This window comes from Caulobacter sp. UNC358MFTsu5.1, assembly GCF_000712075.1.
In the GTDB taxonomy this organism is placed as follows: Bacteria; Pseudomonadota; Alphaproteobacteria; order Caulobacterales; family Caulobacteraceae; genus Caulobacter.
On the sequence record NZ_JONW01000006.1, the window covers coordinates 785,287 to 838,433 of the forward strand.

Annotated in this window: 60 protein-coding genes and 1 pseudogene (2 of these 61 only partly in view); 29 read left to right on the forward strand and 32 right to left on the reverse strand. The window is 69.7% G+C overall.

The genetic code is table 11. The annotated features are described in order from the left end of the window. Both BR39_RS0112355 and BR39_RS0112360 read right to left on the reverse strand, forming a co-directional pair. A protein-coding gene (locus BR39_RS0112355) for a hypothetical protein (RefSeq protein WP_029912023.1) crosses the window boundary here: on the reverse strand, positions 1–131 show its 5' end (the start). Its footprint begins 397 nt before the window's first position; the window shows 131 of its 528 coding nt (coding positions 1–131); its start codon is at positions 129–131; its stop codon lies off the left edge, out of view. Between the two features lie 73 nt (positions 132–204). After that, positions 205–1,098: a LysR family transcriptional regulator gene (locus tag BR39_RS0112360; protein WP_029912026.1), complete on the reverse strand. Its 894-nt coding sequence runs from the start codon at positions 1,096–1,098 to the stop codon at positions 205–207. A gap of 89 nt (positions 1,099–1,187) precedes the next feature. Here BR39_RS0112360 and BR39_RS0112365 point away from each other — a divergent pair, with 89 nt between their 5' ends. Further along, positions 1,188–2,177 (forward strand): NAD-dependent epimerase/dehydratase family protein, encoded by a 990-nt coding sequence (locus BR39_RS0112365; protein ID WP_029912030.1) that lies wholly within the window; start codon positions 1,188–1,190, stop codon positions 2,175–2,177. A gap of 90 nt (positions 2,178–2,267) precedes the next feature. Here the strand turns inward: BR39_RS0112365 and BR39_RS0112370 are convergent. The 5 genes and pseudogenes from BR39_RS0112370 to BR39_RS0112390 all read right to left on the reverse strand — a co-directional run. Next, positions 2,268–3,052, reverse strand: a pseudogene (locus BR39_RS0112370) (DUF72 domain-containing protein); the annotation flags it as partial. A 41-nt stretch (positions 3,053–3,093) separates the two neighbouring features. Continuing rightward, the gene (locus BR39_RS0112375) at positions 3,094–3,396 is read right to left on the reverse strand and encodes a hypothetical protein (protein ID WP_029912034.1); all 303 of its coding nucleotides are present in this window, start codon (positions 3,394–3,396) and stop codon (positions 3,094–3,096) included. Positions 3,397–3,576: 180 nt separating this feature from the next. Next, entirely contained in the window at positions 3,577–4,965 is a 1,389-nt protein-coding gene (locus BR39_RS0112380; RefSeq protein ID WP_029912035.1) for an L-serine ammonia-lyase, read from the reverse strand. Between the two features lie 180 nt (positions 4,966–5,145). Next, entirely contained in the window at positions 5,146–6,801 is a 1,656-nt protein-coding gene (locus BR39_RS0112385) for a M28 family metallopeptidase (protein WP_029912036.1), read from the reverse strand. Between the two features lie 154 nt (positions 6,802–6,955). After that, positions 6,956–7,933 (reverse strand): threonine/serine dehydratase, encoded by a 978-nt coding sequence (locus BR39_RS0112390; RefSeq protein ID WP_029912037.1) that lies wholly within the window; start codon positions 7,931–7,933, stop codon positions 6,956–6,958. A gap of 98 nt (positions 7,934–8,031) precedes the next feature. Between BR39_RS0112390 and BR39_RS0112395 the strand changes: the two genes are divergently transcribed. The 4 genes from BR39_RS0112395 (at position 8,032) to BR39_RS0112410 (ending at position 12,281) form a co-directional block, all read left to right on the forward strand. Further along, positions 8,032–8,640 (forward strand): acyloxyacyl hydrolase, encoded by a 609-nt coding sequence (locus tag BR39_RS0112395; protein WP_029912038.1) that lies wholly within the window; start codon positions 8,032–8,034, stop codon positions 8,638–8,640. 120 nt (positions 8,641–8,760) lie between these two features. Then, complete coding sequence (locus BR39_RS0112400; RefSeq protein ID WP_029912039.1) at positions 8,761–10,047, forward strand: adenylosuccinate synthase; 1,287 nt, start codon at positions 8,761–8,763, stop codon at positions 10,045–10,047. A 215-nt stretch (positions 10,048–10,262) separates the two neighbouring features. After that, the gene (locus BR39_RS0112405) at positions 10,263–11,387 is read left to right on the forward strand and encodes a hypothetical protein (protein WP_029912040.1); all 1,125 of its coding nucleotides are present in this window, start codon (positions 10,263–10,265) and stop codon (positions 11,385–11,387) included. 96 nt (positions 11,388–11,483) lie between these two features. After that, positions 11,484–12,281, forward strand: a complete 798-nt coding sequence (locus BR39_RS0112410) for a response regulator transcription factor (RefSeq protein ID WP_029912043.1) — start codon at positions 11,484–11,486, stop codon at positions 12,279–12,281. 82 nt (positions 12,282–12,363) lie between these two features. Here BR39_RS0112410 and BR39_RS0112415 read toward each other — a convergent pair whose 3' ends face one another. Beyond that, positions 12,364–14,661, reverse strand: a complete 2,298-nt coding sequence (locus BR39_RS0112415; RefSeq protein WP_051695567.1) for a TonB-dependent siderophore receptor — start codon at positions 14,659–14,661, stop codon at positions 12,364–12,366. 208 nt (positions 14,662–14,869) lie between these two features. Between BR39_RS0112415 and BR39_RS0112420 the strand changes: the two genes are divergently transcribed. After that, positions 14,870–15,874 (forward strand): phytase, encoded by a 1,005-nt coding sequence (locus BR39_RS0112420; RefSeq protein ID WP_156035747.1) that lies wholly within the window; start codon positions 14,870–14,872, stop codon positions 15,872–15,874. Here BR39_RS0112420 and BR39_RS0112425 read toward each other — a convergent pair. From BR39_RS0112425 to BR39_RS25325, 4 genes are all read right to left on the reverse strand, one after another. Next, positions 15,871–16,584, reverse strand: a complete 714-nt coding sequence (locus BR39_RS0112425) for an alpha/beta fold hydrolase (RefSeq protein WP_029912050.1) — start codon at positions 16,582–16,584, stop codon at positions 15,871–15,873. The two genes, BR39_RS0112420 and BR39_RS0112425, sit on opposite strands and share 4 nt — an antisense overlap. A gap of 60 nt (positions 16,585–16,644) precedes the next feature. Beyond that, a complete protein-coding gene (rpoH, locus tag BR39_RS0112430; protein WP_029912055.1) occupies positions 16,645–17,532 on the reverse strand; it encodes an RNA polymerase sigma factor RpoH in 888 nt (295 codons plus the stop codon). A 238-nt stretch (positions 17,533–17,770) separates the two neighbouring features. After that, positions 17,771–19,894: a GAF domain-containing protein gene (locus tag BR39_RS0112435; RefSeq protein ID WP_029912057.1), complete on the reverse strand. Its 2,124-nt coding sequence runs from the start codon at positions 19,892–19,894 to the stop codon at positions 17,771–17,773. Next, a complete protein-coding gene (locus BR39_RS25325) occupies positions 19,891–20,439 on the reverse strand; it encodes a biliverdin-producing heme oxygenase (RefSeq protein ID WP_051695570.1) in 549 nt (182 codons plus the stop codon). Before BR39_RS25325 ends, BR39_RS0112435 begins: the two co-directional genes overlap by 4 nt. Positions 20,440–20,596: 157 nt before the next feature. Between BR39_RS25325 and BR39_RS0112445 the strand changes: the two genes are divergently transcribed. Continuing rightward, on the forward strand, positions 20,597–20,956 hold the full coding sequence (locus BR39_RS0112445) for a phage holin family protein (protein WP_029912061.1): 360 nt from the start codon (positions 20,597–20,599) through the stop codon (positions 20,954–20,956). Here the strand turns inward: BR39_RS0112445 and BR39_RS0112450 are convergent, their stop codons facing one another. From BR39_RS0112450 to lgt, 8 genes are all read right to left on the reverse strand, one after another. Then, entirely contained in the window at positions 20,957–21,694 is a 738-nt protein-coding gene (locus BR39_RS0112450; protein WP_029912063.1) for a tetratricopeptide repeat protein, read from the reverse strand. Positions 21,695–21,771: 77 nt separating this feature from the next. Then, the gene (gene pth / locus BR39_RS0112455) at positions 21,772–22,392 is read right to left on the reverse strand and encodes an aminoacyl-tRNA hydrolase (RefSeq protein WP_029912065.1); all 621 of its coding nucleotides are present in this window, start codon (positions 22,390–22,392) and stop codon (positions 21,772–21,774) included. Positions 22,393–22,489: 97 nt separating this feature from the next. Next, positions 22,490–23,092 (reverse strand): 50S ribosomal protein L25/general stress protein Ctc, encoded by a 603-nt coding sequence (locus BR39_RS0112460; RefSeq protein ID WP_029912067.1) that lies wholly within the window; start codon positions 23,090–23,092, stop codon positions 22,490–22,492. Between the two features lie 168 nt (positions 23,093–23,260). After that, positions 23,261–24,364 (reverse strand): hypothetical protein, encoded by a 1,104-nt coding sequence (locus BR39_RS0112465; RefSeq protein ID WP_029912068.1) that lies wholly within the window; start codon positions 24,362–24,364, stop codon positions 23,261–23,263. A 171-nt stretch (positions 24,365–24,535) separates the two neighbouring features. Continuing rightward, the gene (locus BR39_RS0112470) at positions 24,536–25,474 is read right to left on the reverse strand and encodes a ribose-phosphate pyrophosphokinase (RefSeq protein WP_029912072.1); all 939 of its coding nucleotides are present in this window, start codon (positions 25,472–25,474) and stop codon (positions 24,536–24,538) included. A gap of 101 nt (positions 25,475–25,575) precedes the next feature. Then, positions 25,576–26,361, reverse strand: a complete 786-nt coding sequence (pgeF, locus tag BR39_RS0112475; protein ID WP_029912075.1) for a peptidoglycan editing factor PgeF — start codon at positions 26,359–26,361, stop codon at positions 25,576–25,578. After that, positions 26,361–27,479 carry a class I SAM-dependent methyltransferase gene (locus BR39_RS0112480; protein ID WP_029912076.1) on the reverse strand — a complete coding sequence of 373 codons (1,119 nt, stop codon included), beginning with the start codon at positions 27,477–27,479 and terminating at the stop codon, positions 26,361–26,363. Before BR39_RS0112480 ends, pgeF begins: the two co-directional genes overlap by 1 nt. Continuing rightward, positions 27,466–28,374, reverse strand: a complete 909-nt coding sequence (lgt, locus tag BR39_RS0112485; protein ID WP_029912084.1) for a prolipoprotein diacylglyceryl transferase — start codon at positions 28,372–28,374, stop codon at positions 27,466–27,468. The genes BR39_RS0112480 and lgt overlap by 14 nt, the downstream gene beginning before the upstream one ends. Before the next feature lie 128 nt (positions 28,375–28,502). On the opposite strand from lgt, the gene BR39_RS0112490 reads away from it, so the two are divergent. From BR39_RS0112490 to BR39_RS0112505, 4 genes are all read left to right on the forward strand, one after another. Further along, positions 28,503–28,769 (forward strand): accessory factor UbiK family protein, encoded by a 267-nt coding sequence (locus BR39_RS0112490; RefSeq protein ID WP_029912087.1) that lies wholly within the window; start codon positions 28,503–28,505, stop codon positions 28,767–28,769. A gap of 126 nt (positions 28,770–28,895) precedes the next feature. Beyond that, positions 28,896–29,402 (forward strand): YbjN domain-containing protein, encoded by a 507-nt coding sequence (locus BR39_RS0112495; protein WP_029912089.1) that lies wholly within the window; start codon positions 28,896–28,898, stop codon positions 29,400–29,402. 139 nt (positions 29,403–29,541) lie between these two features. After that, a complete protein-coding gene (gene proC, locus BR39_RS0112500) occupies positions 29,542–30,327 on the forward strand; it encodes a pyrroline-5-carboxylate reductase (RefSeq protein WP_029912092.1) in 786 nt (261 codons plus the stop codon). A 62-nt stretch (positions 30,328–30,389) separates the two neighbouring features. Continuing rightward, a complete protein-coding gene (locus tag BR39_RS0112505) occupies positions 30,390–30,932 on the forward strand; it encodes a hypothetical protein (protein ID WP_029912094.1) in 543 nt (180 codons plus the stop codon). Positions 30,933–31,165: 233 nt separating this feature from the next. On the opposite strand, the gene BR39_RS0112510 is transcribed toward BR39_RS0112505, so the two are convergent. Continuing rightward, positions 31,166–32,506 (reverse strand): hypothetical protein, encoded by a 1,341-nt coding sequence (locus BR39_RS0112510; RefSeq protein WP_029912097.1) that lies wholly within the window; start codon positions 32,504–32,506, stop codon positions 31,166–31,168. A 118-nt stretch (positions 32,507–32,624) separates the two neighbouring features. Between BR39_RS0112510 and BR39_RS0112515 the strand changes: the two genes are divergently transcribed. After that, positions 32,625–33,704 carry an MBL fold metallo-hydrolase gene (locus BR39_RS0112515; protein ID WP_029912099.1) on the forward strand — a complete coding sequence of 360 codons (1,080 nt, stop codon included), beginning with the start codon at positions 32,625–32,627 and terminating at the stop codon, positions 33,702–33,704. Here BR39_RS0112515 and BR39_RS0112520 read toward each other — a convergent pair. The 4 genes from BR39_RS0112520 to BR39_RS0112535 form a co-directional block, all read right to left on the reverse strand. Then, positions 33,701–33,931, reverse strand: a complete 231-nt coding sequence (locus BR39_RS0112520) for a hypothetical protein (RefSeq protein ID WP_156035748.1) — start codon at positions 33,929–33,931, stop codon at positions 33,701–33,703. The two genes, BR39_RS0112515 and BR39_RS0112520, sit on opposite strands and share 4 nt — an antisense overlap. A gap of 2 nt (positions 33,932–33,933) precedes the next feature. Continuing rightward, the gene (locus tag BR39_RS0112525; RefSeq protein ID WP_029912104.1) at positions 33,934–34,701 is read right to left on the reverse strand and encodes a DUF899 domain-containing protein; all 768 of its coding nucleotides are present in this window, start codon (positions 34,699–34,701) and stop codon (positions 33,934–33,936) included. Between the two features lie 73 nt (positions 34,702–34,774). Continuing rightward, complete coding sequence (locus tag BR39_RS0112530; protein ID WP_029912106.1) at positions 34,775–35,308, reverse strand: SRPBCC family protein; 534 nt, start codon at positions 35,306–35,308, stop codon at positions 34,775–34,777. An 11-nt stretch (positions 35,309–35,319) separates the two neighbouring features. Further along, on the reverse strand, positions 35,320–35,685 hold the full coding sequence (locus BR39_RS0112535) for a helix-turn-helix transcriptional regulator (RefSeq protein WP_029912109.1): 366 nt from the start codon (positions 35,683–35,685) through the stop codon (positions 35,320–35,322). Between the two features lie 112 nt (positions 35,686–35,797). On the opposite strand from BR39_RS0112535, the gene BR39_RS0112540 reads away from it, so the two are divergent. From BR39_RS0112540 to BR39_RS0112565, 6 genes are read left to right on the forward strand one after another with little or no spacing between them, the layout of a single operon-like run. Next, a complete protein-coding gene (locus BR39_RS0112540) occupies positions 35,798–36,241 on the forward strand; it encodes a MarR family winged helix-turn-helix transcriptional regulator (RefSeq protein ID WP_029912111.1) in 444 nt (147 codons plus the stop codon). Beyond that, on the forward strand, positions 36,238–37,008 hold the full coding sequence (locus BR39_RS0112545) for an enoyl-CoA hydratase (protein WP_029912114.1): 771 nt from the start codon (positions 36,238–36,240) through the stop codon (positions 37,006–37,008). Before BR39_RS0112540 ends, BR39_RS0112545 begins: the two co-directional genes overlap by 4 nt. A 1-nt stretch (position 37,009) precedes the next feature. Beyond that, entirely contained in the window at positions 37,010–37,423 is a 414-nt protein-coding gene (locus tag BR39_RS0112550) for a DUF3995 domain-containing protein (RefSeq protein ID WP_029912116.1), read from the forward strand. A gap of 51 nt (positions 37,424–37,474) precedes the next feature. Beyond that, complete coding sequence (locus BR39_RS0112555) at positions 37,475–38,440, forward strand: SDR family NAD(P)-dependent oxidoreductase (protein ID WP_029912119.1); 966 nt, start codon at positions 37,475–37,477, stop codon at positions 38,438–38,440. Continuing rightward, positions 38,440–38,958 carry a hypothetical protein gene (locus BR39_RS0112560; protein WP_029912121.1) on the forward strand — a complete coding sequence of 173 codons (519 nt, stop codon included), beginning with the start codon at positions 38,440–38,442 and terminating at the stop codon, positions 38,956–38,958. Before BR39_RS0112555 ends, BR39_RS0112560 begins: the two co-directional genes overlap by 1 nt. Further along, a complete protein-coding gene (locus BR39_RS0112565; protein WP_029912125.1) occupies positions 38,955–39,827 on the forward strand; it encodes an NAD(P)-dependent oxidoreductase in 873 nt (290 codons plus the stop codon). The genes BR39_RS0112560 and BR39_RS0112565 overlap by 4 nt, the downstream gene beginning before the upstream one ends. A 149-nt stretch (positions 39,828–39,976) precedes the next feature. Here the strand turns inward: BR39_RS0112565 and BR39_RS0112570 are convergent, their stop codons facing one another. Next, positions 39,977–40,312, reverse strand: a complete 336-nt coding sequence (locus BR39_RS0112570; RefSeq protein WP_029912128.1) for a TfoX/Sxy family protein — start codon at positions 40,310–40,312, stop codon at positions 39,977–39,979. On the opposite strand from BR39_RS0112570, the gene BR39_RS0112575 reads away from it, so the two are divergent. Further along, complete coding sequence (locus BR39_RS0112575; protein ID WP_029912131.1) at positions 40,313–40,792, forward strand: GNAT family N-acetyltransferase; 480 nt, start codon at positions 40,313–40,315, stop codon at positions 40,790–40,792. It abuts the gene before it with no gap. Between the two features lie 55 nt (positions 40,793–40,847). Here the strand turns inward: BR39_RS0112575 and BR39_RS0112580 are convergent, their stop codons facing one another. Further along, positions 40,848–42,134 (reverse strand): MFS transporter, encoded by a 1,287-nt coding sequence (locus BR39_RS0112580; RefSeq protein WP_029912135.1) that lies wholly within the window; start codon positions 42,132–42,134, stop codon positions 40,848–40,850. Between the two features lie 257 nt (positions 42,135–42,391). Here BR39_RS0112580 and BR39_RS0112585 point away from each other — a divergent pair, with 257 nt between their 5' ends. The 7 genes from BR39_RS0112585 (at position 42,392) to BR39_RS0112615 (ending at position 47,400) form a co-directional block, all read left to right on the forward strand. Beyond that, positions 42,392–42,910 (forward strand): GNAT family N-acetyltransferase, encoded by a 519-nt coding sequence (locus BR39_RS0112585; RefSeq protein WP_029912139.1) that lies wholly within the window; start codon positions 42,392–42,394, stop codon positions 42,908–42,910. A 50-nt stretch (positions 42,911–42,960) separates the two neighbouring features. Continuing rightward, positions 42,961–43,536, forward strand: a complete 576-nt coding sequence (locus BR39_RS0112590) for a DUF1285 domain-containing protein (protein ID WP_029912142.1) — start codon at positions 42,961–42,963, stop codon at positions 43,534–43,536. A 2-nt stretch (positions 43,537–43,538) separates the two neighbouring features. Next, positions 43,539–44,186: a CoA pyrophosphatase gene (locus BR39_RS0112595; RefSeq protein ID WP_035018390.1), complete on the forward strand. Its 648-nt coding sequence runs from the start codon at positions 43,539–43,541 to the stop codon at positions 44,184–44,186. Between the two features lie 136 nt (positions 44,187–44,322). Beyond that, on the forward strand, positions 44,323–45,576 hold the full coding sequence (locus BR39_RS0112600; RefSeq protein ID WP_156035749.1) for a CCA tRNA nucleotidyltransferase: 1,254 nt from the start codon (positions 44,323–44,325) through the stop codon (positions 45,574–45,576). A gap of 72 nt (positions 45,577–45,648) precedes the next feature. Beyond that, on the forward strand, positions 45,649–45,837 hold the full coding sequence (locus BR39_RS0112605) for a hypothetical protein (protein WP_029912151.1): 189 nt from the start codon (positions 45,649–45,651) through the stop codon (positions 45,835–45,837). Positions 45,838–45,978: 141 nt separating this feature from the next. Then, positions 45,979–46,683, forward strand: coding sequence for a glutamine amidotransferase (locus BR39_RS0112610; protein WP_029912154.1), 705 nt, complete (start codon positions 45,979–45,981; stop codon positions 46,681–46,683). A 69-nt stretch (positions 46,684–46,752) separates the two neighbouring features. Continuing rightward, a complete protein-coding gene (locus BR39_RS0112615) occupies positions 46,753–47,400 on the forward strand; it encodes a hypothetical protein (RefSeq protein WP_029912157.1) in 648 nt (215 codons plus the stop codon). Positions 47,401–47,404: 4 nt separating this feature from the next. Here the strand turns inward: BR39_RS0112615 and hemF are convergent, their stop codons facing one another. Then, complete coding sequence (gene hemF / locus BR39_RS0112620) at positions 47,405–48,277, reverse strand: oxygen-dependent coproporphyrinogen oxidase (protein WP_029912158.1); 873 nt, start codon at positions 48,275–48,277, stop codon at positions 47,405–47,407. Positions 48,278–48,332: 55 nt separating this feature from the next. Beyond that, on the reverse strand, positions 48,333–48,794 hold the full coding sequence (locus BR39_RS0112625) for a tRNA (cytidine(34)-2'-O)-methyltransferase (RefSeq protein ID WP_029912161.1): 462 nt from the start codon (positions 48,792–48,794) through the stop codon (positions 48,333–48,335). 204 nt (positions 48,795–48,998) lie between these two features. Between BR39_RS0112625 and petA the strand changes: the two genes are divergently transcribed. Genes petA through BR39_RS0112640 form a run of 3 tightly spaced genes read left to right on the forward strand, consistent with a single transcriptional unit; the run spans position 48,999 to position 51,735 of the window. Then, positions 48,999–49,550, forward strand: coding sequence for a ubiquinol-cytochrome c reductase iron-sulfur subunit (gene petA / locus BR39_RS0112630; protein WP_029912163.1), 552 nt, complete (start codon positions 48,999–49,001; stop codon positions 49,548–49,550). A gap of 5 nt (positions 49,551–49,555) precedes the next feature. Next, positions 49,556–50,875, forward strand: a complete 1,320-nt coding sequence (locus tag BR39_RS0112635; protein ID WP_029912166.1) for a cytochrome b N-terminal domain-containing protein — start codon at positions 49,556–49,558, stop codon at positions 50,873–50,875. A 5-nt stretch (positions 50,876–50,880) separates the two neighbouring features. Beyond that, positions 50,881–51,735, forward strand: coding sequence for a cytochrome c1 (locus BR39_RS0112640; RefSeq protein WP_029912169.1), 855 nt, complete (start codon positions 50,881–50,883; stop codon positions 51,733–51,735). Between the two features lie 67 nt (positions 51,736–51,802). Here BR39_RS0112640 and BR39_RS0112645 read toward each other — a convergent pair whose 3' ends face one another. The 3 genes in view from BR39_RS0112645 to BR39_RS0112655 are tightly spaced (at most 53 nt apart) and all read right to left on the reverse strand, a layout consistent with a single transcriptional unit that may run on beyond the window. Further along, positions 51,803–52,582 carry a hypothetical protein gene (locus tag BR39_RS0112645; RefSeq protein ID WP_029912172.1) on the reverse strand — a complete coding sequence of 260 codons (780 nt, stop codon included), beginning with the start codon at positions 52,580–52,582 and terminating at the stop codon, positions 51,803–51,805. Positions 52,583–52,635: 53 nt separating this feature from the next. Next, positions 52,636–53,085 (reverse strand): hypothetical protein, encoded by a 450-nt coding sequence (locus tag BR39_RS0112650; protein WP_029912174.1) that lies wholly within the window; start codon positions 53,083–53,085, stop codon positions 52,636–52,638. Then, positions 53,082–53,147, reverse strand: partial view of a dienelactone hydrolase family protein gene (locus BR39_RS0112655; protein WP_029912179.1) — the final stretch only. The gene runs 621 nt beyond the window's last position; the window shows 66 of its 687 coding nt (coding positions 622–687); the start codon falls outside the window, past its right edge; its stop codon occupies positions 53,082–53,084. The genes BR39_RS0112650 and BR39_RS0112655 overlap by 4 nt, the downstream gene beginning before the upstream one ends.

Genomic DNA, 53,147 nt, shown 5'->3' on the forward strand with positions numbered 1-53,147 from the left:
TCGCCCGTTCCGCGCCAGCAGCCCTCCAGCGCCTTGACCTGGGCGGGCAGGGGCGCCGACGGCGCGTCCTGGGCCGCGGCCGTTCCGGCCGCCAAGACGGCCGACACGGCCAGAGCACTCGCAATCCTCATCCTCATCCCCCGACGTCGAAGCTTCGGCTTAGTGGCCCGACTCGGTGGTCGGCTTCCAGTCCGTGATCCACGCTCACGGCTGCGACGTCGCCAGGAAGGCGGCCAGGCCCTCGGCCAGGTGGTCGAACAGGGCGCGCATGCGTGGGGTGGCGCGCAGGTCCTCGTGCATGACCAGCCAGACCTCCAGGCGGAAGCCGATCTGGCCGGGGCACACGGGGACCAGGGCCGGATCGCGGCGGGCGATGCCGTGCTGGATGAAGCCCACCCCGCAGCCGGCGCGGATGGCGGCCAGCTGGGCCAGGTCGTTGTCGGCCCGCAGGGTGAAGTCGTCGCGGCTGATGGGCAGGCGCTGCATCAGGCCGCGCAGGAACGGCGTTTCGCGGTCGAAGCCGACCAGGGCGTGGCCCTTCAGGTCGTGGACGGTGGCGGGGACGCCCTCGGCCTCGAGATAGCGGCGGTGGGCGTAGAGGCCCAGATGGGTGTCGGCCAGCCGGCGGGCGACCAGGGCGTCCTGGGTGGGGCGGACCATGCGCACGGCGATGTCGGCCGCGCCGCGCAGCAGGTCCTGCTGCTGGTTGTCCAGCGACAGCTCGACGGCGACGCCCGGATGCCTGGGCCGGAAGTCGGCCAGGATCGGCGGCAGGGCCTCGGCGCCGATGATCTCGCTGGCGGTGACGCGGACCACGCCGCGCCCCGTGTCGCCGGCCCCCGACGCCGCGCGCACCAGGGCGCCGGCCGCCGTGGCCATGGCCTGGGCGTGGGGCTGGAGGTCCAGCGCCGCGTCGGTGGGCTTCAGGCCCTGGGGCGAGCGGGTGAACAGGGCCACGCCCAAGCCGCGCTCCAGCTCGGCGACCTGGCGGCCCAGGGTCGGCTGGGTCAGGCCCAGGGCCCGGGCGGCGGCCGACAGGCTGCCCTCGGTCATCACCGCCAGGAAGGCGCGGTATAGGCTCCAGTCGGGGTCGCTCATGCATTTATGCATGGCAGATCAAGAGTGTTCGTCAATTCTCGTTTGGGGCGCCGCGAGCGATCTTTCGGTCACCAGAACGGGAGACGGACATGAATTCCAACAAGCACTGCATCGCCCTGGTGGTCGGCGCGGCCGGCGGCATCGGGGGCGAGGTCGCCGCCGCCCTGGCCCGTCACGGCTGGACCGTGCGCGGTCTGACCCGCCGTCCCATGCCCGCCCGGCCGGGGCTGGAGTGGGCAGCCGGCGACGCCATGGTCGCCGCCGACGTGGCCCGCGCCGCCCGGGGCGCCCGGCTGATCGTCCACGCCGCCAACCCGCCCGGCTATCGCAACTGGGGCAAGCTGGTGCTGCCGATGCTGGACAACACGATCGCCGCGGCCAAGGCCGAGGGGGCGCGTATCCTGCTGCCGGGCACGGTCTACAATTTCGGCCTGGAGACCTTCCCCCTGGTCGACGAGACCGCGCCCCAGGCCCCGACCACCCGCAAGGGCAGGATCCGGGTCGAGATGGAGCGGCGGCTGAAGGCGGCGTCGGCCGACGGGACGCCGGTGCTGATCGTCCGGGCCGGCGACTTCTTCGGACCCCACGCCGGCAACAACTGGTTCGGGCAGATGGTGATCAAGCCGGGCGCGCCGGTGAAATCGGTGACTGAGCCGGCGACCCGGGGCGTGGCCCACGCCTGGGCCTATCTGCCGGACCTGGCCGAGACCATGGCCCGCATCCTGGACCGCTCCGAGCGCCTGGGGGCGTTCGAGATGTTCCACTTCGGCGGCCACCTGCTGGGCTGGGGCGAGATGGCGGAGTCGGTGCGGCGGGTGACCGGCCGGCCGAGGCTGCCGGTGATGGGCTTCCCCTGGTGGCTGGTCGCGGCCCTGTCGCCGGTCGTGCCGCTGTTCCGCGAGATGGCCGAGATGCGTTACCTGTGGCGCGAGCCGCTGGTGCTGGACGACCGCAAGCTCCGCGCGTTCCTGGGCGAGGTCCCGCACACGCCGCTGGACGCGGCGGTCGGGGCCAGCCTGCGGGCGCTGGGTTGCCTGGAAGGTCCAGCGGAGATCGTGGGCGAGCCGGTGAGAGCGTAGCGCGAAGGTGGGGACACACACTCACGGTGAAGCCTTGCCAGGTTGGCCGAGGCCGTTGGGTGAGTGTGTGTCCCCCGTTCCGGGCTCGGCCTATTTCAGCTTCTCGATCAGCGCCATGGCCGCGGACGGGTTGCGCACCTTCGCCCCGGCGATGAAGTAGGCGAAGACGTCGCCGCGCTGGGCCCAGCCCTGGGTCTGCTTGGCGATGGCGCCCAGCTCGTCCGAGCTCATGCCCGTCGGCTCGTCGGCCTTGCTGGACATCAGCCGGGCGTAGGTGAAGTCGGCGGTCGGCTCGTCGATGCAGGGCCAGGTCGGCTCCTCGTCGTCGACGGCGTAGACGATGGCCGCGCCGTACTTGGCGGCCAGGTCGTAGAATTCCTGGCAGGCGAAGGTCGGGCTGCGGACCTCCAGGGCGTGGCGCGCCGGCCGGCCGCCGATCTCCTTGGGCAGCAGCTTCAGGAAGCCCTCGAAGTCGACCGGATCGAACTTCTTGGTGGCCATGAACTGCCAGTTGATGGGGCCGAGCTTGGGGCCCAACTCCTCCAGCCCCTGGGACAGGAACTTCGTCATGGAGTCGTTGTTCTCGGACAGCACCCGGCGGTTGGTGCAGAACCGGCTGGCCTTGACCGAGAACACGAAGTCGTCCGGCGTCTCGTCGCGCCACTTCTGCCAGCTGTTGGGCTTGAAGGTGGAATAGTAGGTGCCGTTGATCTCGATGCTGGTCAGCTTGGACGAGGCGTATTTCAGCTCGTCCTTCTGCTTGAGATCGTCGGGATAGAAGGTCCCCCGCCAGGGCTCGAACGTCCAGCCGCCGATGCCGGTGCGAATGATGCCGGACATGAGTGTTCCCTTCCTGTTCTCGCGGCGCACCCTAGGCGAGGCGGGCGAGAACAGGCAAGCGGGAAAACGCGGGTCGCTAGCGGCGGACCTGCAGTTCCTGCACCTCGGCGCGGCCGCTGCGCTTGTCGAACACGCAGGTGGCTTTGCCGCGCGCGCCCTTCATGTGCTTGGGCCTGTAGACGCCTTCTAGGCTGGAGACGGTCACCGACTGGAAGGTGTCGCCATAGGCGGTGATGCGGACGTTGCGCAGCTCCTGGGCGGCGGCGATGCAGGCCTTGTCGGAGCGGACGCGCAGGTCGTTCCACGAGCCGGGCGTCGAGGCCTGGGCGGCGGAGGCGGCGAGGGTGATCAGGGCGGCGGTGGTCAGGGCGAGGCGCATGAGGAGCTCCGACGGTGGGAATGGTGAGGCTTAACGGTCGGATGTGACGTGCGGTTGCCGACTTGCCCCCACCTGGCGGCTTCGCCGCCTGTCCGCCCCCATAGGGGGCGGAGCCTTCGCGCTTAGGCTCTTCCCCTCTGGGGGAAGACGATCGCGAAGCGATCCGTAGGTGGCAAGTGGTCAACACTCCACCCGGTTGACCGACAGCCCCACCGCCAGCCCGCCCAGCGAGGTCTCCTTGTAGATCTCGTTCATGTCCTCGCCGGTGCGCTTCATCGTGGCGATCACCTTGTCGAGCGACACCGAGTGCTGGCCGTCGCCCAGCAGCGCCAGCCTCGCCGCGTCGATGGCCTTGATGGCGCCCATGGCGTTGCGCTCGATGCAGGGGATCTGGACCAGGCCGCCGATCGGGTCGCAGGTCAGGCCGAGGTTGTGCTCCATGCCGATCTCGGCGGCGTTCTCGATCTGGTCGTTGGAGGCACCCAGCGCCGCAGCCAGGCCGGCCGCCGCCATCGAACAGGCCACGCCCACCTCGCCCTGGCAGCCGACCTCGGCGCCGCTGATCGAGGCGTTGCGCTTGTAGAGCGCGCCGATGGCCGCCGCCGTCAGCAGGAACACCCGCACCCCCTGCGGCGTGCCGTTGTGGAAGCGGTGGTAGAAGCGCAGCACCGCCGGGATCAGGCCGGCCGCGCCGTTGGTCGGGGCGGTGACCACCCGGCCGCCGGCGGCGTTCTCCTCGTTGACCGCCATGGCCCACAGGTTGACGAAGTCCATGGCCGCCAGCGGGTCGCTGATCTGGCGCTCCAGGCGGCCCTGGATGGTCTGGTGGATCTGGCGGGCCCGGCGCTTGACCGTCAGGCCGCCCGGCAGGGTCCCGGTCTCGCGCATGCCGCGCTCGATGCAAGCCTCCATGGCCTGGAAGATGCGGTCCAGGCCCGCGTCCAGCTGGTCCTGGTCCATCCGCGCCAATTCGTTGGCGCCCATGACCCCGGCGATCGACAGGCCCGCGTCGGCGGCCCGCTGCAGCAGGTCGGCGCCGCTCTCGAACGGGTGCGGGATTTCGGGACCCGGCTCGGGCGGGGTGTTGCGGCCCATCTCGCTCTCGTCGCGCACGAAGCCGCCGCCGATCGAGAAATAGGTCCGCTCGGCCAGCACGACGCCAGCGGCGTCGAAAGCCGTAAAGGTGAGCCCGTTCGGATGCTGGGGCAGGCGCTCGTGGCCCGCCCAGACGATGTCGCGGGCCTCGTCAAAGACGATCGGATGGTCGCCGCCCAGCTTCAGGGACTGGCTGGCCCTGGCCTCCAGCAGCGCGGCCTCGCCCGCGTCGGGATCGAGCTCGGCCGGCACGAAGCCCATCAGGCCCAGGATCACCGCCCGATCGGTGGCGTGGCCCCGCCCGGTCAGGGCCAGGGAGGCGTAGAGCCGCGTCTCGACCCGGGCGACGGACGCCAGCGTGCCGGCGTCGCGCAGCCGCCCGACGAACAGGCCGGCGGCCGTCATCGGCCCCATGGTGTGGCTGCTCGACGGGCCGACGCCCAGCTTGAACAGGTCGAAGACGGAGGCTGTCATTTGGATACCTCGCCCGTCACGGAGGGCGGCGGGCGCTCTTGGATACGCTCGAAAACGGTTGTCATCCCGGAAGCCCCGCAGGGGCTGTCCGGGACCCAGGGGACTGGGCGAATGCGGTGCGGCCGCCCCTGGGTCCCGGACAAGCGCTCCGCCCTTTCCGGGATGACAACGGTAGGATGGTTACTTCCGGTCGGCCTTGGTCGTGTCGCGCAGCGCCTTGAACTCGGACCCCGCCTGCCATTCCGGCCAGGTCTTGGAATTGGCCAGGTCCGCGCCGACCTCGTAGAACAGGCCGATGTCCTGGGCCTGGCCGCTGAGGTCCCAGTCCGCCGACCATTCGTCGGCCGGCTGGTGGTAGCGGTTGGCGGTGTAGTCCTCTTCCGCCTTCTGGCCGGCTTCCTTGCCGCCCTGGACCAGGTCCTCGCCCGAGCCGACCGAGATGGCCGGCACGCCGCGCTTGGCGAACGGGAAGTGGTCCGAGCGGTAGAAGTGGCCGGCCTGGGGCGACGGGTCGGGCGTGAAGTAGCGGCCGTGGGCCTTGGCCTTGGCCACCAGCAGGTCCTGCAGGTCGACCTTGCCGTCGCCCGAGGTGGTGATGTCCTTGGCCGGACCGGCCGCCGAGAGGGCGTCGATGTTCAGGTCGGCCACGGTCTTGGACAGCGGGTACAGCGGGTTGGCCGCGTAGTACTCCGAGCCCAGCAGGCCGCGCTCCTCGGCGGTGACGGCCAGGAACAGGATCGAGCGCTGCGGGGCCGGCTGGCTCTTGAAGGCGCGGGCCAGCTCCAGGATGGCGGCGATCCCGTCGGCGTTGTCGATCGCGCCGTTGTAGATCTTGTCGCCCTTGGCGTCCGGCTGGCCGACGCCCAGGTGGTCCCAGTGGGCGCTGTAGATGATGGTCTCGTCGGGACGGGCCGAGCCCTTGATCCGGCCGGCGACGTTCTTGGACGTGATCACCGCGTGGTCGACCGCGTAGCTGGCCGAGAAGGTCGCGCCCTTCAGCTCCACCGGCTTGAAGTCGCGGCCCTGGGCCTGCTTCTTCAGGGCGTCGAAGTCGAGGCCCGCGGCCTTGAACAGGTCGACGGCCACGTCGCGCTGGATCCAGGACTCGAGCGGCGGGTGGCTCTTGGTCGGGTCCTTGCGGACGATGTCGAACATCGTGTTGGTGTTGGAGTTCTTGACCGTGGCCCAGCCGTACGAGGCGGGGGCGCTTTCGTGGACGATCAGCACGCCGGCCGCGCCCTGGCGGGCGGCCTCCTCGAACTTGTAGGTCCAGCGGCCGTAATAGGTCATGGCCTTGCCGCCGAAGTCGCCGGAACCCGTTTCGAAGTCGGGATCGTTGATCAGCACCACCAGGACCTTGCCCTTCAGGTCCAGGCCCTTGAAGTCGTCCCAGTTGCGCTCGGGCGCCTTGACCCCGTAGCCGACGAAGACGATCGGGGCGTCCTTGAGGGCGACGCTGTCGACATTGGTCATGGCCGCGCGGATGGCGATCTGCTCGCCCTGGGCCAGGGGGATGGCCTTGCCGCCGACGGTGAACTGGGCGCTGACCGGACCCTTGATGTCGAACTTGGCCAGGGGCACGTCCTGGGTCCAGGCGCGGGCGCCGTCCTTGCCGACGTCGCCGGCCGGCTCCAGGCCGATGGCCTTCATCTCGCCCACGATGTAGTCGACCGACTTGGTCTCGCCCGCCGTGGCCGGGCCGCGGCCCTCGAATTCGTCGGACGACAGCACCTTGATGTGGGCCGACAGCTTGGCGGGGTCGATCTTCGGCGCATCCGCCGCGTGCGCGAGCATGGGAACGGCGATCAGGGCGGTCGCGAGCAGCAGGCGTTTCATCGGGTCTCTCTTTTGGAGCAGATCTTGGTCGTTGGCGCGGACCCTAGCCTTAGCTGCGGCGAACGGGAAGCTCCGACGGGGACATGCACTTGTGCGTGTCCCCAGGTCTCGCGCCGCATCTGTTGGGGACATGCGCGAGCGCATGTCTCCGGCCCTAGATCTCGCCGTTCAGCACCCGCGCGTACAGCGCCGGATCGACGTTGCCGCCAGAGCAGACGATGGCCGCCGTCTGGCCCTTCAGGTCGATCTTGCCGGTCAGGGCCGCGGTCAGGGCCACGCAGCCGCCTGGCTCGACCACCAGCTTCAGCACCGAGAAGGCGTAGCGCATGGCCTCGGCGACCTCGGCGTCGGTGACCGCCACGATCCCGCTGAGGGTCCTGCTGTTGATCGCCCAGGTCAGCTCGCCCGGGATCGGGGTCAGCAGGGCGTCGCAGAAGGAGCGGGCGTCGGGGTCGATGGTCTCGCGTTCGCCGCTTTCCAGCGAGCGGCGGGTCTCGTCGAAGCCGGCGGGCTCGGCGCCCCAGACCTGGGTGGAGGGCGACAGGGCCTTCACGGCCGTGGAGACGCCGCCGATCAGGCCGCCGCCGCCGACGGGGCTGAGCACCTTGTCCAGCGTCAGGCCCAGGGCCCGGGCCTGCTCGACGATCTCCAGCCCCGCCGTGCCCTGGCCGGCGATGATGTGCGGATCGTCGTAGGACGGCACCACCACGCAGCCGCGCTCGGCGGCGATCAGGTCGGCGATGGCGACGCGATCCTCGGTGAAGCGGTCGTAGAAGCGGATCTCGGCCCCGAAGCCGCGCGTGCCCTCGACCTTCACGGCCGGCGAGTCGGACGGCATGACGATCAGGGCCGGGCAGCCCAGCAGCTGGGCCGCCAGGGCCACGCCCTGGGCGTGGTTGCCCGACGAGAAGGCCACCACCCCGCGCCTGCGTTCCGCGTCGGTCAGCTGGGACAGCCGGTTGTAGGCGCCGCGGAACTTGAAGGCCCCGGCCCGCTGCAGGGTCTCGGGCTTGATCAGGACCCGCCCGCCCAGGCGTTCGTTCAGCGCCGGGCTCTCGATCAGGGGCGTGCGGACGGCCTGGCCTTCGAGGCGGGCGGCGGCGGCTTGGATGTCGGACAGGGCGATGCTCATGCAGGAACCTCTATCGCTCCCCAAGCGCCGCCGAAACCCTTTGCGAGCGGCGCCGTTCAGGAGGTAAGAGGACACTCGAAATCGCTGGGGAGCCTTCCGTGAAGAAAGCCTTGTTCGCCGCCGCGGCCTGCGTCGCCGTGGCCGTCGCCGCGCCCGCCTTCGCCGGGGAAGTCTTCGTCGGCGCCTATAAGCACGACGTCACCTTCGTGGGGAACGCCGTCGGCCTGGGCGCCGCGGGCCGCGAGGACGGCGTCGACATCCACCTGGGCTACCGCACCGACAAGATCGAGAGCCTGCGCTTCCTGGGCAAGCCGCAGGTCCACGCGATGATCTCGATCAACAGCGAGAACACCTCCAACTTCGTGGCCGCCGGCTTCGACTGGCATATCGAGCTGGGCAAGCCGGGCGGCTTCTACCTGCGTCCGGGCATGGGCCTGGCCTATACCGACGGCGAGACCGGCCTGCCGCCGGTCAACGAGCCCGGCCTGACCCAGGCCGAGATCGACCGCCGCCTGAAGCTCTACAACACCCGCATCGACTTCGGGTCGAAGGTGCTGTTCGAGCCGGAACTGGCCCTGGGCTATCAGTTCAACGACCGCTGGTCCGGCGAACTCAGCTACGTCCACCTGTCGAACGGTCAGATCTTCCACCAGGGCAAGAACCAGGGGCTTGACGACGCCGGGGTCCGGCTGGTCTACAAGTTCTGAACCGGGCGGCCCGCTTTTCAGCCGGGCCGTCACGCCGATCACAAGAGATGAAACGTCCGCCGCCGAGTCCTGTCGAAGGGCCGCGGGCGCCTTTCGGCAGGTGATAAGGCATATCTGAACATGGCCAACGTGACCGTTGTCGGCGCCCAGTGGGGCGACGAGGGCAAGGGCAAGATCGTCGACTGGCTGTCGAACCGGGCGGACGTCGTCGTCCGCTTCCAGGGCGGCCACAACGCCGGCCACACCCTGGTGGTCGACGGCAAGGTCTACAAGCTGGCGCTGCTGCCGTCGGGCGTGGTGCAGGGCAAGACCTCGGTCATCGGCAACGGCGTGGTGGTCGATCCCTGGCACCTGCTGACCGAGATCGGCAAGATCGTCGACCAGGGCGTGGACATCACGCCCGACCTGCTGGTCCTGGCCGACAACGCCTGCCTGATCCTGCCGCTGCACCGCGACCTGGACCAGGCGCGCGAGGCCGCCTCGACCCAGAAGATCGGCACCACCGGCCGCGGCATCGGTCCGGCCTATGAGGACAAGGTCGGCCGCCGCGCCATCCGCGTCGCCGACCTGGCCGACCCCGAAGCCCTGAAGCCGAAGATCGAGCGCCTGCTCAGCCACCACGGCGCCCTGCGCCGGGGCCTGGGCCTGCCCGAGGCCGACGGCCAGGCGCTGTTCGACCAGCTGATGGAGATCGCGCCGAAGATCCTGGCCTACGCCCAGCCGGCCTGGCGCCTGCTGGACCAGGCCCACAAGGCCGGCAAGCGCATCCTGTTCGAGGGCGCGCAAGGCGCCCTGCTGGACGTCGACCACGGCACCTATCCGTTCGTCACCTCGTCCAACACCGTCGCCGGCCAGGCCGCCGCCGGTTCGGGCATGGGCCCCAAGGGGCCGGGCTACGTGCTGGGCATCGTCAAGGCCTACACCACGCGGGTGGGCGAAGGTCCGTTCGCCTGCGAGCTGGACGACGAGGTCGGCAAGCACCTGTCGACCGTGGGCCGCGAGGTCGGCGTCAACACCGGCCGTCCGCGTCGCTGCGGCTGGTTCGACGCGGTGCTGGTGCGCCAATCTGTCGCCATCAACGGCATCGACGGCATCGCCCTGACCAAGCTGGACGTGCTGGACGGCCTGAAGACCCTGAAGATCTGCGTCGGCTACAAGATCGGCGACAAGGTCGTCGACTACCTGCCGGCCGGCATGCGCGACCAGGCCGCGGCCGTGCCGATCTACGAGGAGATGGAAGGCTGGAGCGAAAGCACCGCCGGCGCCCGCTCGTTCAAGGACCTCAACGCCAACGCCATCAAGTACGTGCGCCGCGTCGAGGAACTGATCGGCGCCCCGGTGGCCCTGCTGTCGACCAGCCCCGAGCGGGACGACACCATCCTGATGCGCGATCCGTTCCAAGGCTGACCGCCCCGCTTTTTCGACGGTCCAGTTACGATTGCTTAGCAGGCCAGGCCTTATGACGGCGGCTTCCACAGCGCGTGGCAGCCGAAAGTGTGAGCGGTTTCGGCGCCGGCCACGCGCTGCACTTTTGATTTAGAGCCTTTAGACGCCTCACATTATCCATGTGAGGCTAAAGGCTCTAAGGAGGTTCGCCGTCGTTGGCCGTCGCGCGTCGTTTAATGAAGTCCGCCAACAAGGCGGATCGGCTGACGCGCAGCCTGCGTGCGCTTGACCGCGAGGCGTCGACCAGCCGCGTCCTGAACCTGCTGGCCATCGAGAGCCGCAGCGGCCACCGGCCGGAACACGCCGAAGCGCCGCTGTTCCGCAACCGCACCCTCAACACCGCCCTGGTGGTCAAGCACCGCCTGCGGACCGACGACATCTTCCTGTTCGACGAAGTCCGGCCGAACGCCACCAAGATCATCATCCCGTTCGAGCGCAGCGACCTGGGCCTGGGCGGCCAGTCGTTCTTCGTGGGCCAGCGCGGCTGGGTGGACCTGCTGCGCGAGGCCTGCAACGAGCACACCGACATGGCGCGCGACGTCGCGACCCTGCGCTTGATCGACAAGCTCCCCTCGCTGGACCCGTTCCTGCTGCGCGAGCACCTGCGCCGCCACGGCCTGTCGGTGTCGTCGGCCTATTTCTCGCTCTCCAGCGCCGACATGGAGCAGATGCACAGCTTCGTGTCGGTGCAGATCTCGCACCTGATCAACCTGGCCTACCGCGACACCGGCCGGGTCACGCCGGGCGCCCACGCCGCCCGCCTGGTCGAGGCCCTGCTGTCGACCCATGTCGACGAGCGGCTGGAGCCGCTGCGCGAAACCCTGGTCATGGACGGCGAGAGCTTCAAGGAAGGCGTCTTCAGCTGGAAGGGCTTCCTCTACTACAAGTGGATGCTGACCCGGCTGTGGACCGAGCTGGAGACGGTGAGCGGGGAGATCGCCCGCCTGACCATCACCGGCAACCGCGACGCCGAGACCCAGCGTTTCCTCGACGACGTCCGCAAGCGTCTGCGCCAGGGCATACTGGCCGAGCGCAAGGCGATCATGCGGGCGCTGGACGTCTACGACCGGGCCTTCGACGACCTGATCGACAACGGCAAGCCCAACGCGTTCCGCGAATTCCTGCTGCGCGCGCCGGACATGTTCCTGTCGCTGGGCGAGAAGGTCGGGGCGATCGCCCACATCGCCAGCTTCTGGCGATATCGCTTCCCGGCCGGCATGCCCCTGGTCGCCGACATCGACGACGCGATCGATTTGCTGCAAGATTTCGACGCCAGTCTCAGCGTCAGCCTGGCGGCCTAGCCGGGGACGTTCTGTCGCAATAGGCGGCTATCAAGCGGATTTTTACCATCGACCGCCTAGTGTGCGGTCGAAATACCTTTGGAGCTTCCGGGACTCGTGTTCGACGGCAACATCCGCACCTTGCAGCGTATCGCGGCGAAGATGCAGCGCGTGCTGATCGTCGACCCGAACACCGCCGCCGTGCGCCTGCTCGCCGACCAGCTGCGTCACGTGGGCCACATCCAGATCTTCCACGCGGCCAGCATCGAGGCCGGTTGGGGCATGGCCCGCACCGTCGACCCCATGCTGATCTTCGTCGAGCACGCCTCCAGCGGCTGCGACGGCCTGGCCCTGGCCAAGAAGATCCGCCGCAGCGATCTGGCCTGCCGCGAGAACCCGATCATCATGTGCACCGCCGAGGCGACGGCCGAGGCGATCTTCGGGGCCCGCGACGCGGGCATCCACGAGTTCATGCGCAAGCCCTTCACGATCAAGGACCTGGAGCGCCGGCTCGAGGCGGTGGCGCTGAAGCCCCGCGACTGGGTCGAGGCCGTGCAGTACGTCGGACCCGACCGCCGCCGCTTCAACTCGGCCGAATACACCGGGCCGCGCAAGCGCAAGGCCGACGCCAGCGGCACGCCCGCGGCGCGCCTGTCCCAGGCCCTGCGCATCGTCAAGTCGGCCGCCTCGGCCCTGGACACCGATCCGGCCCAGGCCCGCCGCGCCCTGGCCGCCCAGGCGGTCGAGCTGAAGAAGGTCGGGGAAGCGGTCAAGGACGACCGCCTCGTCCAGGCCGCCGCCGCCCTGGAGACCGTCACGGCGGGCGGCATGGGCCGGGCCGAGCTGCTCAAGCGCATCGACGGCCTGATGGGCTTCCTGGTCGAGGACGACAAGGGCGGCCGCGGCGCGGCCTGACGTCTTAGACGAAGCCGGATCGACACGAAAAAGGGCGGCGTCCGAGGACGCCGCCCTTCGTCGTTCCGGATCAGGCCGCCGCCTAGAAGGCCAGGCGGGCGATCAGCTGGAACACCGGACCGGCGTTCTCGCGCTCGATCTCGTACTCGTCGAAATTCCGGTCCTTCTGGTCCTCGATGGTGGTGAACTTGTTGAAGGTCTCCTTCTTCTCGCCGTCCAGCAGGTTGGAGGCGGTCAGGCGGATCGTCAGGTCCTTGCCGATGCGCTTTTCGAGGAAGATCTCCAGGTCGCCGTCATAGGTGGTGGTCACTTCCTCGCCCACGACGCGGCTGTAGGCCTCGCCCTGCTTGCGGTAGGTGGCCCCGAACGCCGCGCCCCAGGTCGGCAGGTCCTGGATGAAGCCGATGTTGAACACGTAGTCCGACTGGCTGTTGAACTTGCGCGAGCCGAACTCGTCGTTCACGTCGCTGTCCAGCCAGGAGTAGTTCAGGAAGACGCCGGTGTTCTTCAGGCCGATCGCCGTCAGCGGCGTCGACAGGTCGAACTCCACGCCCCAGACCTTGCCGTCGCCGGTGTTGCGGGCCGAGTAGACGAAGGTGCCGGGACCCTCGTCGCCTTCCGCGCCGGTGTTGGTGAGCTCGATCAGGTCCTTGACCTTGCGGTAGAAGACATTGACCCCGACCACGCCCTGCTTGCCCATCCGGCGCTCGTAGCCGGCGTCCAGGCCCCAGGCGCTTTCCGGCTTCAGTTCCGGATTGCCGATGAAGTCGTTGTCGCCCAACTCGGCGGTCAGCAGGGCCGGCGACAGGTAGTCGAAGCTGGGGCGGCGGATGGTGCGGGCGCCCGACACGTAGATCTGGTCGTCGGCGGTCACGTTGTAGCGGATCGAGGCGGACGGCAGCAGGAACTTGTAGTCGACGTCCGTGGTGGACGGGACCGTGCGGTCCTGCAGGGTGACGTCGGTGGTCTCGTAGCGCAGGCCCGCTTCCCACTTCAGGGCGCCCGATTTGCCGTCCAGCATCACGTAGGGGTCGATCCGGGTCTGCTCGAACGAGGCGTCGCCGCCGTCGATCACCGCATAAGGGCCGAAGGCCGGAGGATTGTTGGTCGGCAGGTTGTAGCGGTTGCGCGGGACCTCGGTGACCAGCAGGTCGCGCTGCTTCTTCTCGTACTGGACGCCGAACTGCAGGGTCACGCCCTCGGAGAGGTCGCGCTTGTGCTCGAGCTTGGCGGAGAACTCGGTGTCCTCCAGGTCGGTCTTGGACTTGTCGCGGGTGATGCGGTCGCCGTCCGGATAGGGGGTGGCGTCGCGCAGGTACTCGGTCTCGTCCTCGAACTCGGCTTCCTTGTCCTTGAACGAGGCGTAGCCCAGCTTCAGGCTGGTCGTGCCGCCGGCCATCTCGTGGCTGTACTTGCCGTTGATCGCGTAGCTGTCCTGCTCGATGTCGACGTCGTTGTCGTTCAGGGTCGAGAGGTTGGCGTTGTTGCGGATGTCCTTGTTGTACTCGATCGAGTCTTCGTTCTGGTACCGGTCGGTGTGGACGAAGAAGCCGCTCAGGTCGAAGTCGCCGCCGGCCAGGGGCGTCTGGTAGCTGGCGTTGAACGAGTAGTCGGTGCCGTTGCGCACGTCCGTCTGGACTTCGCTGTTGTTGATCGCCGCGCCCGGCTCGTCGTAGCGCAGGCTGAGCTTGTTCTTCGGGTTGCGGCGGCCCTGCATGTTGGCGCCGATCAGCAGGCGGCCGGGGCCGACCTGGCCGCCCCAAACGCCGCCGAGGGTCTCGCGGATGCGGCCGTCGTCGAACATCAGGGCGCCGGCGCGCACGAAGCCGCCGTCCAGGGCGTAGGCGTCGCGCAGCACGATGTTCAGCGCGCCGGCCACGGCGTCGCCGCTGCGGTTGGCCGAGGCGCTGCGGACGATCTCGATCCGCTCGATCAGCTCGGCCGGGATGCGGTCGACGAAGAAGGCCGAGTCGGCGCCCGAGCCGAACGCGCCCGAACCGGAGCCGGCGCCGGGCACCTTCTCGCCGTTGATCAGGATCTGGGTGTAGGCCGGGTCGAGGCCGCGCAGGCGCACGCCGTCCGACTCCAGGACGTCCGACAGGAAGGCGACGCTGGGCACGCGCTTCAGCGCGTCGCCGGCGGTCAGGGGCTCGAAGCGCTGGAAGTAGTCCAGGCCGTAGTCGAGGACCGGAGGGGCCTGGTCGGTGCGGTTGCGATAAGCGATCTGGGCCTGCACGACCAGTTCCGAAGCGGTGGTCGGCGCATCGGCGGCGGTGGCGATCGGCGCGTCGGCGTCGGCTCCAGCGGCCCAGGCGGCGATCGGCGCGGCGGCCAGGACCAGCGGCGCGAGCGCGGCCAGGGCGAACAGCTTGGTCTTCATACGTGATTTCCCCCATCGTCGGCGAGCTCCTGTTGACGGAGCCGGTCGCACGTGATTTCACGCGGCGGGGCATAAATTCGCCATCATCTTGGGGCCAGTGATGTTTAGCCGACAGTTTTGTTTCAATTTTGCGACAGCGCTGGGAATTTCTCTCCTTCTGACGGGTTGCAAGCCCGCCGACCCGGAGGCGAAGTCGGACTCCGGCAAGATGCTGGTGGGGGTGGGGACGCCCGTTCCGGCGGCCGGCGAGACCCAATCCGTGGCCACCCAGCGCGCCGACGCGGCCGACGATCCGGAGATCTGGGTCGATCCGCGCGATCCCTCGCGGGGGGTCATCTTCGGCACCGACAAGCAGGCTGGTCTGTACACGTACGACCTGACCGGCGCGGTCACCGGCTTCATCCCCGACGGCAAGCTCAACAATGTCGACCTGCGTGGCGGATTGGCCACGGCGAAGGGTGAGCGCGTGCTGATCGCGGCCAGCGACCGCGGACGAATCGGCGCGGCGCTCTACCTGATGGATCCCGCCACCCTGAAGGTCGAGCCCTGGGGCCTGGCGCCGCTCGACCTGGCCGAGCCGTACGGCCTGTGCATGGGCCGGCGGGGCGACAGCTTCATCGTCATCGTCGACGGCACGGACGGCCAGGTGCGGCAGCTCCGCGTCGCCGTGGGTCCCGACGGCAAGCCGGCGGCCACCGAGGAGCAGCGCTTCGCGGTCGGCAGCCAGACCGAGGGCTGCGTCGTCGATGACGCCAAGGGCGTGCTCTATATCGGCGAGGAGGCCAAGGGGATCTGGCGCTACGACCTGGACCCCGCCAAGCACGCCGCCCGCACCCTGGTGGCCGCGGCGCCGTCCGACATGCTCAAGCCGGACGTCGAGGGCCTGACCCTGCTGCGCGAGGGCGCCAAGACCTGGCTGATCGCCTCCAGCCAGGGCGACAGCGCCTTCGGCGTGTGGCGCGTGGACGGCGCGCAGCCGATCTATGCCGGCCGCTTCTCGGTGGTGGCCGCCAAGGGCGTCGACGGGGTGACCGGCACGGACGGCGTGGCGGCGATGGGCGGCGTGGTCGGAGCCTACCCCGAGGGCCTGGTGGTCATGCAGGACGATGTCGACGTCGAGGGCGAGGCGCCGTCGACCGACCGCGAGCGGCAGAACTTCAAGCTGGTGGACTGGCGGGCGGTGAAGGCGGCGCTGAAGCTGGAGCGGTTCTAGCGCGCCAGCCAGCGGCGCAGGGCGGCGTTGACGGCCTCGGGGGCCTCCATCGGCGTCATGTGTCCGGCGTCGGGGATGATCACCATGTGCGTGCAGCCGATGGCGTGGGCCATCTCGTGCTGGCCGGCCAGCGGGGTGATCGCGTCGTGTTCGCCGCAGATGATGACGACCGGGCAGCGCAGGGCCCGCAGCGCCGCTTCGCCGTCCTCGCGGGGCAGGGCGTTCTGGCGCAGGAAGACGTCGCGGCCCAGCCGCTGGGTCATGGCCTGGATCCGGCCGGTCAGGTCCTTGTCCGAAAGGCGCGAGGGATCGACATAGGCCGCCATCAACCGGTCGGCGATGCCCAGGAAGGCGCCGGGACGGCGGGCTGCGGCGTTGGTCGCCTGGCGCTGGGCGGCCCGCTCGGGCGTGTCGACGCGGATTGCGGTGTCGATCAGGGCCAGGCGCTCGATGCGCTCGGGCGCGATCCGGGCGATCTCCTGGGCCACGTAGCCGCCCATCGAGAAGCCGGCCAGGGCGAAGGTCGGCTCGGCGATCGCCAGGACCTGCTCGGCCAGCTCGCGCAGGCTCTCGCCGCGCGTCAGGTCGGCGACCCGGCAGCGGGCCGCGTCGGCCAGGCCGGAGATCTGGTCGCGCCACAGCGCCGCGTCGTTCAGCAGGCCGGGCAGCAGGATCAGCTGGGGAAGGGCCAAGGCGGCGGTATCCGTCATTGAAAAACGCCCCGGACCTTTCGATCCGGGGCGCTCCAGTCTTGGAAAGGTCTAAGGCTTTTAGGCCTCGACCATGTTCTTGGCGATGGCGGCTTCGCGCATCGACTTCTGCAGCTTCTCGAACGCGCGGACCTCGATCTGGCGGACCCGTTCGCGGCTGACGCCGTATTGCGAGGCCAGGTCTTCCAGGGTGGTCGGGTCGTCCTTCAGGCGGCGCTCGGTGAGGATGTGCCGCTCGCGGTCGGTTAACTCGACCATCGCCTCTTCCAGAAGCGACATTCGCAGCGATTTCTCCTCGTTCTCGGCGACGACGGTCTCTTGCGACACCTGGTCGTCGTCGGCCAGCCAGTCCTGCCACTCGCTTTCGCCGTCGGCGCGCAGCGGCGCGTTCAGCGAGGCGTCGGGGCCCGACAGGCGGCGGTTCATCGAGATGACTTCGCTGTCCAGCACGCCCAGCTTGGTGGCGATGGCGCTGACCTGCTCGGGGCGCAGATCGCCGTCCTCGAAGGCGCTGATCTGGCTCTTGGCCTTGCGCAGGTTGAAGAACAGCTTCTTCTGCGCGGCGGTCGTTCCCATCTTCACCAGCGACCACGAGCGCAGGATGTACTCCTGGATCGAGGCGCGGATCCACCACATGGCGTAGGTGGCCAGGCGGAAGCCCTTGTCGGGCTCGAACTTCTTGACGGCCTGCATCAGGCCCACGTTGCCCTCGGAGATCACCTCGCCGATCGGCAGGCCGTAGCCGCGATAGCCCATGGCGATCTTGGCGACGAGACGCAGGTGGCTGGTGACCATCTTGTGGGCGGCTTCGCTGTCCTGATGCTCTTTCCAGCGTTGGGCGAGCATGAACTCCTCGTCCTTGGCCAGCATCGGGAACTTGCGGATTTCGGTGAGGTAACGCGACAGGCCGCCGTCCGGCGACATCACCGATAGAGAATTCACGGCCATGGAAAACTATCCCCTTGGTGCGGATCCGCCCGTCGTTTCGCGCGCCATCACCCCCACCAGAATGGGTCAGATAGGGAGGCGTTGCGGCGAAGTTAAGGGCGGTAACAGATTTGTAATGTCCGACACCCGGACTCGGGTATTGGCGCTACGGAAGTGAGAATGAACGTTCATTCTCACTTTTACAAGCGCAAAATGCCGCGCGACGCGACGTCACCCTAAAAGCCCGCGGAGAAAGTCCTCAAAAACGACCCACTGACAGCTCGGCCCGCACGCCCGGGGCGTTGTCGTGGTAGGTCAGCACCCCGCCCATCTGGCGCACCAGGGCGTCCATCATCTTGCTGCCGAAGCCCACGCGCGGGCCCTGCTTGCCGCCGCCCTGGTCGGCCACGGTCAGCAGCAGGCGGTCGCCGTCCTCGACCAGGCCGATGTCCATCCGGCCCGGCTGGCCGCGATAGGCGTACTTCACCGCGTTGATGAACAGCTCGGTGACCACCAGGCCGATGATCACCGCCTTGTCGGTGGGCACGGTCACCGGCGCGGCGTCTACCCGCAGCTGGCGGGACCAGGCCTCGTCCAGCGTGCCGACCATCTCCTCGGCCAGTTCGGTCAGGTAGCGGTCCAGGGCCACGGTCTCCAGCTGGTCGCCGCGATAGAGCCGCCGGTGGACCAGGCCCACGGCGGTCAGGCGGCGGCTGGCCTCCTCCAGCGGGCCGCGCGCCACCGGATCGTCGATGCTCTTCATCTGGATGGTCAGGAAGCTGGCGGCCAGGGCCAGGCTGTTCTGCACCCGGTGGTTCACCTCGCGCAGCAGGAAGTCCTTCTGGCGCAGCAGCTCGTCCTTGTCCTGCAGCGTGGCGCGCAGATGGGCGTTCAGCTCGGCGCTGCGACGGGCGCGGCGCAGGTCGATCAGGTCGTCGCGCAGGCGCAGGGCCGCGCCGGTCTGGCCGGCGGTCCACGGACGCGAGCGGCCGCGCACGGTCTGGGTCCAGGCGTCGAACGAGGCGCGCGGGGTCAGGACCCCGTCCGGCGTCGTCGCCTTCACCGGCTCGCCCGCCCAGCGCACGGTCTCGACGTGTTCGGCCCGGGTCCACAGGATCGCCAGCAGCGGCGAGCGCTCGACCACCACGCCCATCAGGCCCGAGGCCAGGGCGCGGAACGCGACGGCGTCGGGGATGTCGGTCGACGCCTGGTCGGTGGCGGCGGCCCCGTCGCCCGCCGTCTCCAGCAGCCAGTCGCGCAGCATCGCCAGGGCCAGGTGCGGTGGCAGCTTGCCCGCCACCTCAATGCGGTCGCCGCGGAACACGGCCACGCCGTCGGCGTCGGCCAAGCGCTGCAGGTCGCGCAGATGCTCCTCCAGCGCCATGTCGCCGTTGTCGGCGCGCGCCAGGGCGTCGATCACGTCGTCGCCCAGCGACCGCAGCCGCAGGCGCTCGCGATAGGTCTCGGCCTCCTCCTTGGCCTTGATCTGGCGGGCCAGGCCGCCGGCCAGGGCGCGGCAGGCGGCGCGGATGTCGTAGGGCAGCAGGCGCGGCGTCTCGTGGTGGCAGGCCACCAGCCCCCACAGCCGCCCGTCCTTGACGATCGACACCGAGGCCGAAGCCGTGACGCCCATGTTGCGCAGGTACTGCAGGTGCACCGGCGAGACGCTGCGCAGGGCGCAGTCGCTCATGTCGAGATCGGTCTGGAGTGGCGGCAGCAGGGGCGCGGGAACGTAGGTCGCGTCGGGGATGGCCCGCACCAGATTGCGCACGTACAGGGCCCGCGCCTGCTTGGGGATGTCGCTGGCCGGGAAGCGGTGGTTGAGGAACGCCTGGACGTGGGCCGCGCGGCTTTCGGCCACCACCTCGCCGGCGTCGTCCTCGCCGAAGCGGTAGATCATCACCCGATCGTAGCCGGTCAGGCGCCGGAACTCGGTCGCGGCGCGGTCGTACAGGGTCTTCAGGCCGGGGCAGCGCTCGAAGGCGGCGGCCGCCGCCTCCAGTTGGGCCAGGATCTGGGCGCCGGTCAGGGCCTGGTCCAGGCCCGGCTCGATCTCGACCAGCACCTTGTCGGCCTGGAAAGTGGCGCTGACGTCGAAGGCCCGCCCGGCGACCCGCAGGGCGCCGACGAAGCCGCCGCTTCCCGAGGCGGTCACGGCGGCGATGCGCTGAGCGAGGGTGTCGCCCAGCACGGCGCCGGCGGCGACGCCGATCCAGGTCTCCGCCCCCAGCAACCCGGCCACGTCGCCGGCCGCGTGGCGGATCTCCAGGCTGTCGCGGTCCAGCACCAGCAGGACGCCGTGCGGCTGGACGGCGCCGGGGATGTGGATCGGCTCGCGATCGCAGGAGGCGATCTGCTCGGGGGTGGGGCCGGAAGCACTCATGCCGGAACTCCGCACATCCAGGCTTCCATCTGGACGAAGGCCGAGCGCGCGCCGCGGGCGGCCGCGGCCTTGTCGCCGGCGCGCTCGAGCACGGCGCAGAACGCCTTCCACCGCGCCCCGGTCGCCTCGCCGTAGCCCTGGAAGAAGCTCAGCCCCTCAGGCGACAGTCCCCGCACGCGCAGCTGCTTGTCGATGACCCGCCCGCCCAGGGTCGAGCCTTCCAGCACGTAGAGGAAGCCCAGGGCCTCGGCGCGGTCGGTCGGCAGGGCCAGCGGGGCGTCGGTCGAGGCGACGGCCCGCAAGGTCGCCGCGTCGCGCTCCAGGGCAGGCACCTTGCGGCGGGCGTCGAACTCCAGGTCCGGCTCGTCGCCCAGCAGCCGCGCCAGGGCGGCCTCGGCGGGGCGGTAGAAGGCCAGGAACCGGCCCACCATGTCGCGGCGACGCAGGGGATCGGCGACGCGGGTGAACACGTCCAGCCGGGCCTCCAGGCCGTCGTGCAGGTCGCGGGTCGTGGCGCGCAGGTGGTCGAGGATCGGCGTTGTCATCAGGCGAAAAGCGTTCCCGTGGCCAAGGCCGAAGACCGCACCTTAGTCATCAATCAGGCTGCGCATCGTCGGATAGTCGACGCAAGCCATTCGGCGGACTTGCCGGGATGGGGCCGGCGCCCATCTAATGGTCGCGCTTGACGCCAAGGAGGCTTCCGTGACGCGCTTCATCATCCGTGCCCTGATCGCCGCCCTCGGCCTGTGGCTGGCGTCCGAGATCGTGCCGGGCATCGCCGTGCCGGGCGGCTGGACCAGCCTGGCGGTCGCCGCGGTGCTGTTGGGCGTGGTCAACGCCATCGTCCGGCCGGTGGTCTTCGTGCTGACCCTGCCGATCACCGTCGTGACGCTGGGCCTGTTCCTGCTGGTGGTGAACGCCGCGATGCTGGGCCTGGTCGGCTGGATGCTGAAGGGCTTCGTGGTCGACGGCCTGTGGGCCGGGATCTTCGGCTCGCTGGTGGTCGGCGTCGTCAGCTGGCTGGGTCACATGCTGATCGGCGACGGGCGCGCACGCGAGTAGTCACCCCACCGCGTTGGCCGCCAGGTCGCGCCAGCCGCGGGCTTCCTTGCGGAAGTGCGAGTGGGTCTTGGCCAGGCGCTTGTCGATCTCGGCCAGGGCCTCGCGGGCCTCTTCCTTGCGTCCGGTCTGGGCCAGGAACACCGCGTAGCGCGCCATGCCCTCGAAGCCCGGCAGGTGGGCCGCCGCCCAGCGCAGAGCGGTGTCGGCCTCGGTCTGACGGCCCAGGGCGTGGTAGGCGCGGCCCATGGCCAGGGCGACGTTCGGCGTGCGGGCGGCGGGCGACTGGGCGCTCAGTCCCTCCAGCAGCGGCAGGGCCTCGGCCGCGCGGTCCAGTTCGATCAGGGCGACGGCGCGACCCAGCAGCAGCTGCGGGTCGTCGGCGTACATGCCCTGGAGCGCCTCGGCGTACATCCGCTCGGCCTCGGCGTGCTTGCCCAGCCCCGAGGCGGCCGCGGCCAGGCGGGCGCGATTGGCCACGGTGGGGGCGTCGTCGACGGCCTGGGTGGCGGCCCGGTATTCGCGCTGGGGATCGAGGATGTCGCGCGCGGCCTGGCCGACCCGGCGCGCCTTGGCCCCGCCCAGGAACTCGGGCGCGATGATCGCCAGCAGATAGACCAGCCCGCCCAGCGGCTGGAACGCCAGGATGATCCACAGCCAGTACATCTGCTGATGGGTGCGCACCACGTGGACGCACAGGGCGATCGAGAAGATCAGCGACAGGCCGATGGCGGGAAACATCTTGCGGCTCCAAGCCCTGCCTTGGGTCTTTGTCCCCTGGGCGAGCGAACGTCAATCTTTGGCCTGGCCGGCCCCTTCTAGTCGGCCTGGCGCGCGGCTTTTTTGGGATCGGCCTTGGGCGCGGGGGCCAGACGCAGCACCTCGGCCTGATAGCGCTCGTCGTCGCCGGCGGCCGCGAAGGGCAGAGCGTCGGCCAGGGCGTCCAGCATCGGGTCCAGCCACTGGTGGTCGACCTTGTGGAAGTCGCCCAGGACGTAGTGCATCACCGCGTCCTTGTGGCCGGGATGGCCCACGCCGATCCGGCCGCGACGGAAGCCGTCGCCGATCTGGCTGGTGGTCGAGCGGATGCCGTTATTGCCCGCCGCCCCGCCGCCGGCCTTCATCCGGAAGCGGCCGGGGGCCATGTCGATCTCGTCGTGGAAGACGATCACGTCGGCCGGCTTGAGCTTGAAGAACTTCATGGCCTCGCCCACGGCGCGGCCGCTTTCGTTGTAGTAGGTCTTGGGCTTGAGCAGCAGCAGCTTGACCGGGCCGTTCGGGGTGTCGACCTGGCCCTCGCAGGCCAGCCCCTGGAAGCGCGCGCGCCACGGCGCCGTGCCCCATTTGCGGGCCAGGGCGTCGACCGCCATGAAGCCGACGTTGTGGCGGTTCTTCTCGTATTTCGGCTCGGGATTGCCGAGGCCGGCGAGGATCAGCATCGCGTAAGACCCAAGGATGGACGCCTGAACGAAAAACGGGCGGGCCGTGAAGCCCGCCCGTCTCGAATACCGGATCGGAAAGCCCGATCGAAGGGGCTTAGCCCTCGGCGGTGGTGGTGTCGCCTTCGCTCGATTGCGAAGCGGCCGAGGCCTTCAGGTTGGCGATCACGAAGTCGCGGTCCATGGCCGGGCGCACGCCTTCCGGCAGCTTCACTTCCGAGATGCGGATCACGTCGCCGATGTCGTGCGAGGCCAGGTCGATGACCAGCTCTTCGGGGATCTTGTCGGCCGGGCAGGCCAGCTCGACGGTGTGACGGATGACTTCCAGCGTGCCGCCCTTCTTCAGGCCGACCGAGATGTCGTGGTTCTTGAAGTGCACCGGCACTTCGATCTTGATCAGCTGGTGCTCGTCGACGCGGTACAGGTCGAAGTGCATCGGCTCGTCGGTGACGGGGTGGAACTGCACGGCCTTGGCGATGACCGATTGCTTCTCGTCACCGTGTTGCAGGGTCACCAGGTGGCCCAGCAGCTTGCCGGTGTAGAGCGCCTTGCGGAATTCGTTGCCCTTCACGGCGATGTTCACCGGGGCCTTGTTGCCGCCGTACAGCACGCCGGGGACCTTGCCCTGGCGGCGGGTTTCGCGCGAACCGCCGGTGCCGGCGCGGTCGCGAAGTTCGACGTTGAGAATGATCTCGGCCATGTCTTGTCTCTCTGGAGAGCCCCGTGCTCTCGAAATGCGAAACCGCCGCACAAGACTGGATTGTCTCGCCCGGTCGGCGTTTTTGGGTCGCGCTCTATACACAGAACGGCCGCCCGATGCAACGGGCGGCCGTTCGAAGTGCGACGAAAGAGCAGGCTGTAGAGCCGCTTAGCTCTTCTTTTTGGTCGCGGCGCCCTTCTTGGCCGGGACCTTCTTCTTGACCGCCGGCTCGGGCTTGGGCGGGGGCGGCGGCTCGTAGGGCATCTCGGCGCCGCTCGCCTTGATCACGCAGGCGCCGGTGTCGATCATGACGTGCTGACCCAGGCAGAAGACGTCCTCGTAGTGCGGCTTGGCCACGGCCAGGCACTGGTAGAGGTTCAGCTTGCCCATGTTCAGGCACATGGCGCTGGCCGGCTCGGCCATGACGGCGTCGATCAGGGCCAGCTTGTCGTCGCCGGCCGCGCCGAGGGCGGCCAGGGCGGCCACGGCCAGGCCGCGGATCACCAGCGGCTTGTAGGGCGGCGGGGCGGAGCGCGGACCGGCGGCGGCCGGAGCGGCGGGCGCGTCCACCACCGGGATGGCCGGCGGGGCGGAGGCCGACGACAGGCCGCTCAGCGAGGCTTCGCGCAGGGCGGCCACGTCGGCGCTGTCGGCCAGGGCGGGCGTCGCCGACATGGTCTTGGCGTAGGCCAGGCGGCCGTCGCGGTCCAGGACCGGCAGGGTCGACCACTTCGAGCGCTGGACGTCGTAGGCCGCCTGCTTCACGGCCTTGCCGGCCGCGTAGAGCCTCAGGCCGTCGCCGCCCAGGGTGTCGATGATCCGGCCGGCGGCGGTGTCGCTGCCCTTGAAGCCGACGGCGTAAGCCGGGTCGGCGATGATCTGGTTGATGACCTGCTGGCGCTGGGTCGGGTCGGCGGCGAAGCTGCGCACCGAGGCCACGAAGGTCGGGTCCTGCAGGGCCAGAACGGCGGCGTAGGCCGTGGCGCCCGACAGGAACTGCTTGGGCTCGTAGGCGACGCCGACCTTCAGCGAGGCCTGGATCTGGTCGCCGTTGTCGAAGTGGGCGCCGATCGCGCCGGCGCGCTGCATGTAGCCGCGGAAGGCGCTGGCCTTCTCGACGATGCTTGAGGACAGGGTGATCGGCGGCGGGGCGGGCGGGGCGGCGACGACCGGAGGCGGCGGGGGCGGCGGCGTCTCGCAGCTGGCCAGCAAGGTGGCGGCGACCACGGCGATGGCCGTCAGCGCGGCGCGCGTACGCGTGGTGGAAAGCATTCCGAGAACATCCCCAATGACATAGAGCGCCCGCCATAACACTGGCGCGCGGGCGAGATTGTGACAGTCAGCCCGTTAACCCTCTGTTGACAAGCGTCGCCGTCGAAAAGGCGTGTGAAGCCGTGACGGTTCCCGCATGAGGCGTCTTTTGGACGCGTCTCCGGGGGCGCCCTAGTCGAACAGCTTGGAGACCGATTCCTCGTTGGCGATCCGGCGGATGGCCTCGCCGATCAGCGGGGCGCACGAGACGTAGCGGATCTTCTTGCAGGCCTTGACGGTGTCCGAGGCCTCGATCGAGTCGGTGACCACCAGCTCGGTCAGCACCGAATTGGCCACGCGCTCGGCGGCCGCGCCCGACAGCACCCCGTGGGTGACATAGGCCGAGACCGACTTGGCGCCCTGGGCCATCAGGGCCGCGGCGGCGTTGCACAGGGTGCCGGCGGAATCGACGATGTCGTCGAACAGGATGCAGCGACGGTCCTTCACGTCGCCGATGATGTTCATGACCTCGCTCTCGCCCGGGGCCGAGCGACGCTTGTCGACGATGGCCAGGTCGGCGTCATCCAGGCGCTTGGCCAGGGCGCGGGCCCGCACCACCCCGCCGACGTCGGGCGAGACGACCATCAGGTCGGAACCCATCTTGTAGCGCTTGTGGATGTCGTCGGCGAGCAGGCGCGAGGGCAGCAGGTTGTCGGTCGGGATGTCGAAGAAGCCTTGGATCTGGCCGGCGTGCAGGTCCATGGTCAGGACGCGGTCGGCGCCCGAGCGGGTGATCAGGTTGGCCACCAGCTTGGCCGAGATCGGGGTGCGGCCGCCGGTCTTGCGGTCCTGGCGGGCGTAGCCGAAGTAGGGCAGCACGGCCGTGATCCGCTTGCCCGACGCGCGCTTCAGCGCGTCGATGCAGATCAGCAGCTCCATCAGGTTGTCGTTGGCCGGATAGCTGGTCGACTGGATGACGAAGACGTCCTCGCCGCGGACGTTCTCGTCGATCGTGACGAACACCTCGAGATCGGCGAACCGGCGCACCTGGGCGCGGGTCAGCGGCATGTCGAGATACTCCGCGATGGACTGGGCCAGGGTGCGGTTCGAATTGCCGGACAGCAGCTTCATGGTTTTGTCTCGGGAAGGGGTGTCGCCGTTGCGGGGGCTTCTAGCAGCCTCGGGCGCGGGAACAACCCCGTGTTTCCACTGAGTGTCGTTATTCGACGTACTCACGCTTCCAACGCGATCGCCGAGAGAAGCCGTCCGTAGTCGGACTCCCCGGCCAGGAAGGCCCTGCGGTTCGAAAAGAACAGATCGGCCTCGGTCCGGGTGTCGCGGCCGACCCATTCGCTGCGGCCGACGCCCGCCGTGTCCAGACGATCCAGGACGAAGGCCGGCAGGTCGAACAGGCGCTTGTCGTTGGTCTGGCCGGGCGCGAAGAATCGGCCGGAGCCGGGGCTGTCGGCCTCGAAGCGGTGCAGGAACTCCAGGCCCACCTCGTAGGACTGGGGCCCGATGCAGGGGCCGACGGCGGCGACCATGCGCGCAGGCTGGGCGCCCAGGGCGACCATCTGGTCGACGGCCGACTGGACCACCCCGTCCAGGGCCCCGCGCCAGCCGGCGTGGGCGGAGGCGACCACGCGGGCGACCGGGTCGGCGATCAGCACCGGCGCGCAGTCGGCGTGCAGGGCCCCGCAGACCACGCCCGGGGTCTTGGTCACCACCGCGTCGCCCTCGGGCCGGGCGTCGCCCCACGAGCCGTCGGCGACGATGGCGATGGTCGAGTGGATCTGGAAGCAGGTGTTGAGGTCTTCGGGCGCGGCCCCGAACCAGGCGGCGGCCCGGGCGCGGTTCTCGGCCACGTCGGCCGGGTCGTCCTTGCTGCCGCGTCCGACGTTGAGGCTGGAATAGAGGCCGGTCGAGACCCCGCCCTGGCGGGTGAAGAAGGCGTGCCTGACCCCGGCGACGGCGGCCAGCAGCGGCGACTGGACGGTGGGCAGGTCTTCAGCGGTCATCACGCGTCCTCGAAAAGCGGAGGAGAAAGGCCGGGCGCCGACAGGCAGACGACCTTGAACAGCTCGCCCATCTGCGCCGGTCCGGTCAGACGATCAAGTTGCCGGGCCAGCTTTTCGGCCTGGTCGGGGCGCGCGGCGGCCAGGGCCTGGTCGGGGCGCGCGGCGGCCAGGGCCTGGGCGCGGGCCTCGATCCCCAGGCCTTGCAGGAACGCGCCCTGGGTCAGGATGGGTCCCGTTCCGGCTCCGGCCTCGCGGGCGGCGGCCAGCACGGCGGGGAAGTCGGCCCAGACGGTCAGGTCGGCCTGGCCCGGCTCGGCCAGGGGCGGGACCTTCGCGTGGCTTTTGAGGGCCTGGAGCGTGTCGCCCCCGCCCGGCGCGTCGCGGCCGTAGTCGATCAGCAGGGCCGCCCCGCCGTCGCGGGCGACGCGGTGGCCGATCTCCGAGCCCAGGGCGGCCTGGGCGGGCGAGGATTCGACGACCGTTCCAGGAGGCAGGTCCTCTTCCCGAGGGGGTGACGCCGCTCGACGATCGGCGGAAGGGTTGAGGGCGCGAAGGCCGAACGCCAGCTCGCCCTTGTCGTCCAGCCCCACCATCCGTTCGGCCCAGCCGGTCTCGGTCCGCACGAACTGGTGGGCGGGCAGGCAGTCCAGCACCTCGTTGGCGACCAGCAGCAGCGGCGCGCCGGCCGGCACGGCCTCCAGGCGATCGGCCCAGCGGGGCGTCAGGGGCGCGTCGGCCAGCCGGTCGGCCTGGGCCTGGCGCAGGGGCGGCGACACCTCGACCAGCCACAGGTCGGCGGCGGCCAGGAAGTCGGGCAGCAGGCGGGCGGCGCGCAGGATGTCGGAGATCAGGGTCCCGTCGCCGGGGCCCATCTCGACCAGCCGCACCGGCGAGGGCCGGCCCATGCGGGTCCAGGTCTCCAGCAGCCACAGGCCGATCAGCTCACCGAACATCTGGCTGACGCCCGGCGCGGTCAGGAAGTCGCCGCCCTCGCCCAGCGCCGGGCGGTTGGCGTAGTAGCCGTCGCGCGGGTCGTGCAGGCAGCGGGTGAAGTACTCGGCGACGCTGATCGGGCCGTCCTGGGCGATCTGGGCCCGCAGGCGGTCAAGCAGGCTCATGGGTTTCCGCGACGGGAGCGGGAACAGGTTCACGCAGCGCGCGCAGCAGCAGCCAGACGCCGACCAGCAGCATCGGGATCGACAGGATCATCCCCATGGTCAGGCCGAACGGGAACGCGGGCATGCCGTGATCGGGATTGCGCACGTTCTCGAGCGCGGCGCGGAACAGGCCGTAGCAGATCAGGAAGGTGGCCACGAGCGCGCCCCGGCGCTGCAGCCACTTCAGCCGGTAGGCGGCGAAGTTGAGGATCAGGAACAGCACCACGCCCTCCAGCGCCGCCTCGTACAGCTGGCTGGGGTGGCGGGGCTCGGGACCGGCGGGGCAGCGGCCGTCGTTGGCGGCGCGGATCGTGTCGTTGCAGAAGATCATGCCGAACGGGTGGTCGGTGACCCGGCCCCACAGCTCGCCGTTGATGAAGTTGGCGCAGCGGCCGAAGAACAGGCCGATCGGCACGACCGGCGCGACCAGGTCGCCCAGCTTCAGCATGTCGATCTTCTGCTGGCGGGCGAACAGGGCGATCGCGGCGCAGACGCCCAGGAAGCCGCCGTGGAAGGACATGCCGCCCTCCCAGATCTTGAAGACGGTCAGCGGGTTTTCGGCCAGGCCGCCGCGCTGGGTGTCGTTCAGCATCATGTAGAAGAGCACGTAGCCGATCCGGCCGCCCAGGATGATGCCCAGGGTGATCCACAGCACCAGGTCGTCGATCTGCACCGAGGTGGCGGTCGGCTTCTGGCCGCCCCACAGATTGCCGTCGCGGACCAGCCGGATCGCGTACTGCCAGCCCAGCAGGATGCCGGCGACATAGGCCAGGGCGTACCAGCGCAGGGCCAGCGGGCCCCATTGCAGGGCCCAGGGGCCGATGTGGACGATGGGGTCGATGTCGGGGAAGATCACGCCGCGAGCGCTCCGGACGGACAGATGGTCGCAGGCATAGCCTGTTCCCGGTTCGCTTTCATCCCTCGTTTCCCATATAAGAGCTGGCCCCTGATTTGGGGGCAGCCGCGCCGGGCCCTGGAATCTAGATGCACAGCCAAAACCCCTTCCTCGACGAATTCGCCAAGCTGACCCAGGCCGCCATGGGCATCGCCCAGACCGCCGGCGAGGAAGCCAAGACCGCGATGCGGGCCCAGGCCGACCGCCTGGCCGCCGAGTTCGACCTGATCCGGCGCGACGATTTCGAGGCCCTGAAGGCGGAAGTGGCCGCCCTGCGCGCCGAAATCGCCGAGCTCAAAGCCGCAAAGGCGTCGGCCAAGGCTCCCGCCAAGAAGACCGGTAACGCGGCCGAATAGGCGAGTTTCGTTCCCGTTCGACGTGAAGGCGGTTGTGACGCCGCCCGCGAAGCAGATTAGACTCCCTCGAGTGGGTGATTTGGACGGGCCCAACGGCCTGTCCCTCCCCGGGGGCCAAAGGTTCTTATGGACACCCAACCGGAAGAAGACGACGTCCTGCTGGCGATGGACCCCCTCGAGGTCGTCGAGCACGTGCTCGCGGCCGAGAACCTGACGTTCGACCGCACCGAGGACGGCGACCTGGCCTTCGCCCTGACCGGCGACTGGAAGGACTACGAGCTGTGGTTCGCTTGGCGGCCCGAGGCCGACTGCCTGCAACTGTGCCTGTCGCTGGACCTGCGCGCGTCCAAGACCAAACGCCCCGCCGCCTACGAACTGTTGTCGATGATCAACCAGCGCGTCTGGCTGGGCCACTTCGAGGTCTGGACCGACGACGGCGAGGTGGTCTTCCGCCACGCCCTGGCCCTGCCGGCCGGCGAACGCCCGACCATGGCCCAGGCCGCCTCGATGATCGACGCCGCCGTGGAAGCCGCCGACCGCTTCTACCCCGCCTTCGACTTCCTGCTGCACGGCGCCAAGACCCCGGACGAGGCCATGGCCGCCTGCATGTTCGAAACGGTGGGCCAGGCCTGAAGCCGGGGACATGCCCTTGCGGCGTGTCCCCACCCGACGCATCGATCCGGAATGGGGACACGCCCGAGGGCATGTCCCCGGCTCGCTCCCCGAGGCGTGACCTGCTAGGCAGGCGGCGTCCAGTTCAGCGGAGCCGCCCATGACCACCCCCATCCTCCTCCTCGGCGCCGGACGCATGGGCGGGGCCCTGATCGAGGGCTGGAGCAAGGCGGGCGCCTTCGCCGCCGCCGACCTGATCGTCCGCGACCCGAACGTCGACGCCGCCGCCTTCCAGGGCGCCCTGGTCAATCCTCCGCTGGAAGCCCTCTCCGCCGCCAAGACCGTCCTGCTGGCCGTCAAGCCGCAGATCTGGCGCGAGGCCGTGGCCGACGTGGTCCCGCACCTGGCCCCTGACGCGGTGATCGTCTCCATCGCCGCCGGGGTGCGCGCCGCCGACATCTCCGCCGCGTTCGGCGGTCGGGCCGTGGCCCGGGTGATGCCGACCATCGCCGTCGCCATCGGCCTGGGCACGGCCAGCATCTTCGCCGATGCCGCCGAGGCCCGCGCCCGCGCGCACGCCCTGCTGGACCCGGTGGCCACCACGGTCGATCTCGACGACGAAGCCCTGATGCACGCCGCCACCGCCGTGTCCGGTTCGGCCCCGGCTTATCTCTACGCCTTCATCGAGGCGCTGGAGGCGGCGGGCGTTGGCCAGGGCCTGGACCCGGCCGCCTCGGCCCAGTTGGCGCGGGCCACCATCGTCGGCGCCGCGGCCCTGCTGGGCCAGGGCGGCGAGGAGCCGGCCGAACTGCGCAAGCAGGTCACCTCGCCGGGCGGCACCACGGCCGCGGCCCTGGGCGTGCTGATGGGCGAGGGCGGTTTCGGCGACCTGCTGCCCCGCGCGCTGGACGCGGCGGTGAAGCGGTCGGTGGAACTGGGCGGCTAGAGCCCTCTCCCCCTGGGAGAGGGTCCTTGCTTCGCGCCCGCCGACCCGCCATTTCAGCAACCATGACCGCCGCCGAAGACATCCTCGATCGCGCCGCCGCCGCGGCCCTGTCCCTGGCCGCCGACCGGCCGTGGACGCAGATCAGCCTGCGCGACATCGCCCTGAAGGCCGAGGTCCCGTTCGCCGAGCTCTACGCCCGGGCCGACGGCAAGGGCGCGGTGCTGAACCACCTGGCCGCCCGCTTCGACCGCGCCGCCCTGGCCACGGTCACGGCCGAGGACGCCTCGACCCATGACCGGCTGTTCGACGCCGCCATGGCCCGGCTCGAGGCCATGGAGCCGCACCGGGCCGCCCTGATCGCCATCAGCCGCTCGGAAAGCGTGGTGGTCTCGGCCCTGCGCTTCCCCCGGACCGCCCGGGCGATCCTGGAAGCCGCCGGCGTCGACGCCACCCCGGCCCGGCTGACCGCGATGTCGGCGGTGTGGGGCCGCACCCTGCAGGTCTGGCGCGACGACGAAGGCGCCCTGAACCGCACCATGGCCGAGCTCGACAAGCGCCTGAAGCAGATGGCCCAGAGCCTGGAGAAGGTCGGGGCGGGTATCTAAGCCGCAATCGGTTCGGGCGTCTCCGCGCCACCTCACTGTTGTCATCCCGGAAAGCGCGTAGCGCTTGTCCGGGACCCAGGTGAACCGCACCGCCTTCGCCCAGTCCCCTGGGTCCCGGACAGCCCCCGCGGGGCTTCCGGGATGACAACGGGTTTTGGCCCTTGGCTTGATCAAAGAAAAAGCCCGCCGGGATCGCTCCCGGCGGGCTGCTTTCGTTCAGGCTGTGCGCCCGATCAGCTCTTGGTCTTGTTGGTCGGCAGCTTGCAGCCGCCGCCGACGCCCTTGGCCTGCACGCAGGACAGGACTTCCTTGGCGTGCGGCGCGGTGGTGTTCAGCGGGTAGGCCATCACCCAGCCCGGCAGGCCGTCCGAGCAGGCCACTTCGACGTAGCCGTCGGTGGCGGTCTGGCCGATGACGCGGGCGCCCGAAACGGTGCAGCTGCCCTTGCCCAGGCCCTTCAGGTCGGCCGTCAGGCGCGGGAAGGCCTCGTCCGGCTTGGTGAAGCTGCAGCGGTAGCCGTTCATTTCCGAGGTGATGCAGTCGTAGACGGTGTTGCTGGTGGCGGTGAAGATGCCGATGCCGCCGTCGGGACGGTTGGAGCACTTCAGTTCGACGATCTCCTTGCGGGGATCGGGGCTGGGCAGCATGCCGTACTTCTCGACCTTGCAGTCGAAGCCGGCCTTGGTGGACAGCTTGGTGTAGAGGCCGGCCTGCTCGGTCTGGGCGGCCACGGCGTCGCTCAGGGTGCAGCCGCCGCCGACGAAGCTGGCCTGGGCGCAGTCGATGGCGCGGACGAAGGCGCCGGTGGTGGCGGCCTGCTGGTAGACGTAGCCCTTGCCGTCCTGACAGACGACTTCGAAGTAGTTGTCGGTCTTGGTGCTGAGGACGTAGCGCTTGTCCTTGATGGCGCAGTTCTTGCCGGCCGAGCCGTTCAGGGTGTCGACGACGGCCAGCTGGGTGGCCCGGTCGGTCAGCTTGCAGCTGACGTTGCCGCCTTCCTCGTACAGCAGGCAGCTGTTGACCGTGACGTCCTGGTCGACGTTCACCGGCGAGGCGGTCTGGACGATGTAGCCGGCGCCGCCCTTACAGGCGACTTCGAAATAGGCGTTCTTGGCGCCGGCGCCGATGGCGCGGGCGTTCTGGATGTCGCAGCTGGTGCCGGCCTTGGCCAGGTACGGAACCAGGCCGGCCTTCGGGTCGGCGTTGCCGGGCAGCAGGCAGGCCAGGGCGCTGGGCTTGCCGTCGGCGCCCGCCGCGGCGGTTTCCAGGCAGCTGTAGGTCTGCGGCGCCGCGTCCTTCTTGGCCAGGATCGCGAAGCCCAGGCCCTGCTGGCAGGCGACTTCGTAGTAGTCGGTGGCCGTCTTCTTGTCGCTGCCGATCAGGCGGGCGTCGGTGACGGTGCACGACACGCCGGCGGCCTTGACCAGATCGGGGGTGGCCTTCATGCCGGCCTCGCGGGCCTTGGCGTCGACGGCGGCCGGCTTTTCCTTTTCCTTGGCCGCCGAAATCACGGTGGCGGGGATAAGCGCGGCGAGCGCGAGGGCGGCCGTCAAGCCGATCGCGATGGGCCTCATGGGGGACGTCTCCTGGGGTAAATTCCTCGCGGCGGACTTAAGGCCCGCTTGCATCAAGGGTCAAGATGTCGTCCGACGGGGGCGCAATCATGACGATCGCTGTGACTGGAGGACGCAGATGCGAGACGGGATCGAGGAAGACGCGTCCGAAACGCCCGAACCGCGCAAGCCGCGGCTGGTCTATCCGTTCGAAGCGGCGCCGGAGACGGGATCGGGCCAGGCGGTGGAGGTCGCGCCGGGGGTGCTGTGGCTGCGCCAGCCGCTGGGCGGCTCGCTGGGCTTCATCAATGTCTGGGCCATCCGCGACGGCGAGGGCTGGGCGGTGGTCGACACCGGCCTGCAGACCAAGGAGACCTCGCAGGCCTGGCGGGCGGCCTTCGCGGGCGCCCTGGGCGGCCTGCCCGTCACCCGGGTGATCGTCACCCACCTGCATCCCGACCATGTGGGCCTGGCCGGCTGGATCGCCCGCAAGTTCGACGTCCGCCTGTGGATGACCCGGCTGGAATACTTCCAATGCCGGATGCTGGTGGCCGACACCGGCCGCGAGGCGCCCGAGGACGGGGTGCGGTTCTTCCACGCCGCCGGCTGGGACGACGAGGCGATCGACAACTACAAGGCGCGGTTCGGCGGGTTCGGCAAGGCGATCTACCAGATGCCCGACAGCTATCGCCGCCTGACCGACGGCGAGACTTTCCGGATCGGCGACCACGACTGGCGGGTGGTGACCGGCCAGGGCCACTCGCCCGACCACGCCTGCCTGTGGTGTCCCGAGCTGGAGGTGCTGATCTCCGGCGACCAGGTGCTGCCGCGCATCTCGTCCAACGTCTCGGTGCATCCGACCGAGCCGGACGCCGATCCCCTGACCGACTGGATCACCTCGCTGGCCAAGGTGAAGGCGGCCGTGCCCGACTCGGTGCTGGTGCTGCCGGCCCACAACGATCCGTTCCGGGGCCTGCACGCCCGCATCGACGGCCTGATCTCGGGGCACGAACGGGCCCTGACGCGCCTGGCCGGCAAGCTGTCCGAGCCCAAGCGGGTGGTCGACGTGTTCGGGGCGCTGTTCGCGCGGCCGATCGGTCCCGACATCCTGGGCATGGCCACCGGCGAGGCCCTGGCCCACCTCAACTGCCTGATCGGGCGGGGCCTGGCCGCGCGCGAGAAGGACGCCGACGCGGTGAACTGGTACCGCTCCGCCTAAGCCGTCGCGCGCCGCCGGGCCGCCAGGCGCAGCCACGGCGCGGCGTGGAAGACGGCCATCAGGGCGTACATCGCCGCCATGCCGTCGAAGGGCGGCCGGACGGCGCACAGCCCGCCCATCGATCCGCCCGTCAGGCCGGTCACCAGCATCATGACGGCGAAAGTCGGCGTGGCCGCCAGGCTCAGCCAGCCCGACGCGGCCAGCGCCTTCGAGGGAGGCGCATCCACGGTCACTCGGCCGCCCTCGGATACTCGTCGTGGCGGCGGAACCAGAGGTCCTGTTCGTTACGGCCCTTGGGCGCGCGGTCCAGCCACTGGTACATGCCCCACAGGCCGTCCACGCCCCGCGTGTAGGTCGAGTAGGCGTGATAGACGACGCCGTCCTCCAGCACGAAGGTGCTGAGGCCGGGCCGGTCCAGCGCGTAGGTGGCGGCATTGGTGCCGCACATGGCCGCGAACTGCACGACCGGCTCCGGGGCCGGCTTGATGTCCAGCGCGTGGCCGGCGATCTCGTAGTTGTAGTCCACGGTCCCGGTGCGCTGCTGGGCCTCGGAGAACGAGACGTTGAAGTCGAAATTGAAGTCGCTGCCCTGGGACGACGCCCACGGGAACGACCAGCCCATCCGCCGCTGGTAGGCGTGCAGCTTGGCCAGGGGGGCGCGCGACACCGCCGTCAGGGTGACGTCGTGATTGGCCAGGTGCACGACCGAGGCGTCGAAGCCGTCGGCGATGGCCGAGCAGGACGGGCATCCGGCCTCGTAGTCCGGGCCGAACATGAAGTGGTAGACCATCAGCTGCGAGCGGCCCTCGAACAGGTCCGCCAGCGAGGCGGGGCCGTTCTCGGTCTCGAACCGGTAGGGCTTGTCGACCCGCACCCAGGGCAGGGTCTGGCGTTGCCGGGCCAGTTCGTCGCTGCGGCGGGTCAGCGCCTTTTCCTCGGCGAGCAGGGCGAGTCGGGCCTTCAGCCATTCGGCGCGCGAAACGACGGGATGGGTCATGGGGAACCTGTCTGGATTTCGGGGAAAGCCTGCGGCTCCGCCGGCCGGACCGGCGGAGCGTGGTCGGTGCGCCTCAGGCGGGCAGGCGGGTTTCGTATTCGGCCTTGAGCCGCTTCCAGCCGTCCCAGAACGACGCCGTCTGCGGCTTGCCGCTGAGCCGAGTGGCCAGGACGTCGAGGTGGGCGTGCCAGCCGGCGCTGACGTTGAGCAGGGTGGTGCGGTCCGGCGCGCGACGGTGGACGATCGTCAGCAGCACCTTGTCACCGGCGGGCTCGAGCTCGAACGACACCTCGCCCTGGTTCCAGGCGATGACCAGCTTGCGGCCCGGGACGAAGTCGAGGATGCGGCTTTCCAGGCTGTGCTCGGCGCTGAAGCCCTCGGGGAGCTGGCCGGGCGGATCGCTCAGCTCGTTGTTGCGCCAGGTGAAGGTGAACGGCGCGCCGGCCTTCATCTCCATCGCGCCCGAGGCCAGCCACTGGCGGCGCAGCTCGCTCTCGGTGAGATAGGCCCAGACGCGGTCGATCGGGCCCGGCAGCAGGCGCTGGATCTTCAGGGTCAGGGGCTCGATCACTTCGCCATAGGCGTCCAGCGTGGCGGCTTCGCTCATTGGTCGTTTCCTTATTTAGCGGGCGGGGTCTTGCGGGCGTCGTCCTCTCGGAGGAGCCGGTCGAGCACGTCGAGGCGGCTGGTCCAGAAGTGTTCGTAGAAGCTCAGCCACTCTTGGGCCGTGGCCAGCGGGCCGGGCTCCAGGCGGCACAGGTGGGTGCGGCCGCGGACCTCGCGCTGGATCAGGCCGGCGCTCTCCAGCGCCTTGATGTGCTTGGAGGCGGCGGCCAGCGAGATCGAGAACGGCTCGGCCAGCTGGCCCACCGTCCGCTCGCCGCCCGCCAGCTCGCGCAGCATCCGGCGCCGGGTGGCGTCGCCGAGGGCGTGGAAGACGGCGTCCAGTTGCGGGGCCGAAAGGGCGGTGTTTAATTCAACCATGTGGTTGAATGTGTGGCGTGGCCGCGAAAGAGTCAACCGATCGGTTGAATGATTTTCCACATCGGCCAAAACAATCGTTTGATATTTCGTGCGCGAACTATAATCTCGCGCCATGACCACGCCGCCCGACCGTCGCCTCGTCTTCCTGCTCAATGTCGCGCACCGACGGGTGCAGCGCTATGTCGAGGCCAAGATGGCCGCCAAGGGCGGGCTGACCGCCGCCCAGTCCGGGGCCCTGTTCGTGCTGGGCCAGAAGGACGGCGCCCTGATCGGCGAAGCGGCCGAAGCCTTGGACCTGGCGCCCTCGGCCATGACCGGCCTGGTCGACCGCATGGTCCGCGCCGAGCTGGTCGAGCGCCGGCCCGACCCCAAGGACGGCCGCGCTTTCCGCCTGCACCTGACCACCCACGGCGAGGCCGCCCGCGAGGAGGCCAAGGCCGGGGTCGAAGGCCTGAACGCCCATCTCACCGAAGGCTTCACGGACGACGAGATCGCCGTGGTGTCGCGCTGGCTGACCAGCCTGCAAACGAAGTTCCCCAAAGGAGACCCCTCATGACCGACCACGTTCAGGTCGTCGTCGACGCCGGCGTGATGACCATCACCCTGGCCCGTCCGGACAAGAAGAACGCCCTCAGCAACGCTATGTACGGCGTGCTGGCCGACAGCCTGGAGCGGGCCGAGAGCGATCCGGCCGTGCGGGTGGTGGTGTTCCAGGCCGACGGCGACAGCTTCAGTTCGGGCAACGACCTGCAGGACTTCGCCGCCCAGGCCACCGGCGCCTTCACCGGCGAGCGCCACGTGATGCGGTTCCTGAAGAACCTGGCCAAGGCCACGCGGCCGCTGGTCGCCGCCGTCCAGGGCCAGGCCGTGGGCGTGGGCACGACCATGCTGCTGCACTGCGACCTGGTGTTCACCAGCCCGGACGCCAAGCTGACCGTGCCGTTCGTCAACCTGGCCCTGGTGCCGGAGGCCGCTTCCAGCCTGCTGCTGCCGGCCCGCATCGGCCACGCCCGCGCCTACGCCATGTTCGCCCTGGGCGAGGCGGTCAGCGGCGAGACGGCGGCCGCCTGGGGCATCGCCAACGCCTGCGTGCCGCTGGACGATCTGCGCGCCAAGGCCCGCGCCGCCGCCGACCAGCTGGCCAAGCGTCCGCTGGGCGCCCTGACCGCGACCAAGACCCTGATGCGCGACGCCGAGACCATCGCGGCCCTGATGGACAGGGAAGGCGAGCTGTTCGGCCAGCGCCTGCAGACCGCCGAGGCGCGGGAAGCCTTCATGGCCTTCGCCGAGCGCCGGGCGCCCGACTTCAGCAAGGTCGGCTGAGATGGCCCTTGCGGTGGTCCTGGCGGCGGCGCTGTTCGCCCTGTCGGGGATTCACCTCTACTGGGGGCTGGGCGGCCGCTGGCCGGGCCATGACGAGACGTCTATGGTCGAGCACGTCGTGGGCCGGACGCGCGGCATGCGCGCGCCGGGCCTGCCGGCCTCCGCCGCCGTGGCCCTGGCCCTGGCGGCGGGCGGGGCCCTGGTGCTGGCGAGCCTGACGCGGACGCCCTGGGACCCGCTCTTCCAAGTCATGCGCTGGGTTCTCTTCGCGGTATTCGCCGGACGCGGTCTGGCGACCTACGCTCCGCCGGTCTTCCGCTACGCCGAGGGCACGCCGTTCGCGACGCTCAACCGGCGCGCCTACGGCCCGCTGTGCCTGGCGATCGCCTTGGGGATTTTGGTCTTGCAGCTGTAGCGCCACTCACGACGACAGAGTCACAACGAGAACATCCAGGGAGCAGACATCGTGGCCGATCGCATCAAGTCGCCCTTCGGGGCCTATACCGACGCCCGCGACGTGGTCGCCGGCCAGGACCTGACCGGCGTGGTCGCCATCGTCACCGGCGGGGCCACCGGCATTGGGATCGAGACCGCCCGCGCCCTGGCCGAGGCCGGGGCCGAGGTGGCGATCGCCGTCCGCAAGCCCGACCTGGCCGAGGCCGCCGTCGCCGACATCGCCAAGACGGCGAAGGGCAAGGTGTCGTGGTCGATGCTGGACCTCTCCAGCTTCAAGTCGATCCGCGCCTTCGCCGAGCGCTGGGGCGACCGGCCGCTGAACCTCCTGATCAACAACGCCGGCGTCATGGCCTGTCCGCTCGCCTATACCGAGGACGGTCTGGAGATGCAGATCGGCACCAACCACTTCGGCCACTTCCTGCTGTCGGTGCTGCTGGCCCCGAACCTGGTGGCGGGGGCCAAGTCGGGGTGGACCTCGCGGCTGGTGTCGCTGTCGTCGATCGGTCACCGCCGCGCGCCGGTGAACTTCGACGACCCGAACTTCCGCGACCGCCCCTACGACAAGTGGGAGGCCTACGGCCAGGCCAAGACCGCCAACGCCCTGTTCGCCGCGGGCTTCGACAGGCGGTTCAAGGACCAGGGCGTGCGCGCCTTCGCCGTGATGCCGGGCGGCATCATGACCCCGCTGCAGCGCCACCTGCCGATCGAGGAGCAGAAGGCGATGGGCTGGATCGACGACGACGGCAAGGTGCGCGACGGCTTCAAGACGCCCCAGCAGGGGGCCTCGACCAGCGTCTGGGCCGCCGTCGGCGCCGAGCTGGACGAGGCGGGCGGCCTCTATCTGGAGGACCTGGCCCAGGCCGTTCCCTGGAGCCCGGAGCATCCGTGGAGCGGCGTCATGCCCTACGCCCTGGACCCCGAGGCGGCCGACCGCCTCTGGGCCCTGTCGGTCGAGATCACGGGCGCGGGGGCCTGATGCGGCGGCAGACGATCTGGCGGCTGGCCGGCGTGGCCGCCGTCCTGGGGGGACTGATCGACCTGCTGGGGCCGTTGGCCTATCCGCACCTGACCGATCCCGCGCGGCTGTCGACCTATGTGTTGATCGACCTCCTGCTGCTGTTCGGCATGCTGGGCGTGCAGTCGGTGGCGGGCCGGCTGATGGGATGGCCGGGCCTGGTTGGGTTCGTGATCGCGGTGGGCGGCGTCCTGCTGGTGCGCACCTCCGCGGCCGGGATCTGGGGCGCGGCGTCCTACACCGTGGCCTCGGCGGTCTGGTCGATCGGCATGGTCGTGGTCGGGACGACCCTGCTGGCCCGCAAGGGGCCGTTCCGCGCCGCCTCGGCCCTGTGGATCGCCGCCTTCGTCATCGGCCTTGCCGGGCTGGCCCTGAAGGATCAGGGTCTGGCCCACCGCCTGGCCGGCTGGTGCTTCGCCCTGGGCTTCATCGCCGCCGGCGTCATCCTGGCCAGAACCGCATCGAGAGCAGAAGCATGACCAGCCAAGACAAGTCCCTTGGGGGCAAGACCCTTTTCATCACCGGCGCCTCTCGGGGCATCGGCCTGGCCATCGCCCTGCGGGCCGCTCGCGACGGGGCCAACATCGTCATCGCCGCCAAGACCGCCGAGGCGCATCCCAAGCTGCCGGGCACCATCTACACCGCCGCCGCCGACATCGAGGCGGCCGGCGGCAAGGCCCTGCCGCTGGTGGTCGACGTGCGCGAGGAGGCCAGCGTCCAGGCGGCCGTCGACAAGGCGGTCGAGACCTTCGGCGGCATCGACATCTGCGTGAACAACGCCTCGGCGATCTCGCTCACGGGCACGCTGTCGACCGACATGAAGCGCTACGACCTGATGCACCAGATCAACGGGCGCGGCACGTTCCTGACCTCGAAGATCTGCCTGCCGCACCTGAGGAAGGCGGCCAACCCGCACATCCTGGCCCTGTCGCCGCCGCTGGACATCAAGCCCCGCTGGTTCGCGCCGCACGTCGCCTATTCGATGGCCAAGTACAACATGAGCCTGTGCATGCTGGGCATGGCCGAGGAGTTCCGCGCCGACGGCGTGGCCTGCAACGCCCTGTGGCCGCGCACCGCCATCGCAACCGCCGCCATCCAGTTCGCCCTGACCGGCGAGGAGGGGCTCAAGCACTGCCGCACGGTCGAGATCATGGCCGACGCCGCCCACGCCATCTTCCTCAAGCCCTCGCGCGCGTTCACCGGCCAGTTCGTGATCGACGACACCTTCCTCTATGGCGAGGGCGTGCGCGACTTCGACCAGTACCGCGTCGATCCGACCGCCACCCTGATGCCGGACTTCTTCGTGCCCGAGGACAGCGTCCCGCCTCCTGGGGTGGTGATCGGGTAAACCAACCCACCTCCGCTCATCCCGGCGAATGCCGGGACCCATATCCAATAGCGGTGCGATGATTGGATGAGCGCCGCGCTCTTGGCGTCGGCCTCAAAGCCATTCCATCTGGGTCCCGGCATTCGCCGGGATGAGCGGATTCTTGGGTGCTATTTCCGGGGCCGGTCCTTGCGCGCCGCCGCCACGGTGATGGACTTGCGCGCCCAGTCGATCATCAGGTCCGGATCGTCCAGGGCCTCGGCCGGGGCGGTCCAGTAGGCCATGGGGCTCATGCCGAAGGGCGCGAACTGGGTGCTGCCGACTGCCTCGAAATCGGCGCGCAGGGTCTCGTCGCCCTTGAGGTACAGGGTGTCGTCGTCGATCAGGGCGAAGAACAGGCCTTGGGCGTAGAGCCCGACTCCGCCGAACATCTTGCGGAAGGTCAGCGGTCCCACCGGGGCCAGCTGTTCCAGCACGAAATCCAGATAGTCCGAAGAGACCGCCATATGCCCGTCACCATTCGCCCGGCCGTCCCGGGGGACAGCGCCCTGATCCTGCAGTTCATCCGCGACCTGGCCGAGTACGAGAAGCTGCTCGACGCGGTGGAGGCGACGCGGGACGACGTCACGGTGGCGCTGTTCGGCGAAAACCCCAAGGCCTTCTGCGACATCGCCGAGATCGACGGCGAACCGGTGGGCTTCGCCCTGTGGTTCTACAACTTCTCGACCTTCGTCGGCCGGCACGGGATCTATCTGGAGGACCTGTTCGTGCGGCCCGAGGCGCGCGGGTCGGGCGCGGGCAAGGCCCTGCTGGCCAATCTGGCGCGGCGCTGCCTGGACGAGAACCTGGGCCGGCTGGAATGGGCCGTGCTGGACTGGAACGCCCCGTCCATCGCCTTCTACGACAGCCTGGGCGCCGCGGCGATGGACGAGTGGATCGTGCGGCGGATGACCGGCGATGCGTTGCGGAAGTTGGCGGCGCTCTAGGCCCTTCCCTTCAACCGCTCATCCCGGCATTCGCCGGGATGAGCGGGTTTGGAAGCTACTCCAGCCGGTCCGCCTGCCGCAGCGCCGGGAACATCTTGGCCCAGGCTCCCGTGACGATCAGCGCCCCGACGCCGCCGAACACCGCCGCGCCGACCGGGCCCAGGAACCGGGCGGCGACGCCGCTCTCGAACTCGCCCAGCTCGTTGGAGGCGCTGATGAACAGGCCCGAGACGGCGGCGACGCGGCCGCGCATCGGGTCGGGCGTGACCAGCTGCACCAGGGTCTGGCGGATATAGACCGAGACCATGTCGGCCCCGCCCAGCACCGCCAGGGCGCCGACCGACAGCCAGGTCCATTTCGACAGGCCGAACACGATGGTCGCCGCGCCGAACACCGCCACGGCGCCGAACATCAAAAGGCCCGCGCGGCGGCGGATCTGGTGGCTGGCCAGGAAGATCGCCACCACGGTGGCGCCCACGGCTGGGGCGGCGCGCAGCACGCCGAAGCCCTCGGCCCCGACGTGCAGCACGTCACGGGCGAAGACCGGCAGCAGGGCCGTGGCCCCGCCCAGCAGCACGGCGAACAGGTCCAGCGAAATCGAGCCGAAGACGATCTTGTTGTCCCAGGTATAGGCCAGACCTTCCTTGATCAGGGTCCAGCGCGAGCCGGGCTGGACGACCGGCTTGGTCGACTGGCGGATGAAGATCAGGCACAGGCCGCCCAGCAGGAACAGGGCCGCCGAGGTCCCGAAGGCCGTGGCCGGCGAGATGGCGCACAGCAGGCCGCCCAGGGCCGGGCCGATGATCGAACCGCTCTGCCAGGACAACGAATTCCAGGCGATGGCGCGCGGCAGCAGGGCGCGCGGCACCAGCATCGGCCCCATGGCGCTGGACGCCGGCGACAGGAAGGCGCGGCCGGCGCCGAACAGCACGGCGATGGCGAAGATCGGCCACAGGGCCGTGTGTCCCGACCAGGCCAGGACGCCCAGGCCCAAGGCGCAGAGGATGTCGACGCCGATCGCGGCGGTCATGATCATCTTGCGGTCGTGCCGGTCGGCGGTCTCCCCCGCGGTCAGGGTCAGGAAGAACAGCGGGATGAACTGGGCCAGCCCCACCATGCCCAGGAGGAACGCGCCCTGGCCCTCGGTCCGGCCCAGTTCGCGGGCCAGGGTGTAGACCTGCCAGCCGATCGTCACGCCCTGGATCTGCACCGCCAGGGTCGCCACGAACCGCGCGGCCCAGAAGAACAGGAAGTCCCGCTGCTTGAGCAGGGCGCGCATGGAGGTGTCCGCCACTTCGAGAGCCGAAGGGACGGAGTCGGGGTCGGGGGGCACGTCAGTCATGGCGGCGGACCATGGTCCCGAGCGAGCGTCACCGCAATCGAGTTTGTTTGATGCGACAGTTGAATTCATTGACGTCAGGCGCACCAAGCCCTATTCCGCGCGCTCCAACGGAAGGAAAGCGCCGCCATGCGACGCCTGCGACGAACCTGCGCCGCGCGGACCGGAGTCCGCAAATAACGCCCCGGAAGCGGCCGTCTCGGCCGCGTCACGATCCGGGGCTATGTCCCCTTTTCGTGTTCCGGATCGTTTAAGCGCCCATGTCGTCTCCCGCCGTCGCCCCTTCGCCGCTTCCGCCCGCCATCCTCATCGAACAGCCCGAGCACGCTCGCGCCGTCGAGGTGCTGGTCGATCGCGCCTTCGGTCCGGGCCGTTTCGCCAAGTCGTCCGAGCGCCTGCGCGAGGGCAACCACAAGCTGGACGACTGCTCGTTCGTGGCCCTGGACGACGGCCGGGTGATCGGCAGCGTGCGCCTGTGGCCCGTGACCGTGGGCGGCAAGCCCGTGGCCTTCCTGGGTCCACTGGCGGTCGACGCCGACGAGCGCAAGCACGGCCTGGGCCAGGCCCTGGTCGAGGCCGCCTGCGACGCGGCCGCCAAGGCCGGCTGGGCCGCGGTGCTGCTGGTCGGCGACGCCCCCTATTTCGGCCGGGTCGGCTTCGCGGCCGAGCCCGCCGCCCAGGCGATCATGCCGGGCCCAGCGGATCAGCGGCGCGTGCTGGTCAAGGCGCTGGTCGAGGGCGGGGATCAAGGCCTGGCGGGTCCGATCCGCATCGGGTGAGCGGGAAGCCCGCGCTTGAGCCGGGCGCCGGCTTGCCCTACCTGAAACCCATGACCGTCGATCCCACCCCTTCCGGCCTCGCAGGCGTCACCGCCGCCGCCAAGGAAGCGGGCCAGCGCGGCCTGCCGCCCGTGCACCTGTGGCATCCCGAGCATTGCGGCGACATCGACATCCGCATCCGCAAGGACGGGGTCTGGTTCCACGAGGGCACGCCGATCGGGCGCGAGGCGCTGGTGCGCCTGTTCTCGACCGTGCTGCGGCTCGACCCGGACGGCTATCACCTGGTCACGCCGGTGGAGAAGCTGAAGATCCAGGTCGAGGACGCGCCCTTCATCGCCACGCGGGTGGACCAGGTGGGCGATATCTTGCGCTTCGAGACCAATGTCGGCGACGTGGTCGAGGCGGGGCCGGACAACGCCATCCGCGTCGAGACCGATCCGGCGACCGGCGAGCCCCGGCCCTATCTGCACGTGCGGCGCGGCCTGGAGGCCCTGATCGCGCGGCCGGTGTTCTACGAGCTGGCCGAGCTGGCCGCCGAGCGCGACACGCCCGACGGGCCGCGCCTGGGCGTGGCCTCGAACGGCGCCTGGTTCCCGATCGCGCCGGCCGGGGTCCATCGCGGATGACCCTGACCCGTGACGAACGGCGGGCCTGGATCACCAGCAAGCTGGACCCGATCGAGGCCTACGATCCCAGCCTGGACGCCGCGCGTTCGGACTTCGACCTCAATCCCGGCCTGCGGCCCGACAATCCCCACGCCCTGCGTCCGGCCGCCGTGCTGGTCGGGCTGGTCGAGCACGAGGAAGGCTGGACCGTGCTGCTGACCCGCCGGGCCGACACCCTGCGCAGCCATACCGGCCAGATCGCCTTTCCCGGCGGTCGCTGCGATCCCGGCGAGACGCCCTGGGAGACCGCCCTGCGCGAGGCCCGGGAGGAGATCAATCTCGACCCGAAGTTCGTGACCCTGGCGGGCCTGCTGCACGGCTACCGCACGGTGACCGGCTTCCACGTCACCCCGGTGGTGGGCTTCATCGATCCGGCCGCCACCTTCGAGCCCAGCCCCGACGAGGTGGCCGACGTGTTCGAGACGCCGTTCGCCTTCCTGATGGATCCGGGCAACCACCAGCGCCAGCACCGCGACCTGCCCGACGGCGAGCGGCGGTTCTTCTACGCCATGCCCTGGAACGAGCGATTCATCTGGGGCGCGACCGCCGGCATGCTGCGGGGGCTGTACGAGCGCCTGCACGGGCCGGAAGGAGCGCCGGACGCCTCGTAATCCACCCAGGCGGACCCGACGTAAACCACGGAAGAATCTATGGTTAAGCTTCTCAACGGGCTTGTCGGCGGGCGATAATCGTCTGAAATGCCTCGCCCCGCGTGCGGGGGCGTGTTGCGTACCGCGGGGGAGTAGCGTGAGCACCGAGACGATAGGCGTGGCGCCCTGGATGGCGCTGCCGGAGACCCAGGCCGTGATCGCCGCCCTCGAGAAGCGGGGCTTCCCCGGCTGTGCGCGCTTCGTGGGCGGCTGCGTGCGCAACACCCTGATGGGAAAGCCCATCGACGACATCGACATCGCCACCACCCTGACCCCCGACCAGGTGATCGAAGCGCTGGGCGAGGCGGGCCTGCGCTCGATCCCCACCGGCGTCGACCACGGCACCGTCACGGCCCTCTCCAACGGCCGGTCCTACGAGATCACCACCCTGCGCCGCGACGTCTCGACCGACGGCCGTCGGGCGGTGGTGTCGTTCACCCAGGACTGGGACCAGGACGCCGAGCGCCGCGACTTCCGCTTCAACGCCCTGTACGCCGACATCCACGGCCGTCTGTACGATCCCACCGGCGAGGGCGTGAACGACGCCCGCGAGGGCCGGGTGGTGTTCGTCGGCGACCCGATGACCCGCATCCGCGAGGACTATCTGCGCATCCTGCGCTTCTTCCGCTTCCACGCCTGGTACGGCCGGGGCGACGCCGACCAGAAGGCCCTGGCCGCCTGCAAGGCGCTGAAGGGCATGGTCGAGGGCCGCGCCGCCGAGCGCACCCAGAAGGAGCTCCTGAAGCTGCTGGCGGCCGAGGACCCGCGCGCGGCCCTGCGCCTGATGGCCGCCACCGGCGTGCTGCCGGCCATCCTGCCGTTCGTGAAGTCGCTGGCCCGGTTCGAGGGGCTGATGGCCATCGAGACCGAGCAGTTGTTCGAGAACGATCCCGAGCTGCGCCTGGCGGCCCTGATCCCCGACGACCCCAAGATCGCCGAGCAGATGGCCGAGCGCCTGCGGCTGTCCAACGCCCTGAAGGAGCGGCTGGTCGAGGCGGTTGGCAAGTCGCCGCGCATCGTCAGCTGGATGAGCCCGCGCGAGACCCGCCGGGCGGTCTACGCCCTGGGACTGAAGACCTTCAGCGACCGGGTCAAGCTGGCCTGGGCCGCCGCCAGCCGCTCGGCCACCACGGCCCAGTGGCGCGGCCTGCTGGCCCTGGGCGAAAGCTGGACCCCGCCGGCCTTCCCGCTGACCGGCGAGGAGATCCTCAAGGCCGGCGTGCCCAAGGGCCCGATGGTCGGCGAGGTGATGCGCGAGGTCGAGATCTGGTGGATCGACCAGGACTTCATCGAGGACAAGTTCTCGGCCATCGAACGGCTGAAGGCCGTGGCGCAGGGGATGGTGTTCTAGACGACCTCAACGACCGGTTGTTATCAGCCGGCGGCGGTTGCATGGTGGCCTCATCACAATGGGGGAGCCACCATGGTCGACTTTGTCAAACTAACGAGCGCCGTCACCAACGAGCCGGTCTTCGTCAATCCGCAGCATGTGAAGGTCGTCCTCCATGTCGCGGGTACGGATGGGACGAGGGTCATCTATGACGCCGGTCCAGACGGCGGAATTCTCGTTAAGGGAACACCCGATCAGGTCGCCGCGGCGCTTGCGATCTGAGTAACAGCAGGTCGTTCAGCGGACTTCCTGACGGCAGGTCCAACATATCAACGGCTCACTGAGCCTTGTTAGACCGTAGTTGAACTCGGCCGCGCTCAGGCGCAAATGCCGGTCAGCGCCCAAGGCGCTCCGGAGACCTCCATGAAGATCGGCCTGCTCGAGACCGGCGAACCGCCTGAACAGCTCCAGCCCGCGTTCGGGCGCTACGCGACGATGTTCCAGGACCTGCTGGGTCCCGGGCACGACTACGTCGTCTACGATGTCCAGGCCGGGGTGCTGCCCGCCGATCCGGCCGAATGCGACGCCTATGTGGTCACCGGCTCGTCGGCCGGGGTCTATGACGACCTGCCCTGGATCGAACCGCTGAAGGCCTTCCTGGTCGAGGCCAGTCGCCAGCCGCTGGTCGGGGTCTGCTTCGGTCACCAGGTGATGGCCGAGGCGTTCGGCGGCAAGGTCGTGAAGTCGGACAAGGGCTGGGGCGTGGGGCTGCACCGCTACGACGTCGCCGAGCCCCAGCCGTGGATGGACTTGGAACGCGACCTGGCCCGCGTCGCCGTCCCGGCCTCGCACCAGGACCAGGTGATCGTCATCCCGCCCACCGCCCGCGCCGTGGCCGGCAGCGCCTTTACCCCCGCCGGCGTGCTGGTCTACGACGACCGCCCGGCGATCTCGATGCAGTTCCATCCCGAGTTCGACCCGGCCTACGCCCGGGCCCTGATCGAGTCCCGGCGCGGCAGCCGCTTCACCGACGCCGAGGCCGACGCGGCGGTGGCCAGCCTGGACCAGGCCAACGACCGGGCGCGGGTGGGCGACTGGATCCAGGCTTTTCTGGCCGAGCACGCCTGATCCGGCGAGATTTCTGGCAACCTGGACCGCGGGTCGGCCGTTCCGGCTGAAACCCGGGAGACCAGGATCATGAGAGCCGCCGCCATCGTTCTCGCCGCCGGTTCGCTGATGATCGGCGGGGCGTTGCTGTCCAGCGTCAGCTTCGCCGCGCCCGAACCGCCCGCCGCCGCGCCGCCCGAGACGCTCAAGAACGTCGCCGACTTCACCTCGATCCAGGACCCGGCCGCCCGCTCGCTGGCCCTGTTCGCCGAGGTCGGCAAGGTGATCGAGAGCCCGCGCTGCATGAACTGCCACCCGGTCCAGCGCGCCCCGACCCAGGGCGACGACCGCCACCCGCATAATCCGCCGATGGTGGGCGGCCAGGCCGGCCATGGGCCCGCCGGCTTGCCCTGTTCGTCGTGCCACGGCCCCGCCAACGTCGCGACCTGGGGACAGGACATCAAGTCGATCCCCGGCGACCCGAAATGGGCTTTGGCCCCGGTCGAGATGGCCTGGCAGGGCAAGTCGCTGGGCGCGATCTGCGCCCAGATCAAGAACCCGGCCCGCAACGGCGGCCGCTCGCTGGCCGAGCTGCATCATCACATGGCCGAGGACCACCTGGTCGGCTGGGCCTGGAATCCGGGCGAGGGCCGCAAGCCGGCGCCGGGAACCCAGGCGCAGTTCGGTCAGCTGGTGCAGGCCTGGATCGACACCGGGGCCAAGTGCCCCAAGGCCTGACCCCTTAAGGCCATTTCACCTCGGGCGGCATCGAGCTGAGGATCGACTCGACGTTGCCGCCGGTCTTCAGGCCGAACATCGTGCCGCGGTCGTAGAGCAGGTTGAACTCCACGTAGCGGCCGCGCTGCACCAGCTGCTGCTCGCGCTCTTCCGGCGTCCAGGCCTCGCCCATCCGGCGGCGGACCAGCTCGGGATAGATCTCCAGGAACGCCTTGCCGACGTCCTGGGTGAAGGCGAAGTCCTTGGACCAGCCGCCGCTGTCGTGGTGGTCGTAGAAGATGCCGCCGACGCCGCGCGGTTCGTTGCGGTGGGGCAGGAAGAAGTACTCGTCGCACCAGGCCTTGTACTTGGCGTACCAGGTCGGGTCGTGGGCGTCGCAGGCGCGCTGGTAGGCGGCGTGGAAGTCGATCGCGTCGGGGAAGTCCTGCTGGCGCTGGTACCCCAGCAGGGGCGTCAGGTCGCCGCCGCCGCCGAACCAGCTCTTCGTCGTGGCGATGAAGCGGGTGTTCATGTGCACGGCCGGCACGCGCGGGCTGCGCATGTGGGCGATCAGGCTGACGCCGGTGGCGAAGAAGCGGGGGTCCTCGGCCGCGCCGGGGACGGTCTTGGCCATCTCGGGGGTGAAGGTCCCGTGGACGGTCGAGACGTGGACGCCGACCTTCTCGAACAGGCGCCCGTGCATCATGCCCATCACGCCGCCGCCGCCGGCCTCGCGGTCCCACGGCTTGCGGACGAAGCGGCCGGGCTCGCCGGCGTAGAGCCCGGCGGGGGCCTCGTCCTCCAGCCGTTCGAATTCCGCGCAGATCTGGTCGCGCAGGCTTTCGAACCAGGCGCGGGCGGCGGCTTTCTTCTCGTCGAGGGTCAGGGCGTCGGTCATGTCAGCCGATTAGGCCTTCGCCGCGCCGCGCGCAAATACGCAGCAGCGCGTAGCCCTAGACCGTCGGGAAGCCATCGGTCTGCCGCAGGGCCTCGCCCAGGGCCATGGCCGCCGTCGTGGCGAGGTTCATCGAGCGGGCTTCGGGGCGCAGGGGGATCGTCAGGCGCGAGAAGGCGGCCTCGTGAACCTCAGGTGGCGCTCCGCGACTCTCGTTGCCGAACAACAGGGTGTCGCCCGCCTGGAAATCGAACTTGTGGAAGGGGGCCGTCGACTTGGTGGTGAACAGCAGCAGCCGGCCCTCGCGACGTTCCGGCGCGGCGAGAAATGCATTCCAAGAGGCGTGGCGGATCATGTGCGTCAACGGACCGTAATCCAGGGCCGCGCGTTTCAAGCTCTTGTCGTCCAAGGGGAAACTACAGGGCTCGATGACGTCCAGACCCACCCCGAGGCAGGCGCCCAAACGGATCGCGGCGCCCACGTTCTGAGGAATGCCGGGTTGAAAAAGCGCGAGCCGCATTCTAAGCGAACCAACCATAGAGCCAGCAGGGGCATTTGCTGCGAATCGAAAGGGCTTGCGGACTTCGTCCGCGCGTCCGATAGGACGATCCGCTTTTGCCTGTTGTGGCGAAGACCCGTTCGCGGGTCCAGACAGTATGCGCCGACAGGCGTTTCTCCAGGCCGGGCCGTCTAGGCGGCGCGGCGGCATCGAAGGGTGACTTGGGTGGCCGACACCGCCGTGGGCGCAAAAACTGATCCGGCGCATGGGGAAGACCCCAGCCGTCGGGATTTCATCTACATCGCATCGATGACGGCCGCCGCCGGCGGCGCGGTCGCGTTGGCGTGGCCGTTCATCGACCAGATGAACCCCTCCGCCGATACGCGGGCCCTGGCGTCGATCGAGTTCGACGTGACCAAGGTCGGCGAAGGCCAGCAGGTCGTCGTCAAATGGCGCGGCAAGCCGCTCTTCGTGCGCAACCGCACCAAGGCCGAGATCGCCAAGGCGGTCGCGGACGACGGCGCGTCGATGAAGGATCCGCAGAAGGACGCCGATCGCGTGAAGCCGGGCAAGGCCCAGTGGCTGATCGTCGGCGGCAACTGCACCCACCTCGGCTGCGTCCCGACCTTCGGCGGCGGCGAGTACGGCGGCTGGTTCTGCCCGTGCCACGGCTCGGTCTACGACACCTCGGGTCGTATTCGTAAGGGGCCGGCTCCGAAGAACCTGATCGTTCCGGAGTACGCCTTCCTGTCCGACACCAAGGTCAAGATCGGTTAAGCGAGATGAGCGGACATTCGACCTACGAACCCAAGACCGGTTTCGAGCGCTGGCTCGACGCCCGTCTGCCGATCGTGCGCCTGGGCTACGACAGCTTCGTCGACTACCCCACGCCGCGTAACCTGAACTACTGGTGGACCTTCGGCGGCATCCTGTCGCTGTGCCTGGCCTCGCAGCTGATCACCGGCATCATCCTGGTGATGCACTACACCCCGAGCGCCGACCACGCCTTCGCCAGCGTCGAGCACATCATGCGCGACGTGAACTACGGCTGGCTGATCCGCTACATGCACGCCAACGGCGCGTCGATGTTCTTCATCGCCGTCTACATCCACATGCTCCGCGGCCTCTATTACGGCTCGTACAAGGCGCCGCGCGAAGTGCTGTGGCTGCTGGGCTGCGTGATCTACCTGCTGATGATGGCCACCGCCTTCATGGGCTACGTCCTGCCCTGGGGCCAGATGTCCTTCCACGGCGCGGTCGTGATCACCAACCTGTTCGGGGCCCTGCCGGTCGTGGGCGAAAGCATCACCACCTGGCTGTGGGGCGGCTTCGCCGTCGACAACCCCACCCTGAACCGCTTCTTCTCGCTGCACTACCTGCTGCCCTTCATGATCGCGGGCGTCGTGATCCTGCACATCTGGGCGCTGCACGTGGTCGGCCAGAACAACCCGACCGGCGTCGAGCCCAAGTCGAAGGCCGACACCGTGCCCTTCACCCCGTACGCGACGGTGAAGGACGGGTTCGCGATGAGCGTCTTCCTGATCCTCTTCGCCTGGTTCGTCTTCTTCATGCCCAACGCCCTGGGCCACGCCGACAACTACATCCCGGCCAACCCGCTGGTGACGCCTTCGCACATCGTTCCGGAATGGTACTTCCTGCCGTTCTACGCGATCCTGCGCGCCGTCCCGGACAAGCTGATGGGCGTGCTGGCCATGTTCGGCGCCATCGCCTGCCTGTTCGCCCTGCCGTGGCTGGACACCTCGAAGGTGCGCTCGATGCGCTACCGCCCGACCGCGAAGATCCACTTCTTCATCTTCGTCGTGGCGTGCTGCGTGCTGGGCGTCTGCGGCGCCAAGCTGCCGGACGACCAGGTCATCCCGGGCGTCACCACCTTCCAGCTGATGGCTTCGGACCTGAACAGCTTCGTCTGGCTCAGCCGCGTGGCCGCCCTGTACTACTTCGCTTTCTTCCTGGTGATCCTGCCGATGCTGGGCCTGACCGAAAAGACCCTGCCGGTGCCGGATTCCATCGCCTCTCCCGCCCTGTCGCACCCGGCCGCCGCGCCGGCCGAAGCGACCGCCGCGCCTGAAATGAAGGGCTGATCCCGATGCTGCGCAAACTCTCCGTCATCGCAGCGGTCGCGGGTTTCCTGGCGGCCGGCGTCGCCGGTCCGGCCCTGGCCGCCCACGGCGCCCTGCCGGCCAAGAAGGTCGAGTGGTCCTTCGACGGCCCGTTCGGCAAGTTCGACCAGGCCCAGCTGCAGCGCGGCTACAAGGTCTATCGGGAGGTCTGCTCGGCCTGCCACTCGATGAACCTGGTCGCGTTCCGCAACCTGGGTGACAAGGGCGGTCCGTTCTACGACAAGAAGTACCCGAACTCGAACGACAACCCGTACGTCAAGGCGATCGCCAAGGACTACGAGGTCGCCGACATCGACAACGAGACCGGCGACGCGATCAAGCGTCCGGCCACCCCGGCCGACCGCTTCCCCGCGCCGTTCCCGAACGAGGCCGCGGCCCGCGCCAGCAACGGCGGCGCCCTGCCGCCGGACATGTCGCTGCTGGCCAAGGCCCGCGAAGAGGGTCCGGACCACATCTACTCGATCGTCACCGGCTATGCGGCCCCGCCGCCCGGCCTGAAGATGGATCCGACCCAGCACTACAACAAGTACATGGCGGGCGACCTGTCCTCCTACTGGTCGGGCCCCAAGGAGCACGTCCCTCCGGGCGGCTTCATCGCCATGGCCCCGCCGATCAAGGCCGACCAGGTGACCTTCGATGACGGCACCAAGGCCACGCTCGACCAGGAAGCCAAGGACGTCGCGGCCTTCCTGATGTGGGCCGCCGAGCCCAAGCTGGAAGAGCGCAAGCAGACCGGCTTCGTGGTGCTGATCTACCTGCTGATCTTCGCGGGCCTGCTCTATGCGAGCTACCGCCAGGTCTGGAAGAACGAGTCGCACTGAGCGGCCTGTTCCAAGGCTTGAGACATCAGGGCCCGGCGGCGACGCCGGGCCCTTTTTCCATGTCCGTTCAGCGGTCGGCCGGGACGGGGGTCAGCCACAGGCGCCGGGCGCCGGGATCCAGCCGCAGGCGATAGCCGGCCAGCACCTGGACGCCGAGCGCCCCCACCACGCCGTCGGGCAAGTCGCCGGCCCGCACGGCCGGCAGGTTCTCGCGCAGGGTCCCGTCCAGCGACAGCGCCCGCAGGGTCCCGGCGGGCTTCTGGCGCGGTCCGTCGGCGGCGCCGCGAACCCGCACCCCGCCGTTGGAAGCCGTGTCCAGGGCGAAGGGGCCGGAGACGCCCTTGAGGCCGTCCGAAGCCGCCGCGAGGACCGTGGGCGCCCCGCCGACCATGGTGACCGGCAGACCGCCCTTCCGCCCCCTCGAAGCGCTTCCGGGGCGGTCCAGCCGCAGGCGGCAGGGCGAGAAGTCCAGGGTGACCGCATAGCGGTCGAGGATGTCGGCCCCGATCACCCCGGCGATCGGAGTGGAGAAGCCGACGGCGCGGTAGTCCAGGCTCTGCACCGCGATCGGCGCGGCCTCGACGGTCCGGCCGGCCAGGCGCACCGGCAGGGTCAGGGCGGTGTCGGTGAAGCCCGCGCGCTGGGCGATGTCGACGTGCAGCAGGGTGCGGGGCGCCGACAGGTCGATGACGTAGTCGCCGGCGATGCCGCCGATCGCGGCCGGGGCGACGACCGCGCCGTTCTCGAACCAGCACGCCGTCTCGCCCGCCCCCCGTGGTCCAGCCACGGCCGGAGCGGCCCGCGCCGCCAGCAGGCTCAGGATCAGCAGGGAGGCGGCGCGACGCATGGGCCGATCCTAGCCAAGGTTTCGACCGTCGGCGACCGCTCTCGGCAGCGCGATCAGGGGCCTGCCCAGCCCGCGTCGGCCGGGACCATCGCCTTGGGGAAGTTGGCCGGGTAGACCACCTGTTCAAGGCCGGTCACCTGCATTTCGCAGCGACCCGTGGCGGAGGGGCAGAACATCGTCCCCGTGGCGCTGACGGTGAGGCCTTGGAGAGACGTTAAGGTCAACGGCGTCCGGGTCTTGAAGCGCCGCCCGTAGTCCACGCCGATCATCACCTCCAAGATGTGCTCGAGCGCCTGGCGGGCCTGGCTGTCCGGCAGGGTTCGATACCGGATCGCGGCGCAGTCAGACGGATAGTTCAGCAGCGAGTCGTGCCGACCCATGGTCAGCGTCGTCCGGATCGCGAACTTGCGGCCGACATAGTCGCGCGGCGCGGCCGCCACGGCGCAGGCGTCGACCGTGGGCGCCGGAGCGACGGCGGCGGCGGCGAGGATCAGGGCGATCATGCCTCGCCCCGGCCGCCGCCCGACCGCTGGAACAGCTGCAGGGTGCGCAGCATGGCCAGGCT

What these genes read in the sequence shown, in the direction of transcription:
- BR39_RS0112360 (WP_029912026.1), bottom strand. Translation starts at nt 1,098, where the DNA reads ATGAGCGACCCCGACTGGAGCCTATACCGCGCCTTCCTGGCGGTGATG.
- BR39_RS0112365 (WP_029912030.1), top strand. Translation starts at nt 1,188, where the DNA reads ATGAATTCCAACAAGCACTGCATCGCCCTGGTGGTCGGCGCGGCCGGC.
- BR39_RS0112375 (WP_029912034.1), bottom strand. Translation starts at nt 3,396, where the DNA reads ATGCGCCTCGCCCTGACCACCGCCGCCCTGATCACCCTCGCCGCCTCC.
- BR39_RS0112380 (WP_029912035.1), bottom strand. Translation starts at nt 4,965, where the DNA reads ATGACAGCCTCCGTCTTCGACCTGTTCAAGCTGGGCGTCGGCCCGTCG.
- BR39_RS0112385 (WP_029912036.1), bottom strand. Translation starts at nt 6,801, where the DNA reads ATGAAACGCCTGCTGCTCGCGACCGCCCTGATCGCCGTTCCCATGCTC.
- BR39_RS0112390 (WP_029912037.1), bottom strand. Translation starts at nt 7,933, where the DNA reads ATGAGCATCGCCCTGTCCGACATCCAAGCCGCCGCCGCCCGCCTCGAA.
- BR39_RS0112400 (WP_029912039.1), top strand. Translation starts at nt 8,761, where the DNA reads ATGGCCAACGTGACCGTTGTCGGCGCCCAGTGGGGCGACGAGGGCAAG.
- BR39_RS0112405 (WP_029912040.1), top strand. Translation starts at nt 10,263, where the DNA reads ATGAAGTCCGCCAACAAGGCGGATCGGCTGACGCGCAGCCTGCGTGCG.
- BR39_RS0112415 (WP_051695567.1), bottom strand. Translation starts at nt 14,661, where the DNA reads ATGAAGACCAAGCTGTTCGCCCTGGCCGCGCTCGCGCCGCTGGTCCTG.
- BR39_RS0112420 (WP_156035747.1), top strand. Translation starts at nt 14,870, where the DNA reads ATGCTGGTGGGGGTGGGGACGCCCGTTCCGGCGGCCGGCGAGACCCAA.
- BR39_RS0112425 (WP_029912050.1), bottom strand. Translation starts at nt 16,584, where the DNA reads ATGACGGATACCGCCGCCTTGGCCCTTCCCCAGCTGATCCTGCTGCCC.
- rpoH (WP_029912055.1), bottom strand. Translation starts at nt 17,532, where the DNA reads ATGGCCGTGAATTCTCTATCGGTGATGTCGCCGGACGGCGGCCTGTCG.
- BR39_RS0112435 (WP_029912057.1), bottom strand. Translation starts at nt 19,894, where the DNA reads ATGAGTGCTTCCGGCCCCACCCCCGAGCAGATCGCCTCCTGCGATCGC.
- BR39_RS25325 (WP_051695570.1), bottom strand. Translation starts at nt 20,439, where the DNA reads ATGACAACGCCGATCCTCGACCACCTGCGCGCCACGACCCGCGACCTG.
- BR39_RS0112450 (WP_029912063.1), bottom strand. Translation starts at nt 21,694, where the DNA reads ATGTTTCCCGCCATCGGCCTGTCGCTGATCTTCTCGATCGCCCTGTGC.
- pth (WP_029912065.1), bottom strand. Translation starts at nt 22,392, where the DNA reads ATGCTGATCCTCGCCGGCCTCGGCAATCCCGAGCCGAAATACGAGAAG.
- BR39_RS0112460 (WP_029912067.1), bottom strand. Translation starts at nt 23,092, where the DNA reads ATGGCCGAGATCATTCTCAACGTCGAACTTCGCGACCGCGCCGGCACC.
- BR39_RS0112465 (WP_029912068.1), bottom strand. Translation starts at nt 24,364, where the DNA reads ATGCTTTCCACCACGCGTACGCGCGCCGCGCTGACGGCCATCGCCGTG.
- BR39_RS0112470 (WP_029912072.1), bottom strand. Translation starts at nt 25,474, where the DNA reads ATGAAGCTGCTGTCCGGCAATTCGAACCGCACCCTGGCCCAGTCCATC.
- pgeF (WP_029912075.1), bottom strand. Translation starts at nt 26,361, where the DNA reads ATGACCGCTGAAGACCTGCCCACCGTCCAGTCGCCGCTGCTGGCCGCC.
- BR39_RS0112480 (WP_029912076.1), bottom strand. Translation starts at nt 27,479, where the DNA reads ATGAGCCTGCTTGACCGCCTGCGGGCCCAGATCGCCCAGGACGGCCCG.
- BR39_RS0112490 (WP_029912087.1), top strand. Translation starts at nt 28,503, where the DNA reads ATGCACAGCCAAAACCCCTTCCTCGACGAATTCGCCAAGCTGACCCAG.
- BR39_RS0112495 (WP_029912089.1), top strand. Translation starts at nt 28,896, where the DNA reads ATGGACACCCAACCGGAAGAAGACGACGTCCTGCTGGCGATGGACCCC.
- proC (WP_029912092.1), top strand. Translation starts at nt 29,542, where the DNA reads ATGACCACCCCCATCCTCCTCCTCGGCGCCGGACGCATGGGCGGGGCC.
- BR39_RS0112505 (WP_029912094.1), top strand. Translation starts at nt 30,390, where the DNA reads ATGACCGCCGCCGAAGACATCCTCGATCGCGCCGCCGCCGCGGCCCTG.
- BR39_RS0112510 (WP_029912097.1), bottom strand. Translation starts at nt 32,506, where the DNA reads ATGAGGCCCATCGCGATCGGCTTGACGGCCGCCCTCGCGCTCGCCGCG.
- BR39_RS0112515 (WP_029912099.1), top strand. Translation starts at nt 32,625, where the DNA reads ATGCGAGACGGGATCGAGGAAGACGCGTCCGAAACGCCCGAACCGCGC.
- BR39_RS0112525 (WP_029912104.1), bottom strand. Translation starts at nt 34,701, where the DNA reads ATGACCCATCCCGTCGTTTCGCGCGCCGAATGGCTGAAGGCCCGACTC.
- BR39_RS0112530 (WP_029912106.1), bottom strand. Translation starts at nt 35,308, where the DNA reads ATGAGCGAAGCCGCCACGCTGGACGCCTATGGCGAAGTGATCGAGCCC.
- BR39_RS0112535 (WP_029912109.1), bottom strand. Translation starts at nt 35,685, where the DNA reads ATGGTTGAATTAAACACCGCCCTTTCGGCCCCGCAACTGGACGCCGTC.
- BR39_RS0112540 (WP_029912111.1), top strand. Translation starts at nt 35,798, where the DNA reads ATGACCACGCCGCCCGACCGTCGCCTCGTCTTCCTGCTCAATGTCGCG.
- BR39_RS0112545 (WP_029912114.1), top strand. Translation starts at nt 36,238, where the DNA reads ATGACCGACCACGTTCAGGTCGTCGTCGACGCCGGCGTGATGACCATC.
- BR39_RS0112550 (WP_029912116.1), top strand. Translation starts at nt 37,010, where the DNA reads ATGGCCCTTGCGGTGGTCCTGGCGGCGGCGCTGTTCGCCCTGTCGGGG.
- BR39_RS0112560 (WP_029912121.1), top strand. Translation starts at nt 38,440, where the DNA reads ATGCGGCGGCAGACGATCTGGCGGCTGGCCGGCGTGGCCGCCGTCCTG.
- BR39_RS0112565 (WP_029912125.1), top strand. Translation starts at nt 38,955, where the DNA reads ATGACCAGCCAAGACAAGTCCCTTGGGGGCAAGACCCTTTTCATCACC.
- BR39_RS0112570 (WP_029912128.1), bottom strand. Translation starts at nt 40,312, where the DNA reads ATGGCGGTCTCTTCGGACTATCTGGATTTCGTGCTGGAACAGCTGGCC.
- BR39_RS0112575 (WP_029912131.1), top strand. Translation starts at nt 40,313, where the DNA reads ATGCCCGTCACCATTCGCCCGGCCGTCCCGGGGGACAGCGCCCTGATC.
- BR39_RS0112580 (WP_029912135.1), bottom strand. Translation starts at nt 42,134, where the DNA reads ATGACTGACGTGCCCCCCGACCCCGACTCCGTCCCTTCGGCTCTCGAA.
- BR39_RS0112585 (WP_029912139.1), top strand. Translation starts at nt 42,392, where the DNA reads ATGTCGTCTCCCGCCGTCGCCCCTTCGCCGCTTCCGCCCGCCATCCTC.
- BR39_RS0112590 (WP_029912142.1), top strand. Translation starts at nt 42,961, where the DNA reads ATGACCGTCGATCCCACCCCTTCCGGCCTCGCAGGCGTCACCGCCGCC.
- BR39_RS0112605 (WP_029912151.1), top strand. Translation starts at nt 45,649, where the DNA reads ATGGTCGACTTTGTCAAACTAACGAGCGCCGTCACCAACGAGCCGGTC.
- BR39_RS0112610 (WP_029912154.1), top strand. Translation starts at nt 45,979, where the DNA reads ATGAAGATCGGCCTGCTCGAGACCGGCGAACCGCCTGAACAGCTCCAG.
- BR39_RS0112615 (WP_029912157.1), top strand. Translation starts at nt 46,753, where the DNA reads ATGAGAGCCGCCGCCATCGTTCTCGCCGCCGGTTCGCTGATGATCGGC.
- hemF (WP_029912158.1), bottom strand. Translation starts at nt 48,277, where the DNA reads ATGACCGACGCCCTGACCCTCGACGAGAAGAAAGCCGCCGCCCGCGCC.
- BR39_RS0112625 (WP_029912161.1), bottom strand. Translation starts at nt 48,794, where the DNA reads ATGCGGCTCGCGCTTTTTCAACCCGGCATTCCTCAGAACGTGGGCGCC.
- BR39_RS0112635 (WP_029912166.1), top strand. Translation starts at nt 49,556, where the DNA reads ATGAGCGGACATTCGACCTACGAACCCAAGACCGGTTTCGAGCGCTGG.
- BR39_RS0112640 (WP_029912169.1), top strand. Translation starts at nt 50,881, where the DNA reads ATGCTGCGCAAACTCTCCGTCATCGCAGCGGTCGCGGGTTTCCTGGCG.
- BR39_RS0112645 (WP_029912172.1), bottom strand. Translation starts at nt 52,582, where the DNA reads ATGCGTCGCGCCGCCTCCCTGCTGATCCTGAGCCTGCTGGCGGCGCGG.
- BR39_RS0112650 (WP_029912174.1), bottom strand. Translation starts at nt 53,085, where the DNA reads ATGATCGCCCTGATCCTCGCCGCCGCCGCCGTCGCTCCGGCGCCCACG.